This window comes from Kineosporia sp. A_224 (assembly GCF_002198655.1).
In the GTDB taxonomy this organism is placed as follows: domain Bacteria; phylum Actinomycetota; class Actinomycetes; order Actinomycetales; family Kineosporiaceae; genus R-H-3.
This window is the reverse complement of sequence record NZ_MWLN01000172.1, coordinates 1-45,192: the sequence shown is the minus strand read 5'-3', so window position 1 is coordinate 45,192 and position 45,192 is coordinate 1. Positions and strand designations below refer to the sequence as shown.

Annotated in this window: 42 protein-coding genes, 1 pseudogene and 1 riboswitch; of the genes and pseudogenes, 18 read left to right on the top strand and 25 right to left on the bottom strand. The window is 75.7% G+C overall.

Going from position 1 to position 45,192, the window contains the following annotated elements:
- Window positions 1-930: nitroreductase (locus tag EDJALFJO_RS16755; RefSeq protein WP_088287281.1), on the bottom strand; the 930-nt coding region annotated here is incomplete at its 3' end.
- A gap of 504 nt (window positions 931-1,434) precedes the next feature.
- On the opposite strand from EDJALFJO_RS16755, the gene EDJALFJO_RS16745 reads away from it, so the two are divergent.
- Complete coding sequence (locus tag EDJALFJO_RS16745) at window positions 1,435-3,771, top strand: heavy metal translocating P-type ATPase (protein WP_088287277.1); 2,337 nt, start codon at window positions 1,435-1,437, stop codon at window positions 3,769-3,771.
- An 11-nt stretch (window positions 3,772-3,782) separates the two neighbouring features.
- Here the strand turns inward: EDJALFJO_RS16745 and EDJALFJO_RS16740 are convergent, their stop codons facing one another.
- The 4 genes from EDJALFJO_RS16740 to EDJALFJO_RS16725 form a co-directional block, all read right to left on the bottom strand.
- Window positions 3,783-4,433, bottom strand: coding sequence for a dihydrofolate reductase family protein (locus EDJALFJO_RS16740; protein WP_088287275.1), 651 nt, complete (start codon window positions 4,431-4,433; stop codon window positions 3,783-3,785).
- Between the two features lie 80 nt (window positions 4,434-4,513).
- The gene (locus EDJALFJO_RS16735; protein WP_088287273.1) at window positions 4,514-5,266 is read right to left on the bottom strand and encodes an HNH endonuclease family protein; all 753 of its coding nucleotides are present in this window, start codon (window positions 5,264-5,266) and stop codon (window positions 4,514-4,516) included.
- Between the two features lie 60 nt (window positions 5,267-5,326).
- A complete protein-coding gene (locus tag EDJALFJO_RS16730; RefSeq protein WP_088287271.1) occupies window positions 5,327-6,148 on the bottom strand; it encodes an HDOD domain-containing protein in 822 nt (273 codons plus the stop codon).
- Window positions 6,145-7,587 carry a sensor domain-containing diguanylate cyclase gene (locus tag EDJALFJO_RS16725; protein ID WP_088287269.1) on the bottom strand — a complete coding sequence of 481 codons (1,443 nt, stop codon included), beginning with the start codon at window positions 7,585-7,587 and terminating at the stop codon, window positions 6,145-6,147. Before EDJALFJO_RS16725 ends, EDJALFJO_RS16730 begins: the two co-directional genes overlap by 4 nt.
- A gap of 209 nt (window positions 7,588-7,796) precedes the next feature.
- Here EDJALFJO_RS16725 and EDJALFJO_RS16720 point away from each other — a divergent pair, with 209 nt between their 5' ends.
- Entirely contained in the window at window positions 7,797-8,495 is a 699-nt protein-coding gene (locus EDJALFJO_RS16720; RefSeq protein WP_088287295.1) for an alpha/beta fold hydrolase, read from the top strand.
- A gap of 14 nt (window positions 8,496-8,509) precedes the next feature.
- On the opposite strand, the gene EDJALFJO_RS16715 is transcribed toward EDJALFJO_RS16720, so the two are convergent.
- From EDJALFJO_RS16715 to EDJALFJO_RS16690, 6 genes are all read right to left on the bottom strand, one after another.
- Window positions 8,510-9,634: a CaiB/BaiF CoA-transferase family protein gene (locus EDJALFJO_RS16715; RefSeq protein WP_088287267.1), complete on the bottom strand. Its 1,125-nt coding sequence runs from the start codon at window positions 9,632-9,634 to the stop codon at window positions 8,510-8,512.
- On the bottom strand, window positions 9,631-11,865 hold the full coding sequence (locus EDJALFJO_RS16710) for a 3-hydroxyacyl-CoA dehydrogenase NAD-binding domain-containing protein (protein ID WP_233149898.1): 2,235 nt from the start codon (window positions 11,863-11,865) through the stop codon (window positions 9,631-9,633). The genes EDJALFJO_RS16715 and EDJALFJO_RS16710 overlap by 4 nt, the downstream gene beginning before the upstream one ends.
- A 3-nt stretch (window positions 11,866-11,868) precedes the next feature.
- Window positions 11,869-13,080, bottom strand: coding sequence for an acetyl-CoA C-acetyltransferase (locus tag EDJALFJO_RS16705; protein ID WP_088287265.1), 1,212 nt, complete (start codon window positions 13,078-13,080; stop codon window positions 11,869-11,871).
- Window positions 13,081-13,113: 33 nt separating this feature from the next.
- Window positions 13,114-14,325 (bottom strand): acyl-CoA dehydrogenase family protein, encoded by a 1,212-nt coding sequence (locus tag EDJALFJO_RS16700; RefSeq protein ID WP_088287263.1) that lies wholly within the window; start codon window positions 14,323-14,325, stop codon window positions 13,114-13,116.
- 161 nt (window positions 14,326-14,486) lie between these two features.
- Window positions 14,487-15,170, bottom strand: a complete 684-nt coding sequence (locus tag EDJALFJO_RS16695; RefSeq protein WP_088287261.1) for a response regulator transcription factor — start codon at window positions 15,168-15,170, stop codon at window positions 14,487-14,489.
- On the bottom strand, window positions 15,163-16,359 hold the full coding sequence (locus EDJALFJO_RS16690; protein ID WP_088287259.1) for a sensor histidine kinase: 1,197 nt from the start codon (window positions 16,357-16,359) through the stop codon (window positions 15,163-15,165). The genes EDJALFJO_RS16695 and EDJALFJO_RS16690 overlap by 8 nt, the downstream gene beginning before the upstream one ends.
- 129 nt (window positions 16,360-16,488) lie before the next feature.
- Here EDJALFJO_RS16690 and EDJALFJO_RS16685 point away from each other — a divergent pair, with 129 nt between their 5' ends.
- The 3 genes from EDJALFJO_RS16685 to EDJALFJO_RS16675 are packed head-to-tail and all read left to right on the top strand — an operon-like array spanning window position 16,489 to window position 18,614.
- A complete protein-coding gene (locus tag EDJALFJO_RS16685) occupies window positions 16,489-17,388 on the top strand; it encodes an ABC transporter ATP-binding protein (RefSeq protein WP_088287257.1) in 900 nt (299 codons plus the stop codon).
- Window positions 17,385-18,197, top strand: coding sequence for an ABC transporter permease (locus tag EDJALFJO_RS16680; RefSeq protein ID WP_088287255.1), 813 nt, complete (start codon window positions 17,385-17,387; stop codon window positions 18,195-18,197). Before EDJALFJO_RS16685 ends, EDJALFJO_RS16680 begins: the two co-directional genes overlap by 4 nt.
- A gap of 45 nt (window positions 18,198-18,242) precedes the next feature.
- The gene (locus EDJALFJO_RS16675; protein ID WP_088287253.1) at window positions 18,243-18,614 is read left to right on the top strand and encodes a DUF2200 domain-containing protein; all 372 of its coding nucleotides are present in this window, start codon (window positions 18,243-18,245) and stop codon (window positions 18,612-18,614) included.
- A gap of 8 nt (window positions 18,615-18,622) precedes the next feature.
- Here EDJALFJO_RS16675 and EDJALFJO_RS16670 read toward each other — a convergent pair whose 3' ends face one another.
- Complete coding sequence (locus EDJALFJO_RS16670) at window positions 18,623-19,465, bottom strand: alpha/beta fold hydrolase (RefSeq protein ID WP_198950375.1); 843 nt, start codon at window positions 19,463-19,465, stop codon at window positions 18,623-18,625.
- Between the two features lie 106 nt (window positions 19,466-19,571).
- Here EDJALFJO_RS16670 and EDJALFJO_RS16665 point away from each other — a divergent pair, with 106 nt between their 5' ends.
- Complete coding sequence (locus EDJALFJO_RS16665; RefSeq protein ID WP_088287251.1) at window positions 19,572-21,395, top strand: GMC oxidoreductase; 1,824 nt, start codon at window positions 19,572-19,574, stop codon at window positions 21,393-21,395.
- A complete protein-coding gene (locus tag EDJALFJO_RS16660) occupies window positions 21,392-21,991 on the top strand; it encodes a TetR/AcrR family transcriptional regulator (RefSeq protein WP_088287291.1) in 600 nt (199 codons plus the stop codon). Before EDJALFJO_RS16665 ends, EDJALFJO_RS16660 begins: the two co-directional genes overlap by 4 nt.
- Window positions 21,992-22,035: 44 nt before the next feature.
- Here the strand turns inward: EDJALFJO_RS16660 and EDJALFJO_RS16655 are convergent, their stop codons facing one another.
- Window positions 22,036-22,467, bottom strand: coding sequence for an SRPBCC family protein (locus EDJALFJO_RS16655; protein ID WP_088287249.1), 432 nt, complete (start codon window positions 22,465-22,467; stop codon window positions 22,036-22,038).
- A gap of 138 nt (window positions 22,468-22,605) precedes the next feature.
- On the opposite strand from EDJALFJO_RS16655, the gene EDJALFJO_RS16650 reads away from it, so the two are divergent.
- Window positions 22,606-24,132, top strand: coding sequence for an NAD(P)/FAD-dependent oxidoreductase (locus EDJALFJO_RS16650; RefSeq protein ID WP_088287247.1), 1,527 nt, complete (start codon window positions 22,606-22,608; stop codon window positions 24,130-24,132).
- A 27-nt stretch (window positions 24,133-24,159) separates the two neighbouring features.
- Here EDJALFJO_RS16650 and EDJALFJO_RS16645 read toward each other — a convergent pair whose 3' ends face one another.
- From EDJALFJO_RS16645 to EDJALFJO_RS16625, 5 genes are read right to left on the bottom strand one after another with little or no spacing between them, the layout of a single operon-like run.
- Window positions 24,160-24,696, bottom strand: coding sequence for a histidine phosphatase family protein (locus tag EDJALFJO_RS16645; protein ID WP_088287245.1), 537 nt, complete (start codon window positions 24,694-24,696; stop codon window positions 24,160-24,162).
- A 26-nt stretch (window positions 24,697-24,722) separates the two neighbouring features.
- Complete coding sequence (locus tag EDJALFJO_RS16640) at window positions 24,723-25,754, bottom strand: YihY/virulence factor BrkB family protein (RefSeq protein ID WP_088287289.1); 1,032 nt, start codon at window positions 25,752-25,754, stop codon at window positions 24,723-24,725.
- A 39-nt stretch (window positions 25,755-25,793) separates the two neighbouring features.
- Window positions 25,794-26,348 (bottom strand): winged helix-turn-helix domain-containing protein, encoded by a 555-nt coding sequence (locus EDJALFJO_RS16635; RefSeq protein ID WP_088287242.1) that lies wholly within the window; start codon window positions 26,346-26,348, stop codon window positions 25,794-25,796.
- On the bottom strand, window positions 26,345-26,686 hold the full coding sequence (locus EDJALFJO_RS16630; RefSeq protein WP_143448618.1) for a hypothetical protein: 342 nt from the start codon (window positions 26,684-26,686) through the stop codon (window positions 26,345-26,347). The genes EDJALFJO_RS16635 and EDJALFJO_RS16630 overlap by 4 nt, the downstream gene beginning before the upstream one ends.
- Window positions 26,683-27,489: a PIG-L deacetylase family protein gene (locus EDJALFJO_RS16625; protein WP_088287238.1), complete on the bottom strand. Its 807-nt coding sequence runs from the start codon at window positions 27,487-27,489 to the stop codon at window positions 26,683-26,685. Before EDJALFJO_RS16625 ends, EDJALFJO_RS16630 begins: the two co-directional genes overlap by 4 nt.
- Window positions 27,490-27,779: 290 nt before the next feature.
- Here EDJALFJO_RS16625 and EDJALFJO_RS16620 point away from each other — a divergent pair, with 290 nt between their 5' ends.
- The 3 genes from EDJALFJO_RS16620 to EDJALFJO_RS16610 all read left to right on the top strand — a co-directional run bounded on the left by EDJALFJO_RS16620 (window position 27,780) and on the right by EDJALFJO_RS16610 (window position 30,832).
- Window positions 27,780-28,268: a carbonic anhydrase gene (locus tag EDJALFJO_RS16620; protein ID WP_088287235.1), complete on the top strand. Its 489-nt coding sequence runs from the start codon at window positions 27,780-27,782 to the stop codon at window positions 28,266-28,268.
- 313 nt (window positions 28,269-28,581) lie between these two features.
- Window positions 28,582-29,634: a LacI family DNA-binding transcriptional regulator gene (locus EDJALFJO_RS16615; protein WP_088287233.1), complete on the top strand. Its 1,053-nt coding sequence runs from the start codon at window positions 28,582-28,584 to the stop codon at window positions 29,632-29,634.
- 304 nt (window positions 29,635-29,938) lie between these two features.
- Complete coding sequence (locus EDJALFJO_RS16610; protein ID WP_158220466.1) at window positions 29,939-30,832, top strand: D-hexose-6-phosphate mutarotase; 894 nt, start codon at window positions 29,939-29,941, stop codon at window positions 30,830-30,832.
- A 207-nt stretch (window positions 30,833-31,039) separates the two neighbouring features.
- Here EDJALFJO_RS16610 and EDJALFJO_RS16605 read toward each other — a convergent pair whose 3' ends face one another.
- From EDJALFJO_RS16605 to EDJALFJO_RS16595, 3 genes are all read right to left on the bottom strand, one after another.
- Window positions 31,040-31,540 carry a universal stress protein gene (locus EDJALFJO_RS16605; RefSeq protein WP_088287229.1) on the bottom strand — a complete coding sequence of 167 codons (501 nt, stop codon included), beginning with the start codon at window positions 31,538-31,540 and terminating at the stop codon, window positions 31,040-31,042.
- 110 nt (window positions 31,541-31,650) lie between these two features.
- Window positions 31,651-33,612, bottom strand: a complete 1,962-nt coding sequence (locus tag EDJALFJO_RS16600) for a gamma-glutamyltransferase family protein (protein WP_233149897.1) — start codon at window positions 33,610-33,612, stop codon at window positions 31,651-31,653.
- Between the two features lie 39 nt (window positions 33,613-33,651).
- On the bottom strand, window positions 33,652-34,422 hold the full coding sequence (locus tag EDJALFJO_RS16595; protein WP_369812545.1) for a DsbA family protein: 771 nt from the start codon (window positions 34,420-34,422) through the stop codon (window positions 33,652-33,654).
- 55 nt (window positions 34,423-34,477) lie between these two features.
- On the opposite strand from EDJALFJO_RS16595, the gene EDJALFJO_RS16590 reads away from it, so the two are divergent.
- Window positions 34,478-35,557, top strand: coding sequence for a threonine/serine dehydratase (locus EDJALFJO_RS16590; protein ID WP_198950374.1), 1,080 nt, complete (start codon window positions 34,478-34,480; stop codon window positions 35,555-35,557).
- A 48-nt stretch (window positions 35,558-35,605) separates the two neighbouring features.
- Here the strand turns inward: EDJALFJO_RS16590 and EDJALFJO_RS16585 are convergent, their stop codons facing one another.
- From EDJALFJO_RS16585 to EDJALFJO_RS16575, 3 genes are all read right to left on the bottom strand, one after another.
- On the bottom strand, window positions 35,606-36,100 hold the full coding sequence (locus EDJALFJO_RS16585) for an HNH endonuclease (RefSeq protein WP_088287223.1): 495 nt from the start codon (window positions 36,098-36,100) through the stop codon (window positions 35,606-35,608).
- A 519-nt stretch (window positions 36,101-36,619) separates the two neighbouring features.
- Complete coding sequence (locus EDJALFJO_RS16580) at window positions 36,620-37,447, bottom strand: C40 family peptidase (protein ID WP_088287221.1); 828 nt, start codon at window positions 37,445-37,447, stop codon at window positions 36,620-36,622.
- Between the two features lie 3 nt (window positions 37,448-37,450).
- Window positions 37,451-37,661, bottom strand: a riboswitch (cyclic di-AMP (ydaO/yuaA leader).
- A gap of 155 nt (window positions 37,662-37,816) precedes the next feature.
- On the bottom strand, window positions 37,817-38,512 hold the full coding sequence (locus EDJALFJO_RS16575) for a metal-dependent transcriptional regulator (RefSeq protein WP_088287219.1): 696 nt from the start codon (window positions 38,510-38,512) through the stop codon (window positions 37,817-37,819).
- Window positions 38,513-38,744: 232 nt separating this feature from the next.
- On the opposite strand from EDJALFJO_RS16575, the gene EDJALFJO_RS16570 reads away from it, so the two are divergent.
- Together EDJALFJO_RS16570 and EDJALFJO_RS16565 are read left to right on the top strand one after the other, a co-directional pair.
- On the top strand, window positions 38,745-40,196 hold the full coding sequence (locus EDJALFJO_RS16570; protein ID WP_088287217.1) for a deoxyribodipyrimidine photo-lyase: 1,452 nt from the start codon (window positions 38,745-38,747) through the stop codon (window positions 40,194-40,196).
- A 59-nt stretch (window positions 40,197-40,255) separates the two neighbouring features.
- Window positions 40,256-41,032, top strand: coding sequence for a hypothetical protein (locus EDJALFJO_RS16565; RefSeq protein ID WP_198950373.1), 777 nt, complete (start codon window positions 40,256-40,258; stop codon window positions 41,030-41,032).
- A gap of 37 nt (window positions 41,033-41,069) precedes the next feature.
- Here the strand turns inward: EDJALFJO_RS16565 and EDJALFJO_RS16560 are convergent, their stop codons facing one another.
- Window positions 41,070-41,642, bottom strand: coding sequence for an MOSC domain-containing protein (locus tag EDJALFJO_RS16560; RefSeq protein WP_088287215.1), 573 nt, complete (start codon window positions 41,640-41,642; stop codon window positions 41,070-41,072).
- A 186-nt stretch (window positions 41,643-41,828) separates the two neighbouring features.
- On the opposite strand from EDJALFJO_RS16560, the gene EDJALFJO_RS16555 reads away from it, so the two are divergent.
- The 4 genes and pseudogenes from EDJALFJO_RS16555 to EDJALFJO_RS34400 form a co-directional block, all read left to right on the top strand.
- Window positions 41,829-42,455, top strand: a complete 627-nt coding sequence (locus tag EDJALFJO_RS16555; protein ID WP_233149895.1) for a malonic semialdehyde reductase — start codon at window positions 41,829-41,831, stop codon at window positions 42,453-42,455.
- A gap of 441 nt (window positions 42,456-42,896) precedes the next feature.
- Complete coding sequence (locus EDJALFJO_RS16550) at window positions 42,897-43,418, top strand: SigE family RNA polymerase sigma factor (RefSeq protein WP_088287213.1); 522 nt, start codon at window positions 42,897-42,899, stop codon at window positions 43,416-43,418.
- Complete coding sequence (locus EDJALFJO_RS16545) at window positions 43,415-44,737, top strand: DUF1996 domain-containing protein (protein ID WP_088287211.1); 1,323 nt, start codon at window positions 43,415-43,417, stop codon at window positions 44,735-44,737. Before EDJALFJO_RS16550 ends, EDJALFJO_RS16545 begins: the two co-directional genes overlap by 4 nt.
- A 98-nt stretch (window positions 44,738-44,835) precedes the next feature.
- Window positions 44,836-45,192 (top strand): annotated as a pseudogene (locus tag EDJALFJO_RS34400) (hypothetical protein); the annotation flags it as partial.

The following is a 45,192-nucleotide window of genomic DNA, read 5'->3' as shown; positions in this document are numbered from 1 at the left end:
TGCTGCGGCCGCGCCGGGGCGCCGGCCCAGCCGCAGCACCGCCTGCGGGTGCAGCCCGTCGCCGAGCATCGCCGCGAGCGCCGTCCGGCGGGCCGGGTCCTCGCAGACGCTGTTCGCGAAGCCCGTGGCCAGCCCGTGCTCGGCGGCGACGAGGAGCACCCGCTGCAGGGCCTGCCCCGCGGCGAGCCAGCTCGCGCGGTCCTCCCCCGGGGTCGCGAGGACGGCGAGCATCGGCGCCGCCCGGACGAGTGCGGCGTCCTGCGCGCCGACGTACCCGCCGAGGTCGAGGTAGCGGACCGCCAGCCGGGCCGGGACGACGGTCGCGACGGACGCCGGGACGCCGTCGCGGCGCCACCGCGGACGCACCCAGCGCGCCTGCTCGGCCCGCCAGCGCCCGTCGAGGCCGCGCTCGGCGTCCGCGCCGGCGACGAGCCGCGCGACCGCGTCCCGCGCCCCGGCCGGGATCTCGACGAGCCGGGCGCCCTCGGCGTGGGCCTCGGCGGCCAGCCGGTCGCGCAGCGGCTCCGGCACCTGTTCGGCGCGCATCGGGCCGTGCCAGGTGCGGCGCACCGGGACGGCCGCGTCGAGGACGGCGAACTCGGCGTCGACGGGGTGGTCGGCGAGGCGGATGGTGGCGAGCACGTCCGGGTGCGCCGGGTCCGGCAGCGGGTCGACGTCCACCCCGAGCTGTTCGCGCGCCGCGGCGACCCGGAACGTCAACAGGGCGGCGCCGCAGGCCATGACCGCCTCGCGGCCGCCGGGGTCGCTCACGGGCAGGACGCGCGCGTCGTCGCACGCGAGCCCGAGCTCGGCGCCACCGTCGCGGACGGTCCAGCGCCAGGGCTGGACGTTGCGCGGGGAGGGTGCCAGGTTCGCGCGCTCGACGAGCGCGAGCAGGTCCGGCAGGCCGAGCTGGACGGTCGATGTCATGGAACTCGCCTCCGTACCCATTGTCCCGCAACGGATCATGACGCGGGCGGGACCTGGTGCTCAGGCCGGCCGTACCAGCACCGTCAGCCCGGGACGGCGGAGGGCCGCCGGACGCACTCGGCGTCCGGCGGCCCTGGCGTGCGTCCGCGGTGAGCGGTGATCAGTCGGCGTCGAGACCGTGGCAGACGGTCCCGTCGCAGCCCTCGCCGGTGCAGTGGCACACCGAGCAGAGCTGCTCCTCGCAGGTCTTCGTCGTCGCTGTCATGGATCTATCACCCTCGGAGATCTCGTGTCCGCGGTCGGTCCCGCGGTCGTCGCCCGGTGCGTCCCCGGGCGTCCCGCGTCTGCGGGTGGCCCCCGCGTCGATGCGGGCGGCCACAAGAAGCATCGGTCAGCGGGCAGCCGGTCACCCGGGACCCAGGGCCCGTCGTGGGCGCTCTCACAGCACGGCCGGGGCGACCTACGTCCCCGGCGGCGGGGCGTCCGGGGCGCAGGCTTTGGAGCATGGACCCCCGCGCGCCGCACCCCCGCCGGAGGGTGCCGTCCGTCGAGGCGGTGCTCTTCGCCGTCACGACCGGAGCGGTCGCCGCCGGCTTCCTCGCCAGCCCGCTGTGGGTCGCCGGTGCAGCGGTCGGCCTCGTCGCCGCCACGGTGTGGGTCGCCGGGTCGCTGCGCCGCCGCGAGCCCGGGGTCGACGTCATCGCCGTGCTCGCGCTCGTCGGGTCGCTCGCCGTCGACGAGCCGCTGGCCGGCGCCGTCATCGCGTGGATGCTCGCCTCCGGCCGGCTGCTCGAGCAGCGCGCCCAGGCCCGGGCCCGTCGCGAGCTGAGCCTGCTCGTGGCCCGCGCGCCCCGGACGGCGCGCCGCCGCACCGGCGGCGACCCGGACGGGAGCGACCCCGACGAGGGGGTCACCTTCGTCGAGATCGGCGTCGGGGAGGTCGTCCGGGGCGACGTCCTGCTCGTCGGGCCGGGCGAGGTCGTGCCGGTCGACGGGCACACCGTGTCCGTCGCGACGCTCGACGAGTCCGCGCTCACCGGAGAGTCGCTCCAGGTCGACCACGTGGCGGGCGACGAGGTCCGCAGCGGCGCCGTGAACGCCGCATCGCCGTTCGAGCTCGTCGCGTCCACCGCGGCCGCCGACTCGACGTACGCGCGGATCGTCCGCCTCGTCGAGCAGGCGCAGGCCTCGAGCGCGCCGTTCGTGCGTGCCGCGGACCGGGTGGCCGTCGCGTTCGTGCCGCTGACGCTCGCGCTCGCCGGCGCGGCCTGGGCCCTGTCCGGCGACCCCGTGCGCGCCGTCGCGGTGCTCGTCGTCGCGACCCCCTGCCCGCTGCTGCTCGCCGCCCCGATCGCCGTCATCTCCGGGCTCTCGCAGGCGGCCAGGCGCGGGGTCGTCGTCAAGGGCGGCGGCGCGCTGGAGCGGCTCGCCGCCGGGCGGGTCCTCCTGCTCGACAAGACCGGCACGCTGACGCGCGGCCGCCCGACCGTGCGGGACGTCGTCCTCGCGGACCCGCCGGCGCCCGACGCCCCGGACGCCGCGACGCTCCTGCGGCTGGCCGCGAGCCTGGACCAGGTGTCGCCGCACGTGCTCGCCAACGCCGTCGTCAGCGCCGGGCGCGGCCGGGGGCTGGCCCTCGCACTCCCGTCGGACGTCGAGGAGCGGCACGGCAGCGGCATCGAGGGCGACGTCGACGGACTGCGGGTCCGGGTCGGCAAGGCGGCCTGGGTCGTCGGCGCACCGGGCTCGCCGGACGAGCCGGCCTGGGCCCGCCGGGTCCGCCGCCGGTCCGCGCTCGACGGCACGACCGCCGTCCTCGTCGGGGTCACCGGTGTCCCGGCCGGGGCGCTCCTGCTCGAGGACCCGATGCGGCCCGACGCACCGCGGACGATCCGGGCGCTGCGGCGCGCGGGGTTCGAGCGGGTCGTCCTCGTCACCGGCGACCGGGAGGACGTCGCCCAGTCCGTCGGGCGGGTCGTCGGCGTCGACGCGGTCCACGCCGAGACCGACCCGCAGGGCAAGCTCGACGTCGTCCGCGAGGAGAGCCGGCACGGCCTCACCGTCATGGTCGGTGACGGCGTCAACGACGCCCCCGCGCTCGCCGCCGCCGGGGTCGGCGTCGCGCTCGCGGCCCGCGGGGCCACCGCGAGCAGCGAGACCGCCGACGTCGTCCTCACCGTCGACCGGGTCGACCGGCTCGCCGAGGCCGTCGGGATCGCCCGGCGCTCGCGCCGGATCGCCTTCCAGGCGGTCGGGGTCGGGATGGGGCTCTCGCTCGTCGCCATGGGGTTCGCCGCGGCCGGCCTGCTCGCACCGACCGCGGGCGCGCTGCTCCAGGAGGTCGTCGACGTCCTGGCGATCGGCGTCGCGCTGCGCGCCGTGCTGCCCGCCCGCCGGCGTGGCGCGGCCCGGCTCACCCCCGCGGACGTCGAGCTCATGACGGGCTTCCACGCCGAGCACGACGCCGTCCGCGGCATCGTCGAGGAGGTCCGCGTGGTCGCCGACCGGGTCGCACCGGGCAGCGCCGCCGACCGGCTCGACGAGGTCCAGACCCTGCTGCGCCGGCTGGAGACCGAGCTGCTGCCGCACGAGCTCGGCGAGGAGGAACGGCTCTACCCGGTCGTCGCCCGGGTCCTCGGCGGCGACGACCCGATCGGCGCGATGAGCCGGACCCACGCCGAGATCTCGCACCAGGTCTGGCGGCTGCGCCGGATGCTCGAGCCGGGAGAGGCCCCGGACCCGGTCGAGGTTCAGCGGCTGCTCTACGGGCTGTACGCGGTGCTGCGGCTGCACGACGTCCAGGAGGAGGAGGGGATGTTCAGCCTCATCCCCTCGCAGTGACCCGCAGGGCGTCAGCGCCGCCAGAACAGGTGGTGCACCACACCGCTGCCGCCCGGGCTCGGGACGACGTCGTGGTGGAACCTGTCGATGAGGTCGTCCGGCGACTCCCACAGCCGCAGGCCCGACCCGGCGGTGATCGGTGAGACCGCCACGTGCAGGGTGTCGACGAGGTCCGCGTCGAGGAACTGCCGCACGGTCCTGACCCCGCCCCCGAGCCGGACGTCCTTGCCCCCGGCCGCCTCCCGGGCCTGCTCGAGGACGTCGGCCGGCTCGCCGGTGACGAAGTGGAACGTCGTGTCGGAGAGCGTGATCGACGGGCGCGGGTGGTGCGTGAGCACGAACACCGGCGTGTGGAACGGCGGCTCGTCGCCCCACCAGCCCTGCCACTCGTGGTCCTGCCAGGGCCCGCGCTGCGGCCCGAACTTGTTGCGGCCCATGATCTCGGCACCGATGTTGTTCGCGAAGTCGCGGGTGAAGTAGTCGTCGAGGCCGCGGCTGCCGCCGGGCTCGGTGCGGTTCGGCCAGTTCGCGGTGGCCCCGGCCCAGGCGAACATCGTGCCGGGGTCGAGGTGGCCGAACGGCCGTTCCAGGCTCTGGTCCTCCCCCGCACCGACCCCGTCGGCGGTGACGTTGAAGTTCTGCACCCTCAGCAGCTGGGCCACACGTTCCTCCTGCGGTGTCGACGTCGTCTGCGGGTGGGACCCTACGCGGCGGCCGGACTCATCGGGCCGGTCCCACCCGGTCAGCCGGGCAGAGGTACACCCGGGCAGGTCGCGAGGACGCGCCGCATCGCCGTCCGCTCCGGCGGGGTGACCGTCAGGCCCCAGCGGCGCTTCACGGCGACCTGGCGGGCGACGAACGGGCAGCGGGACGCCGCACGCGGCGGCAGCCAGCCCGCGGCGTCCAGGGCGGCCTTGCCCTGGTTCGAGGCGCGGCTCGTCGCGAGCAGGTTGAGCGGGTCGTTGGCGAACTCCTCACGCCGCGGGGGCGGCCAGTCCCACGCGCCGGTGCGCCAGGCGGCGGCGAGTGCGACGACGTGGTCGATCTCGACGAGCGGGGACGTCTGCGGGCCGCGGACGAACGCCACCGTCTCGCCCGTGTACGGGTCGGTGAGCCGGCCGGTGCGGACGACGCAGCCCCGGGTCCGCGGGTCGAGGCCGACCTGCGCGAGGTCGCGGCGCAGGACGTCGTTGCGGGTGTCGCAGCCGTTGCGGTCGACGTCCGCCCAGCGCTGCCCGAAGGCGTCGCGGTCGTAGCCGTCGACGAGACGGAACGGTGCGACGGGCAGGGCGTCGAGGGCGGCGAGCGCGGTCCCGGGGGCCGCGGGGACGCCGTCCGCCCCGCCCGCGGCCGCGGGTCCGCTGCTGCCGGCCGAGGCGCGCCACGGCAGGCGGTCGGTGACGGCGCCGCAGCCGCCGATGCAGGCGACGACGAGCACCGCCGCGGCGAGCCGCGCGGGCACGCCCGGCGGGCGCACAGCTCTCGCGGACCCCATGGGCGGCAAGGCTAGGCCGTGCCGAGGACGGCGCCGGGCAGGGCCGGGGTCAGCGGCGGGTCAGCGGCGGGTCTGGAGCCCGTCGAGGAGGGCGGCGGCCCGGCTGCTGACCCGCTCGTAGAGCGCCGGCAGCTCGTCGGGCGTGACGAGACCGTCGGTGAGCCAGGCGATCGACGGGTCGGTGACGTCGGGCGCGACGTCGCGCAGAAGCTTGTCGGCGACCGCGCGGGCCGCGTGCAGGGTCCGCTCCAGGGGCGCGGCGTCGGGCAGCAGCGCGTCGTGGTGGCGGGCGATGAGCGTGCAGACCCGGTCCGGGAAGTGCCACAGGGACAGCACCCGCGCCCCGACGACCTCGTGCGTCGTCCCGTAGGCGGCGACCTCGGCGTCGGCGAGCGCCGCGACGTCGTCCGGCTGCGGCAGGCACACCAGGCCGAGCGGGCGGTGCTGGTGGAGCAGCGCCGAGCCGAGCGTGTGCAGCAGGCCGAGGGAGAAGGCGTCGCCGGTGTCCGCCTCGAGCAGCGGTGCGAAGACCTCCGCGGCGGTGGCGGCGAGCGCCGCGCCCTCCCAGAAGCCGTGCGGGGTGGCGTCCGGGTCGTCGAGCCCGGCCGCGGCGACGACCGCGAGGCTGCGCACGGTCTGGAAGCCGACGACCGAGACGGCGAAGGGCAGCGTGCTCACCCGGCCGGACAGCCCGTAGTAGCTGGAGTTCGCGACCCGCAGCACCTTCGCGGCGAAGACCGGGTCGGTGCCGATCGCCCGCGCGAGCTGCTGGGCCGAGGTGTCGGGGTCGTCGCAGAGCTGGAGCACGCGCGCGGCAGCCTGGGCCCGGGCGGGCAGCTGCTCGTGGCGCGCGAGGAGGGTGTCGACGGCGTCGACGGTCACAGCGTGCTCCCTTCGGCGTCGTCGGCCGCGTCGGGGCGTCCGGTGGTGGCGTGCGCCATCCGGTACCCGCCCGAGCCGGCGGCCTTGGCGTCGTACATGACCCGGTCCGCCGCGCGCAGCAGCGTCTCGGGGGTGTCGACCTGCGAGGGCATCGCGATCCCGAGGCTCGCCGACAGGAGCACCTCGCGGCCGGACACCTTGAGCGGGCCCGCGAGCGCGGCGAGGTGCCGCCGTCCGGTGGCCTCCGCCTCCTCGGGGCTGCCGACGTGGCGCAGGACGACGACGAACTCGTCGCCCGCGATCCGGGCGATGACGTCCTGGTCGCGGGCCGTGCGCTGCATCCGCCGGGCGACCTCGATGAGGACCCGGTCGCCGGCCTCGTGGCCGTACGTGTCGTTGACCTCCTTGAAGCCGTCGAGGTCGAAGAACAGGACGGCGAACGCCCGGTCGTGGCCGCGCCGGCTCGAGAGCAGCTCGGTGAGGACGGCGACGAGGCGGCGCCGGTTGACCAGCCCGGTGAGCGGGTCGTGATGCGCCTGGTAGGACATCTGCTCCTCCCAGGCCCGGCGGACCGTGACGTCCTCGGCGGTGCCGACGAAGCCGGAGGCCCGCGACGGGGTCGTCGTGGGGGCCAGGCGCAGGTGCAGCCAGCGCTGGGAGGACCGGGCGGGGGCCGTGCCCGGTGCGGCGTCGTCCGGGCCGTCGTTCGGCTGCGGCACCCGGGAGGTGACCGGCGCGGCGAGCCGGACCCGCAGGTCGCGCTCCTGGCCGGCGAGGACGGCGTGGACCGCCTCGAGGAGCTCGGTCCGGTCGTCGGGGTGGATCGCGTCGACCCAGGCCGTGCCGGTGAGGGCACCGGTGTCGGTGCCGAGCAGCTCGGCGAACGGACCGTTGACGTAGCCCAGGCGCAGCCCGGCCTCGGAGAGGAAGATCCCGACCGGGGCGTGCTCGGCCAGCGCCCGGAAGCGGTGGTCGGCCTCGGCGGCCGCCGTCCGCGCGGCCTTCGCGTCGTCGACGTGGGCCGTGAGCGTCACGAGCCAGCCGCCCTGGAGCGGGACGACCTGGACCTGGACCCGCCGGGTCGACTCGTCGGGGCGGCGGACGACGCCGATGCCCTGGCCGCCGGTGCCGCGCAGCAGCGACGCGGCGACGAGAGGCCACGCCTGGCCGCGCTGGTGCCGGGGCGCGGCGTCGAGGAGGAGGACGTCGTCGAGCTCACCCTGCCCGAGGCCCAGGAGCTCGAGGGCGGCCGGGTTGGCCCAGACGACGCGGACGTCCCGGGTCTCGTGCTCGGCCGTCGGCTCCGCGGCGGGACCCAGCCGGCCGGCGAGCGCGACGGCGGCGCCGCCCCGTTCGGCGGCGGCGTGCCACGCCTGCGTGAGCACGGTCTCGAGCTGCGGGACGGTCGGTCCGACGTCCACGCGTGCACCCTCGCTCATGCCCCTCCTTCACCCGTCGGGTGGGGTTATCGGGCGTTCCGGGCGGACTCTGTAGCGGTCGGTGACCGGCGCCGTGCCGCCGGCGTCACCCGGACGGCGCAGCGCGCCACCACGCACTACAGAGTCATTGCGTCTCGCTCATGGTCCGTGGCACGATCCGCGGACCCGTGGGTCGCGACGGCGCGGCCCCGTCCACCGGGAGGCACGTCATGACGTCGTCCGACGAGACCCAGACCCGCAACGTCCTGCTCGTCCACGGCGCCTGGCACGGCAGCTGGTGCTGGGAGCCGCTGCTCCCCCACCTGGCCGCGGCCGGGCTCGACGTCGCGACGGTCGACCTGCCGAGCGCCGGCGACCACGGGACCCTCGCGGACGACGTCGCCGTCGTCCGGGCCGCGCTCGATGCCCGCCCCGGCCCGACGGTGCTGCTCGGGCACTCGTACGGCGGCGTCGTCGTCAGCGAGGCCGCCGCGGGCCGCTCCGACGTCGCCCACCTCGTCTACCTGTGCGCGTTCATGCTCGACACCGGGGAGTCGCTCTTCCAGGCCGTCGGCGGGCAGGCGCCCCCGTGGTTCGTCGTCGACGAGGCGGACGGGACGATCACCGTCGACCCGGCGGTCGGCGTCCAGGTCGCGTACGCGGACGTCGACCCCGCGCTCGCGGCGGACTGGCTCGGCCGGCTGCGGCCGCAGTCGATCGCGGCGTTCATGGCGCCGCAGACCGGGGCGGCCTGGCACGAGGTCCCGAGCACCTACGTCGCCTGCACCCAGGACCAGGCGATCCCCTACCCGGCCCAGCAGGCGATGTCGGCGCGCGCCGGGACCGTGCACACGCTCGAGTCGTCGCACTCGCCGTTCGCGTCGATGCCGGCGCAGGTCGCGGCGATCCTGGCGAAGATCGCGGGCTGAGGGGCGGAGCGGCGTCAGGTCGTGCGGGACCACTCGGCGACGACGTCGGCGGCGTCGACGTGCGGGGTCTTGGACGGCGGCACGGGTGACGGTGCGGGGGTGCGGTCGAAGCGCGGGGCCGGTGCGGGCTGGACGACGCCGTCGAGGTCGACGAACGCGTCGCGGGCGACGTGGTGCGGGTGGGACCGCGCCTCCCACGGCGTGAGGACCGGGCTCACGCACGCGTCGCTGCCGGCGAAGACGTCGGCCCACTCGTCGCGGGAGCGGCTCGCGAAGACCTCGGTGAACCGGGCGCGCATCGCGGGCCAGGTCTTCGGGTCGGACTGGGTCAGGCCCTCGCCGTCGAGCCCGAGCGTCGTCATGAGCAGCGCGAAGAACTGCGGTTCGAGGGCGCCGACGGCGACCCAGCCGCCGTCCGACGTCGCGTACGTGTCGTACCAGGGGACGCCGCCGTCGAGGAGGTTCTCCCCCGGCGGCCGGCTCCAGAAGCCGGCGGCGCGCAGGCCGTGGACGAACGTCATGAGCAGCGACGCACCGTCGACCATCGCCGCGTCGACGACCTGGCCGCGGCCGGAGACGCTGCGCTCGTGCAGGGCGGCGAGCACCCCGACGACGAGGAGCATCCCGCCGCCGCCGAAGTCGCCGACGAGGTTGATCGGCGCCTGCGGCGCGGAGCCGTTGCGACGCAACGGCTCGAGCGCACCGGCGAGGGCGATGTAGTCGATGTCGTGCCCGGCCCGCGGGGCGAGCGGGCCGTCCTGGCCCCAGCCGGTCATCCGGGCGTAGACGAGCCCGGGGTTGCGGGCCAGGCACTGCTGCGGGCCGATGCCGAGCCGCTCGGCGACGCCCGGCCGGAACGGGTCGACGAGGACGTCGGCCGCCGCCGCGAGGTCGAGGACGGCGGCCGCCCCGGCCGGCGACTTGAGGTCGACCTCCGTCCGGCGCCGGTTGCGCCCGAACGGGTCCGGCAGGAACGTGCCGCCCGCCCGGTCGACCCGGACGACGTCCGCGCCGAGGTCCCCCAGGACCATGCAGCCGAACGGCGCCGGACCGATCCCGGCGAGCTCGACGACCCGGAGCCCGGCGAGCGGCCCGCCGGCCGGCGGGCCGCCCGCACCGGGTGTGTCGTCAGAGGTCACGCAACACCTGCTGCCACGGACTCCTGCTCCGCCCGGGCGACGAGCGAGGCGGGCGGGGCGAACCGCGCGCCGTACGCCGCCTTGAGCTCGCGGGCCCGGGCGACGAACCCGGCGACGCCGCCGGCGTAGCCCTCGACGTACTGCAGGACGCCGCCGGTCCACGCCGGGAAGCCGATGCCGAGGATCGACCCGATGTCGCCCTCCTCCTTGGTCCGGAGCACGCCCTCGTCGAGGCACCGGACGGCGTCCACGGCCTCGGCGAAGAGCATCCGCTCCTGGAGGTCGCCGAACGGCACGCCGTTCGTCGCCTCCTCCGCCGTCCGTGCACCCGCGTTCGCGCCGAACTCGGCGAAGAGCCCGGGCCACAGCCGCAGCCGCGCGCCGTCCTCGCCGTACTCGTAGAACCCGGCCCTCCCGGCGCGGCCGGGCCGGCCGAGCGCGACGAGCCGGTCGACGACGGCCTTCGAGGGGCTGTCGGCGACGGCGGAACCCGTTGCCGCAGCGGCCTTCTCGGTCTGCGACCGGATGTGCTGCATGAGCGTCAGGCTCACCTCGTCGGCGAGCGCGAGCGGCCCGGTCGGGTAGCCGGCCTGCAGTGCCGCCTGCTCGACCGACTGCGGGTGCACGCCCTCGGCGACCATCGCGACCGCCTCGTCCATGAGGCGGCCTATGACCCGGCTCGTGAAGAAGCCGCGCGAGTCGTTGACGACGATCGGCGTCTTGCGGATCTGCTGCGCGTAGTCGAACGCGCGGGCGAGCGCCTCGTCACCGGTCGAGGCCCCGACGACGATCTCGAGCAACGGCATCTTGTCGACGGGCGAGAAGAAGTGCAGCCCGATGAAGTCGCCCTGCCGCTGGACACCGGTCGCGAGGTCCGTGATGGGCAGCGTCGAGGTGTTCGAGGCGATGAGCGCGTCCGGGGCGACGACCTTCTCGACCTCCGCGAGGACGGTCTTCTTCAGGGCCGGGTCCTCGAAGACGGCCTCGACGACGAGGTCGCAGCCGGCGGCGTCCGCCATGTCGGCCGTCGGGTGGATCCGGGCGAGGACGGCGTCCGCCGCCTCCTGCGTCGTCCGGCCGCGCTGGACCGCCTTGGCGAGGAGCTTCTCGCTGTAGGCCTTGCCCTTCGCGGCGGACTCGGGCGTCACGTCCTTGAGGACGACCTCGATCCCGGCCTGGGCGCTCACGTACGCGATCCCGGCGCCCATCATCCCGGCGCCGAGGACGACGACCTTGCGGACGGGGCGCTGCGGCACGCCGTTCGGCCGGCTCGCACCGCCGGCGATCGACTGCATCGAGAAGAAGAACGCCTTGATCATGTTCGTCGACACCTGGCCGCAGAGCAGCTCGACGAGGTAGCGGGTCTCGATGGCGAGCGCGGTGTCGACGTCGACCTGGGCGCCCTCGACGGCAGCGGCGAGGATCGCCTTCGGGGCCGGCATCGGCGCCCCCTTGAGCCGCTTGCGCAGGTTCGCCGGGAACGCGGGCAGGTTCGCCGCGAACGAGGGGGTGGACGGCGTCCCGCCGGGGATCCGGAAGCCCTTGACGTCCCAGGGCTGGGACGGTGCCGGGTTCGCCGCGATCCACGCGCGGGCCGCGGCCATCATCTCCTCGGGCGTCGCGACGACCTCGTCGACGAGCCCGACCTCCTTCGCCTGCTCCGGCCGCAGCTGCTTGCCCTCGAGCAGGACGGACATGAGGGCGTTCGCGATGCCGAACATCCGCACCGTGCGGGTCACGCCGCCCGCGCCGGGCAGCAGCCCGAGGGTCACCTCGGGGAAGCCGAACCGGGCCTTCGGGTTGTCGAGCGCGACCCGGTGGTGGCACGCGAGCGCGATCTCCAGGCCGCCGCCGAGCGCGGACCCGTTGAGCGCCGCGACGACGGGCTTCCCGAGCCGCTCGAGGCGGCGGAGCACGGCCTTCATGGCGTCGACGCTCTCGGTGAGCGCGGCGGCGTCCGCCGGGCCCGCCCCGACCATGAGCTTGAGGTCTCCGCCGGCGAAGAAGGTCTTCTTGGCGCTCGTGACGACGACGCCGGTGATCCCGTCGCGCCCGGCCTCGAGCCGGGCCACCGTGGCCGCCATCGACCGGCGGTAGGTGTCGTTCATCGTGTTCGCGGACTGGCCCGGGTCGTCGAGGGTGAGGACGACGACGCCGTCCTCACCCTGCTCCCAGCGGATCGCGGGGCTGTCCTGGCTGCTGCCGTGGGTGGAGCCGTCGTGCTGCGTCACGTCTCAGACCCTCTCGATGATGGTGGCGACGCCCATGCCGCCGCCGATGCACAGGGTGACCAGGGCCCGGCGCGCGTCCCGGCGCTCGAGCTCGTCGACGACGGTGCCGACGAGCATCGCGCCCGTCGCGCCGAGCGGGTGGCCCATGGCGATGGCCCCGCCGTTGACGTTGACCTTCTCCGGGTCGAGCCCGAGGTCCTTGGTGAACTTCAGGACGACGGACGCGAACGCCTCGTTGATCTCGAAGAGGTCGATGTCGTCGACCGTGAGGCCGGCCGTCGCGAGCGCCTTGCGACTGGCGGGCGTCGGGCCGGTGAGCATGATCGTCGGGTCGGCGCCGCTCACGGCGGTCGCGACGACGCGGGCCCGCGGGGTGAGCCCGAGGTCGGCGCCGACCTGCTCGCTGCCGACGAGGACGAGCGCGGCGCCGTCGACGATGCCCGAGGAGTTGCCCGCGGTGTGGACGTGGCCGATCTTCTCGACCCAGTGGTACTTCTGGAGCGCGACGGCGTCGAAGCCGCCCATCTCCCCCATCGCGGCGAACGCGGGCGGCAGGTTGCCGAGGCCCTCGATCGTCGTCTCGGGCCGCATGTGCTCGTCGTGGGCGAGGATCTCCAGGCCGTTGCGGTCGCGGACCGGGACGACCGAGCGCGCGAAGTGCCCGCCCGCCCAGGCCTTCGCGGCCCGCTCCTGGGAGCCGAGCGCGTAGAGGTCGACGTCGTCGCGGGTGAACCCCTCGAGGGTCGCGATGAGGTCGGCGCCGATGCCCTGCGGGACGAACGAGGTGTCGTAGTTCGTCTCCGGGTCCATCGCCCAGGCACCGCCGTCGGAGCCGATCGGCACCCGGGACATCGACTCGATGCCGCCGGCGACGACGAGGTGGTCCCAGCCCGAGCGGACCTTCTGCGCGGCGAGGTTGACCGCCTCCAACCCGCTGGCGCAGAACCGGTTGAGCTGCACGCCGCCGACGGTGTCGGGCAGCCCGGCGGCGATCCCCGCCGTCCGGGCGATGTCCGCGCCCTGGTCACCGACCGGGGACACGACACCGAGCAGGACGTCGTCCAGCCGGTCGGTGTCCAGGCCCGGGTTGCGCTCGCGCAGCGCGTCGATGAGCCCGACGACGAGCGTCACGGGCTTGACCCCGTGCAGGGAGCCGGTCGCCCGGCCCTTGCCGCGCGGCGTCCGCAGCGCGTCGTAGATGTAGGCCTCGGTCATCGCTTCTCCCTGTTCCGGAACGGTTCTGGAGCCTCAGAGCGCACGGGCGACGAGCTCCTTCATGATCTCGTTCGACCCGGCGTAGATCTTCTGCACCCGGGCGTCGGCGTACATCCGCGCGATCGGGTACTCGGTCGTGTAGCCGTAGCCGCCGAACAGCTGCAGGCACTTGTCGACGACGGTGCACTGGCTGTCGGTGAGGTGGAACTTCGACAGCGCCGCCGTCGCGACGTCGAGCTCGCCGGCGAGATGGCGGACGACGCAGTCGTCGGCGAACGTGCGCCCGGAGCGCGCGAGCGCGAGGCACTCGGCGAGCACGAACCGGGTGTTCTGCTGCTCGAAGAGCGGCTTGCCGAAGGCGTGGCGCTCCTTCGTGTACGCCACGGTCAGCTCGACCGCGCGCTCCATCGCCGCGACGGCGGTGACGCCGATGACGAGCCGCTCCTGCGGCAGCTGCTGCATCATCTGGACGAAGCCCAGCCCCTCGGCCGGCCCGAGCAGGTTCGCCACCGGCACCCGCATCCCGTCGAAGAAGAGCTCCGCGGTGTCGTTGCCCTGCAGGCCGAGCTTGTCGAGCTTGCGCCCGCGCCGGAAGCCCTGGACGTCGTCCCCGAGCTCGCAGACGAGCAGCGAGATGCCCTTGGCGCCGGCCGAGGTGTCGGTCTTCACCGCGAGGATGAGCAGGTCGGCGAGGATCCCGTTGGTGATGAACGTCTTCGAGCCCGTGACGACGTACTCGTCGCCGTCCCGCTCGGCGCGGGTGCGCAGCGCCTGCAGGTCGGAGCCGCCGCCCGGCTCGGTCATCGCGATCGCGCCGACCAGCTCGCCGCTGCAGAGCGCCGGCAGCCAGCGCTGCTGCTGCTCGGGGGTGCCGTACGCGAGCAGGTAGCCGGGGATGATCCCGTTGTGGACCCCGAGCCCGAGGGTCGACTCACCGCTGCGGACCTGCTCCTCGAGGACGACCGCCTCGTGCGCGAACGTGCCGCCCCCGCCGCCGAGCTCCTCAGGCACCGACGGGCACAGCAGCCCGAGACGGCCCGCCGCGAGGTAGTCCGCCCGGTCGGGGTGGCCCTGCGCGAGGAGGCGCTCCTCGTGCGGCATGACCTCCTTGGTGAAGAAGGCCCGCGCGAGGTCGGCGAGGTCGTCGTGCTCCTGAGTGCGCCACGGCGAGCGGACAGCGAGCGGCGCCGGCGCCCGGCGACCCGCTCCCGTGGGCGCGGCGGCTCCGTGCGTGTCGACTGCCATCTCGGGCGTCCCTCCGTCGCGACTGCTCCCGGCTACGTCCCGAAGCATCACCCGCTTGTTGGCAACCTGTCAACAACCGCCGCCCCGCGGAGTTACTAGCGCGTATGACCCGATTTCTGGGTCGTACGCGCTAGTAACTCCTGGGGGTGGGAGGGGGAGGGTCAGAGCAGGCCGGCATCGTGGACGCGGATCGCGATCTGGACCCGGTTCGCGGCGTCGAGCTTGGCGAGCAGGGCGGTCACGTAGGACTTCACCGTGGCGACCGAGAGGTAGAGCTCGCCAGCGATCTCGGCGTTCGTCAGGCCGCGGCCGATCGCGACGGCGACCTGGCGCTCGCGCTCCCCGAGCCCCTCGAGCCGGGCGCGGGCCGCGTCGCCGCGCGCGGAGCCGCCCGCGGCCGCGACGGCGGCCATCACGGTGCGCGTCACGGACGGCGAGAGCATCGGCTCCCCGGCGTGCACCCGGTGCACCGCGGCGAGGATCTGCTCCGGCGGGGTGTCCTTGAGGAGGAAGCCGCTCGCGCCCGCCCGGACCGCCGCGAGCACCGTCTCGTCGGCGTCGAAGGTCGTGAGGACGACGACCGCGGGCGGCCGGGGCCCGGCCACCAGGTGAGCGGTGGCGGTGATGCCGTCCTCTCGGGGCATCCGGACGTCCATGAGGACGACGTCCGGGTGCAGCGACGCCGCCGCGGCCCGGGCCTCGACGCCGTCGGCCGCCTCGCCGACGAGCTCGACCCGGGGGTCGGCGCCGAGCACGAGCCGCAGCGCCGAGCGGACGAGCGGGTCGTCGTCCACGACGAGCACCCGCACCCGCTCGGCGGTCCCGCCGTTCTCCCCGTCAGTCATCGTCCTCCGTCGCCGGCCACGGCAGCAGCACCCGCAGCGACCAGCCGCCGTCCGCCGTCCGCCCGGACTCCATCCGACCACCGGCGAGCGAGGCCCGCTCCGCGAGGCCGACGAGCCCCAGCCCGGAGCCGCCCGGCGACCCGGCCCCGACCGCCACGACGAGCGGGGCGCCGTTGCGGACCTCGACCTCGAGGTCGTCGCCGGGGCGGCCGGTGACCCGCACGGTCACCGCGGCGCCCGGGGCGTGCTTGCGGGCGTTCGTCAGGGCCTCCTGCACGACGCGGTACACGTGCCGGCCGAGCGGCGCGGGCGGCTCGCCGTCCAGCCGTCGCTCCAGAGCGACCGGGCCCGCCGTGCGGGCCTGCTCGACGAGGTCGGCGAGGTCGGCGACGGTCGGCTGCGGCGGCCGGCCGGCGTCGCTGTCGCGCAGCACCCCGAGCACGCCGCGCAGCTCGTCGAGGGCCTGCCGGGAGGCGTCCGCGATGACCCGGGCCTCGGCACGCACCTCACCGGGCTCCAGGTCGGCCCGGAAGGCGAGCACCCCGGCGTGCATCGAGACGAGCGAGAGCCGGTGCGCGAGGACGTCGTGCATCTCGCGGGCGATCCGGGCGCGCTCGGCCTCGCGGGCCCGTTCGGCGGCGACGGTCTGCTCCCGGTCGGCCGCCTCGGCGCGCAGCCGCCACGACTCGACGAGCTCGCGCCGGGTGCCGAGGTAGAGACCCCAGGCGACGAACCCGGCGACGAGGGCGACCAGCAGGGGCAGCGTCGCCCACCAGGGCAGAGGCTCTCGCTGCGGGTAGAGCCGCTCGAAGACCATCCCGCTCGCGACGGACAGCACCGAGACGGGGACGATCTCCCGCCACCGGCGACGGGTGGCGATCGACACGAGCGTGACCATCCCGACGGCTCCGGCGACCGCGGAGAGGGCACCGACGAGGTTCGTCACGATCGCGACGGGCAGCGGGAACCGACGGTGCAGGAGCAGCAGCCCCAGGCAGAGCGGACCGAGGACGACCACGTCCACGACGAGGAGCAGCGAGAGCCGGTCGGAGAGGCGGTCCGGGTCCGGCATCTCGACGAACACGAGAAGGAGCGAGACGAGGCCGAAGAGCGCCGCCACGAGGACCCGCCACGTGTGGCCCCAGTGGGTCAGCGGGGGCTGCCCGGGCAGGCTCGCGGGTGCGGTCATGCCGCCAGCGTAGGAGCGCCCCCGGCGGCCCCGGCACCGCCGAAGGTCGACCCCGCGCCCGACCTTCGACGCCGTCCCGTCGCCGTCCGGCGGTGCCCGTGCCCCCGGCCCGGCGGCGAGGCTCGTCGCATGATCCGACTCGAGAACCTCACGAAGCGCTACGGCGGGTTCACCGCCGTCGACGACGTCACCTTCGAGGCCCGGCCGGGGGTCGTCACCGGCTTCCTCGGCCCGAACGGGGCCGGCAAGTCCACCGCGCTGCGGATGGTCTGCGGCCTCACCCCGCCGACGTCCGGGCGGGTCACCGTGCTCGGGCGCGCCTACCGGGACCTGCCGACCCCGGCCGCGCACGTCGGCACCCTGCTCGACGCCGCCGCCCAGCACGCCGGCCGCACCGGCCGGGAGATCCTCACGCTCGCGGCGATCGCCGCGGGCCGGCCCCGCACCCGGGTCGACGAGATGCTCGACCTCGTCGGGCTCACCGCCGACGAGTCACGCCGCCGGGTGCGGCACTACTCGCTCGGCATGCGGCAGCGGCTCGGGATCGCGCAGGCCCTGCTGCCCGACCCGCAGGTGCTCGTCCTCGACGAGCCGGCGAACGGCCTCGACCCGCAGGGCATCCACTGGATGCGCACGCTGCTCGCCGGCCTCGCCGCGCAGGGCCGGACGGTCCTGCTCTCCTCGCACCTGCTCCACGAGGTCGAGCTCGTCGCCGACGAGCTCGTCCTCATCGGCCGCGGCCGGATCGTCGCGCAGGGCACCAAAACCGCGCTGCTGGCCGGCACCGGCTCGGTCGCGACCACCCCGGAGCCGGCCCGCCTGGCGGAGGCGCTGACCCGTGCCGGGCTCGTCGTCCGCGGGGTCGACGGGGACGCCGTCTCCGTCGACGCGGACGGCGAGCGGGTCGCCCGGGTCGCCCTGGACGCCGCCCTGCTCGTCACGGACCTGCGCCCCGCGCAGGGCGCCCGGCTCGAGCAGCTCTTCCTGGAGCTCACCGGCAGCGCCGACCGATCGGCGGTGGCGGCATGAGCACCGCGACGACCGCCGGCAGCGTGACAGTGACGCCCGGCCCGGCTCCGATCCCCGACCTCGCAGGAGCGCCCGGTGTGCCGTTCGCCCGGCTCGTCCGGCTGGAGTCGCGCAAGGTCGTCGACACCCGCTCCGGCCGCTGGCTCCTCGTGACCATCGCGGCGCTCGTCGCCGTCGCCCTCGGGCTCGTGCTGCGCTTCGGCGAACCGGGCGACCTCACGTTCGGGATGCTCGTCGCGGTGACGAGCACCGTGCTGCTCCTGCTCTACCCGGTGCTCGGGATCCTCACGGTGACCGCCGAGACCTCGCAGCGGACGGCGCTCGTCACGTACGCCGTCGAGCCGCGGCGGTGGCGGGTCGTCGCCGCCAAGGTCGTCGCGGCGTCCTGGTGGGCCGCCCTCGGGCTCGCGGTCGCTGTCGCCCTCGGGGCCGCCGCGCACGGGATCGCGGTGCTCACCCGGGACGTCCCGGCGGACTGGTCGCCGGCCTGGGCATCGCTCGGCGGCTTCGCGCTCTCGCTGCTGCTCGCCGTGCTCCAGGGCATCGCGTTCGGCCTGCTGCTGTCGAGCCCGGCGCTGGCCGTCTCGGCGTACTTCGTGCTGCCCGTCGGCTGGGTGTTCGTCGCGAACCTCACCCCCGGGCTGCGCCGGATCGGACCGTGGCTCGACCCGTCGTCGTCCGGCGAGATCCTCGTCCGGGGGGCGATGACCGGCACGGAGTGGGCGCACCTCGCGACCTCGAACGCGCTGTGGGTCGCCCTCCCGCTCGCCGTGGGGCTCGCCGTCCTGTCCCGCCGTGAGGTGAAATAGGCACCGCACGACGGGTCGGACGGACGACGAGGCAGGAGCCAGACCGTGGCAGGGCACCGGATCTTCGGGACGAGCTTCGCGAGCATCTACCCGCACTACGTCGCGAAGGCCGAGCGGAAGAACCGCAGCCGGGCCGAGGTCGACGAGGTCATCGAGTGGCTGACCGGCTACGACGCCGCCGGCCTGGCGAAGGTGCTCGCCGACGAGGTCGACATGGAGACCTTCTTCGCCGACGCGCCCGCGTTCAGCCCGCAGGCGTCGCTCATCACGGGCGTGATCTGCGGCCACCGGGTCGAGGAGATCGAGGACCCGCTCATGCAGAAGATCCGCTACCTCGACAAGCTCGTCGACGAGCTCGCCCGGGGGAAGAAGATGTCGGCGGTCCTGCGCGGCACCGCTGCCGCGCAGAGCGGCTGAGCCGCCCGTCAGGCCCGGGCCGAGGCGCGGAAGAGCGCGCCGAGGCAGGCCTGCGGGTCGTCGGCGAAGGGGATGTGCCCGCAGGACGGCAGCGGGACGTGCACCGCCGTCGGCAGCAGCGCGCGGGCCCGGCCCGCCTGCGGCCGGTAGGGCAGCACGAGGTCGCGGGTGCCCCACGCGACGACGACGGGGGTCCGGGCGAGCCCGCCCGGGCCCTCGCCGTCCGGGCCGAGCACAGCGGCCCACGACAGGCGGGCGAACGCCCGCGCCGAGTCGGCGTAGCCGGACGCCGCGACGAGGGCGGCGGCGTCCGCGGCGAGGCCGTCCGGACCGGTCCGGCGGGGGTGCGCCGAGAACGGCCCGAAGACGAGCGGCCGAGCGACCGGGTTCGCGGCGAGCGTGCGGACGAGCCCGGAAGGCACCGCGCCGCCGAGCCCGCGGGCACCGGTGATGAGGCCGCGGCACCAGGCGAGACCGCCGCGGCCCCAGAAGCCGGCCGGCGAGAACGCGGTGACGGACCGGGCGGCGCCGCGGCGGCCCAGCTCCAGGGCGACCGCGCCGCCCATCGAGTTGCCGGCGACGTGCGGCCGGTCGACGTCGAGCGCCGCACAAACCGCCTCGACGGCGTCCGCGAGCGCCTCGACCGAGCCGGCCGCGAACCGGCCCGCCGCGGACGGCAGGTCGGCCGCCGCGCCGAACCCCGGGAAGTCCACGGCGACGACGTCGCGCACCCCGGTCAGGCCCGGCAGCAGCGGGTCCCAGATCTGGCGGCGGCTGCCGATGCCGTGCAGGAGGACGAGCGGCTCACCCGAACCGGTGCGCTCGACGGCGCAGCCCGCGACAATCTCCACGCCCGTCAGGCTAGGGCCGTCGGGCGATCCTTGTTGACACTCTGACAACAACGGTGCGACGGTGCGGGCGGAGCGCACGGGCGCCCCACGCGGGCCGGAGGTGGCGATGACGTCGAGGCGGACGCGGGCGACCGGGCCCGGCACCGAGGGGTTCGACTACGACGTCCTCGTCGTCGGCTCGGGGTTCGGCGGCGCCGTCACCGCACTGCGGCTCACCGAGAAGGGCTACCGGGTCGGCGTCCTCGAGGCCGGCCGGCGGTTCGCCGACGACGACTTCGCGAAGACGTCCTGGGACGTCCGGCGGTACCTGTTCAACCCCGCGGCACGCTGCTACGGCATCCTGCGGATGGACCTGCTGCGCAACGTCTTCGTGCTCTCCGGGGCCGGGGTCGGCGGCGGCTCGCTCGTGTACGCGAACACCCTCTACACCCCGCCGGACGCCTTCTACCTCGACCGGCAGTGGGCGCACGTCACCGACTGGAAGGCCGAGCTGGCGCCGCACTACGACACCGCGACCCGGATGCTCGGCGTCGCGACGAACCCGCTGACGACGCCGTCCGACGAGGCGCTCCGGGACGTCGCCGAGGACCTCGGCATCGGGCACACCTACCGGCCCACGCCGGTCGGGGTGTTCTTCGGCCCGCCCGGGACACCCCGCGGCCAGGCGCTGCCCGACCCCTGGTTCGGCGGCGCCGGTCCGGCCCGGACGACGTGCACACACTGCGGCAACTGCATGGTCGGCTGCCGGGTCGGCGCGAAGAACACCGTCGTGAAGAACTACCTCCACCTCGCCGAGGCGGCCGGCACCCGGGTGCACCCGCTGACGACCGCCGTCCGGGTGCGACCGCTGCCCGGCCCGGACGGCGCCCCAGCGCGCGGCGCGCACGGCTGGGCCGTCGAGACCCGCCCGACGGCCCGGCCGGGCGCCCGGGTCGGTGCCCGGCCGGGCCGGCGCGGGCGGACGTTCACCGCGCGGCACGTCGTCCTCGCGGCGGCCGCCCTCGGCACCCAGCGGCTGCTCCACGCGATGCGCGACGAGGGCACCCTGGCGGACGTCTCGCCCCGGCTCGGCGAGCTGAGCCGGACGAACTCCGAGGCGATCCTCGGGCCGCGGACGACGCGGCGCGGCGCCGACTTCTCGCAGGGCGTCGCGATCACCTCGTCGATCCACCCCGACCCGGTGACGCACATCGAGCCCGTGCGCTACGGCAAGGGGTCGAACCTGCTCGGGCTGCTGTCGACGGTGCTCGTCGACGGGGCCGACCCGGCCGACCCCGGTACCGGCACGCGGCGGCGCTGGGCCGCCGTCCCGCGCGAGCTCTGGCGGATCCGCCGGCACCTGCCCGGGGCGCTGCTCCCCCGGCGCTGGTCGGAGCAGGTCGTCGTCCTGCTCGTCATGCAGACCCTCGACAACTCGATCACGACGTTCACCCGGCGCGGTCTGCTCGGCCGCCGCCGGATCACCTCGAAGCAGGGCGTCGGCGCCCCGAACCCGACGTGGATCCCGGCCGGCCACGAGGTGACCCGGCGGATCGCGGAGAAGATCGACGGCGTCCCGCTCGGCTCGGTGACCGACCTGTTCGACGTGCCGATCACCGGGCACTTCATCGGCGGCTGCCCGATCGGGCTCACCCCGGCCGAGGGGGTCGTCGACCCCTACCACCGGCTCCACGGCTACGACGCGATCCACGTCGTCGACGGCTCGACGATCTCGGCGAACCTCGGCGTCAACCCGTCGCTGACGATCACCGCCCAGGCCGAACGCGCGCTCTCGCTGTGGCCCAACGCCGGGGACGAGGACCCGCGGCCGCCGCGCGGGGACGCCTACGTGCGGGTGGCGCCGGTGCCGCCGCGGGCTCCCGTCGTCCCGGCGTCCGCGCCGGCGGCGCTGCGGTGGGCCACGGCCGCGCCGCAGGAGTCGGCCCCGTGACGACCACGACGACGTCCGGCCGGCGCCGGCTCGAGCCGGACGAGCGCCGGCGGGAGATCCTCGGCTGCGCCGTCCGGCTCTTCGGCGAGCGGGCGTACGCCGAGGTCTCGACGACGGACATCGCCCGCGAGGCGGGGGTCGCGCGCGGCCTCATCAACCACTACTTCGGCACGAAGAAGGAGCTGTACCTCGAGGTCGTCCGGGCGCTCGTCACCGTGCCGGACGTCGCGCTCGCGCAGCTGCCCCGGGGCACCCGCGAGGAGCGGGTCGAGGCGTGCGTCGGGTGGTTCCTCGACGTCGTCCAGCGGCACAGCAGCGCGTGGTTCGCCGCCGTGAACGCCGAGGTGCTGGGCCGCGACCCGGACGTCGTGCGGGTCCTGGAGGAGGCCGACGACCGGACCGCGGACCAGGTGCTCGCACTGCTCGGGATCGAGCCGACCGAGGACGTCCGCGCCATGGTGCGCGCCCACGCGGGCATGGCGAAGGTCGCCGCGCACGAGTGGCTCGTGCGCCGGGCCATGACACGCGAGCAGGCGCACGCGCTGCTCAGCCGGACGCTGCTGACGATCGTCGAGGACGTCGCCGCGGCCGGCTGAGCGCGCGTACGGAAGCCTTGCGCGGGAACGGGTCCCGCGCCGGGTCAGCCTTCGACGAGCTTCTTCAGCGCGTCGAGGCTGGTCCGCTGCGCGGCGGAGACCTGGGCCTCGATCTGGCCGCCGACGGCCATGACCATGCCGCCGGAGAAGGTCATCGTCCACGTCACCGACGTGCCGGCGCCGGACGGCGCGAGCGCGTAGGTGTTCGTGACGCCGATGCCCATCGGGCCGTTGCCGGACATCTTCGAACCGCCGTCCGGGGTGAGCTCGGACAGCGTCCACGCGACGTCCGCGGGCATGCCCATGATCGAGACGCGCTGGGTGAAGGTCGTCCCCTGCTCGAACGCGGCCGGGGGCTCGCCGACGAAGCCCTGGTGGATCGAGACCCAGTCGGACATCTTCGTCGGGTCGGCCATGACGGCCCAGACGGCAGCGGGGTCCGCCGCGATCTCTGTGGTGGTGGAAGCAGTCGCCATGCGCGGAACCCTACTACCCAGTAACAAGCGTGGGGGCGCATCTGCGTGACGTCCCTCTCGTGGCGCAGTCTTGCGCCGTCCGGGACGGTCCCGACGGACTGTTGGCAGGCTGCCAACAGGGTGCTAGCGTCCGGCGGCATGACGAACGTCGAGCGCTGCCGGGTGCTCGTCGTCGGGGCCGGGTTCGGCGGCCTCGGCGCCGCCTTCGCGCTGCGGCGGGCGGGCTACAGGGCGGACGACGACGTACTCGTCCTCGACGCGGCGGACCGGGTCGGCGGCGTCTGGCGGGACAACCACTACCCGGGCTGCGCCTGCGACATCCCGGCGATGCTCTACTCCTACTCGTACGCGCCGAACCCGGCGTGGACCAGGCGATTCCCGCCGCACGACGAGATCCGCGCCTACCTCGAGCGCTGCGTCGACGACTTCGACGTCCGCCGCTCGCTGCGCCTGGGGACGGCCGTGGAGAGCGCCGCCTGGGACGACGCCCGCGGGCTGTGGACCGCGCGCACGGCCGACGGGCGGGTCTTCGAGGCGCAGGTGCTCGTGCCGGCCGTCGGGCAGCTCTCCCGGCCCGTCGTGCCCGCGGTCCCGGGGCTCGACGGCTTCGCCGGGCCGGCCTTCCACACCGCCCGCTGGGACGACTCGGTCGACGTCACCGGCCGGCGGGTCGCCGTCCTCGGCACCGGGGCGAGCGCGATCCAGGTCGTCCCGGCGATCGCCGGCCGCGCCGCGCGGGTCACCGTGCTGCAGCGGACACCGCCGTGGGTGCTGCCCAAGCCGGACCGTCGCTACGGCCCGGTGACGCGGTGGCTCTCCCGCCATGTGCCCGGCGCGACGCAGGTGCAGCGCGGCGGCTTCTGGCTGGCGACCGTGGTGACCGGCCGGGCGGTGCGCGGCAAGCCCGTGTCGAGCCGCGCCGTCCGCTGGCTGTCGACCGCCCAGCGCCGGCTGCAGGTGCCCGACCCGGCGCTGCGCGCGAAGGTCACCCCGGACTACCCGATGGGCTGCAAGCGGGTGCTCTTCACAGCGACCTGGTACCCGGCGTTGCGCCGCCCGGACGTCGACCTCGTGACCGACCCGGTCGTGCGCGTGACCCCGACCGGGGTCGTGACCCGAGGCGGCGCGGGCGAGCGCGAGCACCCGTGCGACGTCCTCGTGCTGTCGACCGGGTTCGCCGCGACCGAGATCCTCGTGCCCCTGCAGGTGACCGGGCGCGACGGCGCCGACCTGCACACGGTCTGGGCGGACGGCGCCCGCGCCCACCTCGGCATGACCGTGCCGCGGTTCCCGAACCTCGTCGTCCTCTACGGGCCGAACACGAACACCGGCAACACGTCGGTCGTGTTCTTCCTCGAGGCGCAGTGCCGCTACCTCGTGCAGGCGCTGGCACTGCTGGGCTCCCGGCCGGGGACGCCCTGCGACGGCGGGCGCCGGATCGAGGTGCGCGCCGACGTCGAGGCGCGGTACGACGCCGAGATCCAGGCCCGGTTGGCGTCGTCCGTCTGGACCGCCTGCACGAGCTGGTACCGGACGGCGTCGGGGCGGGTCGTGACGAACTGGCCCGGCTCGGCGGGCGAGTACCGGCGGCGGACGGCGCGGCTGGATCCGGCGGAGTTCACGGTCGGCGAGGCGTCGGCCCGGCAGGAACGCGCGGTCGTGTAGCCGGGCCCCCTCCCGTACGGCCCGACGTCAGACGAGCAGGTACTCCCAGCCCTCGCGCCAGCCGAAGTCGCTGCTGCTCAAGGTGTCCAAGCTCGCGCCGAGCACCCGACGGTCGAGCGCCCACCGGGTCGCGACGTGCCCGACCACGAGCACCCGCTGCCCTGCCCAGCGCACGGCGATCTCGTCGAGGGCTCCGTCGACGCGGTCGAGGGCAGCGGCCCAGCTCTCGCCCGCGGGGAACGGTGCGTGCAGGTGGGCGGCCCGATCTGCGTGCACCACCGCCACCGGGGCACCGTTGAGGTCCCCGTAGTCGCACTCGCGCAGCCTGGTGTCGAACAGGACCGGGACGTCGGCGCCCTCGAACGCGATCTCCACCGTCTGCCGGGCACGCCGCAGGTCGGAGCACAGGACCGTCGAGATCCCGTCGTCGCGACGCCGGGCGCCGAGCTCACGGGCCAGGTCACGACCCCGGGCCGAGAGCTCGCCCGGCAGCCAGCCCGTCGCCACGCCGCGCTCGTTGTCGACGCTCCACGCATGGGTCTCGAAGACGACCTCTACCGCCACGACGTCATTCTTGCGCCCTACCGTGACTACCGTGACCGCGACCGCGACCGGTCGCCGTCCGCGGGCTCCGGGTCCGCCGGGCCGAGGTCGGCCTTGAGCGCACCGCGCTCCCCCATCGGGCGGTCGGGACCGCGCGTCGTGTCCTGCACGGTCTGCTTCTCGGACTCGGCGTTGATCTCGGCGCCGAGCAGGACGGCGACGAGGCTGAGCCACAGCCACAGCAGGAGCACGACGACGCCGGCGAGACTGCCGTACGTCTTGCCGTACGAGCCGAAGTTGTTGACGTACAGCGAGAAGACGACCGACGCGACGATCCACAGGAGGACCGCGACGGTCGCACCGACGGACACCCACCGCATCTTCGGCGAGTCCCGGTCCGGGGCCGCCCGGTAGAGCACCGCGAGCGAGATCCCGATGACGGCGAGGACGACGGCCCAGCGCAGGGCCTCGACGCCGACCCGCAGCGGGGTCGGCAGGTCGAGGGCGTTCGCGACCGCCGGGAACACGGCGACGAGCGCGAGCGTGACGACGAAGACGAGGATCGCGCCGAGGGTGAGGACCAGCGCGAGGGCCTTGCGCCGGACGGAGCCACGGGTCTCGTCCTCGTCGTAGGCGGTGTTCACCGCGGTGATGAGGTTGCCCGTTCCCCCGGATGCGCTCCACAGGGCCAGCAGGAGCGAGACGACCAGCCCGATCCCCAGGCCCTGGTCGTTGGCCGACGCCAGCGACGTCATCTGCTCGTTCAGCAGGTCCCGGGCCGACGCGGGCAGCACGTCGGCGAAGGTCTGGATCTGGGACTGCACCTGCGACGGCTCGGTGACCAGGCCGTAGACGAGCATCGCGGCGACGATCGACGGCACCAGCGACAGGAACGCGTAGAACGCGACCCCGGCCGCGATGAGCATCATCTGGTCGGCCTGGAACTCCTTCCAGCCGCGGCGGGCGATCTGGGACCAGCCCCGGGCCGGCACCTCCTGCGGGCGCCCGGCGTGGGCCCCCGGGTACTGCTCGTCGAGCCCGCCGTCGCGGCCGGCCCGTCCCCCCGTGGTTGCGCTCATGCACGCGGCTGTACCCGGCCCGGCGCCGGCCATGCCGGGTCAGGGCACCCAGCGGTAGCCGACCCCGCGCACGGTCTGGAGGTACCGCCCGTGCTCGCCGCGCTTGCGGCGCAGCCGGGCGACGTGGACGTCGACGGTCCGGGGGCCGGTCCACCGCGGGTCCGTGTGCCCCCACACCGTCGCGAGAAGGTGCTCCCGGGTGAGCACCCGGCCCGGCCGGGACGCGAGGTGCGCGAACAGGTCGAACTCGCGACGGGTCAGGTCGAGCGGCTCGGCGTCGAGCGTCACCGAACGGCCGGCCCGGTCGAGGGTGAGCCCGGGGCGGACCCGCTCGTGGGCGGGCGCCGGGACCGCGCCGGCGTCTGCGCCCGGCCCGTCCGGGGTCGGAGCAGGGGGCTCCGGCACCTCGTCCGGGACGGCGCGCAGGTCCGCCGGCCGCTCCGGCCGGCCCGGCAGCAGGACGACGACCCCGACGACCGCGGCCCCGGCGGGCACCTCGCCGGGCGGGACGACGGTGAGCACCCCGCGAGCCGCGTCGCCGGCGCGCGGCGACCGGGCGGACGCCGGGACGGCGCCGGCGGGCAGGACCGTCATGACGCACGCTCCTCGAGGTCGACGGGGTCGAGCGGCGACAGGCCCGCCCCGGTCCGGCGCCAGCGCGCCACGGCCCGGGGACGACGGGCCGACCGGCGCGTGCGCACCTCGAGCCGGACGACGTCGCCGACACCCGCCTCGAGCCAGGCCTCCCAGCCCCGGCCGCCCGCGACCCGGACCGGCTCGTCCGGTGCGAGCCGGCCGGCGAGGGCGTCCCAGAGGTCGGCGCGGGCGGAGAGGACCTCCGCGACCTGCACGAGCTGGGCGGACGACGGGTCCGGGGCGTCGGCGAGCAGCGCGTCGGGACGGACGGCGTCGGGGGGCACCTGGTCCCTCATGACGCCACCGCCGCGAGCGCGCGGGGCCGGCCCGCACCGGCCGCGACGACGGTCGGCGCCGGGACGACGTGCCCGGCGAGCGCCGCGTCGACCGGCCCGGCCGCGCCGCGGCGGACGAACCACTCGTGCCGGTAGCCCTCGGCCGTGCCGTCGAGGTACTCCGGGCCGATCTGGCTCGCGTGCGCGGCCATCGCCTGCATCTTCGTGCCGAGGACGGCGTCGTCCGCGCGGACGGCGAAGGTGATGTCGTCGGCCGGCAGGCCGACGTCGAGGAGCTCGCCGGCGACCTGGGCGAGGACGTGCCGCGGGCCGTCCCGCAGCACGAGCGGGTCGACGGTCGCCTCGTAGCCGGTCAGCCCGAGGTCGGCGGCGACCCGGGCGCCGGCCCGGTGCACCTGGACGTGGTCGACGTGCCCGTAGACCCCGCGCTCGTCGTAGTGGACGACCGCCTGCGCCCCCTCGGTCTCGGCGAGCTGCCGCACCCGGCGGGCGATGCCACCGACGCCGGCGGCCCCGAGGCTGCCCGGCCGGTACGGGCCGCCGTGGCAGCCGGAGTCGGCGTACGGCAGGACGACGAGGCGCGCGGCCCCGAGCAGGTCGGCGGCCTCCTCGAGCTCACGCAGGCGCCGGTCGCGGATGGTCTCGCCGGAGCGCAGCGGGACCCGGGGGACGCCCCGGCCGCCGTCGGTCGCAGTGACGAGGACGACGCGCAGCCCACGGTCGGCGAGCAGGCGCACGGCGGCGCCGGTGAAGATCGCTTCGTCGTCGGGGTGGGCGTGCAGGACGAGGACGGTGCTGGTCATGGTGGTCGATCCCTGGCGGTGGCGGCGCCGTCGGCGCCGGGCGGGGCCCGACGGGCGGGCCGTTGACACGAGTCAGGCCGCGGGACGACGACAGCAGCGGACGCCCACGGCCCGGCGACACGCCGGGGTCAGGGGGGACGTCAGGGCTGCCATGTCGACCAGATTGGCACAGAATGCTGCCCGGCTCCACCTCCGGCGCGCAGAATCTCACCGGATCGGTCAAGATTCCCCCGGCACACCTGCCGCGCACCTTCCGCCCGGCCGCCCCGGCCCACCCCAGGGAGACCCGCATGACCGTCACGGACGACTACCTCGAGAACAACCGCCGCTACGCGCAGACCTTCTCCGGCCCGCTCCCGCTGCCGCCGTCGAAGAACATCGCCGTCGTGGCCTGCATGGACGCCCGGCTCAACGTCTACGCGATCCTCGGGCTCGGCGAGGGCGAGTCGCACGTCATCCGCAACGCCGGCGGCGTCGTCACGGACGACGAGATCCGGTCGCTCGCGATCAGCCAGCGCCTGCTCGGGACGCGGGAGATCATCCTCATCCACCACACGGACTGCGGGATGCTCACCTTCACCGACGACGCGTTCAAGCAGGGCATCCTCGAGGAGACCGGGATCAAGCCCGAGTGGGCGGCGGAGTCGTTCACCGACCTCGACGTGGACGTCCGCCAGTCGATCGCCCGGATCAAGGCCAACCCGTTCGTCGTCCACAAGGACTCGATCCGCGGGTTCGTCTTCGACGTCGCGACCGGTCTGCTCCGCGAGGTCTCCTGACCCGGAGCACCCCGCGAGCCTCGCAGGACGCTCGCACGACACGGCGCCCGGGTCCCCCGGGCGCCGTCGTCGTCCCTCGTCTCGACCACTGTCGGAAACTCCCTGGTCACAGCGGGTCGCAGACGACATCTCGGACGGTCGTGGCTCGTAATGCCACGCTCAACTGTCGGCACCCGAAAGACTCCGATCGTCATGATCTCGGCGAGTTGGTACCCGGAGGCCGGTCAGAAGGAGCAACATATGCACACGCGTGCTCACAGTGAGTGTCCAGGCCCGGACCTCACCGACCGCGTGATCATGGGGAGGGCCTCCGATGGCCGAGACGACCGGGACCGGCGGGCGCCGGACCGCGCCGGAGCGACGCGCGACGATGCGCGACGTCGCGCGGGCGTCGTCCGTCAGCGTCATGACCGTCTCACGGGTCGTGAACAACAGCCCGAACGTCGACCCGGTGACACGTGAACGCGTGCTCGAGGCCATCACGGCGCTGGGCTTCCGGCCGAACGAGGCCGCCTCGTCGCTGCGCCGCAACGGCGCCACGACGTCGACGATCGGCCTCGTCGTCGACGACGTCGGCAACCCCTTCTGCTCCGCCCTGCACCGCGGCGTCGAGCGGGTCGTGCGCCGCCGGGGGCACATGCTCATCTCCGGCTCCTCGGACCGCCGGGCCGCAGAGGAGCGCAGCCTCATCACGGCCCTGCTGCGCCGTCGCGTCGACGGGCTCGTCGTCATGGGGATCGACCCGGACGAGGCGTACCTCGCCGACGAGATCCGCCGCGGCGTCCCCGCCGTGTTCGCCGACCGTCGCCCGACCGGGGTCGAGGCCGACCTCGTGACGAGCGACAACCTGGCGGCGTCCCGGCTCGCGACGGAGCACCTGCTCGCCCACGGGCACCGCCGGATCGGGCTGCTCCTCAACGTGCCGTCGGTCTCGACGACGAGGGACCGGCTCGAGGGCTACGTCACCGCGGTGACCGCCGCCGGGGCCGACAGCGACGGCGACCTGGTCGTCACCGACCTGCTCTCGCCCCAGGAGGCCGACGCGGCCACCGAACGACTGCTCGGCCTGGAGCGCCCCCCGACCGCGATCTTCGCCGCGCAGAACAGGCTCGCCGTCGGCGCCCTGCGGGCCCTGCACCGGCGCGGCGCGGCCGGCCGGGTCGCCCTCGTCGCCTTCGACGACTTCGAGCTCTCGGACGTCGTCGAGCCCGCCGTCACGGTGATCGCCCAGGACGCCGGGCTCATGGGCGAGACCGCCGCCGAGCTGCTCTTCAGCCGGCGCGAGGGCTATGCCGGGCCGCCCCGCACCGTCGTCGTGCCCGCCGAGCTCATCGTGCGCGGCTCCGGCGAGCTGCGCCCGGTCTGACCCGGCCGGACGGGCAGCGCCGCCCGCACCGTTCCTGCCGACGTGCGGGTCGGCCTCCGGGTCGACCTGCGGGCCGATGGGCGGTCGACATGCAGGTCCTGACCGTTTTGCTATGGTTCTGACAGTCGGGTGCGGCCCGTCCCGTGACCCCTCACGGGACGGCGGGCCGGCCCGACCCGCCGGTCCTCGCCCGCCCCGTCGAAGGACCGGCGCTCCGCCGCCACTGCCCCCCGTCGGCGGCGGACCCCGGGCGGGGACGGCCGCGCACGCCGCGGCGCCCCGCCCGTCGGGCATGCTGGGCCGCATGGACGAGGCCACCGCACCAGACTCCCCCGCGCCGTCGGCGCCGACGGCCCCGACCGCAGCGGCAGCGCCCTCCGACCCGTGCGCCCGGGTGACCCGGACCGCGACGGACGGGGCGCAGGTCGTCGTCTGCGCCCACGGCGGGCAGGTGCTCGGCTGGACCCCGGCGGGCGGCGGACCGGACCGGCTCTGGACGAGCCCGCTGGCCCGGTGCGGACCCGGCGAGGCGATCCGGGGCGGCGTCCCGGTGTGCTTCCCGCAGTTCTCCCGACGCGGCCCGCTGCCCGCCCACGGCGTCGTGCGGGACCGGGCCTGGCGGCTCGACGCGGGGCTCGCCCGGACCGCCGCCGCCCGGGTCGTCGCCGAGGTCGGGGACGACCCGGCCACCCGGGCGATCTGGCCGCACGGCCTCCGGGTGACGGTCACGGCCCAGGCGTTCGGCCGCGCGCTCGACCTGTCGCTCGCGGTCGAGAACACCGGGGACGACGACTGGACGTTCATGGCCGCACTGCACGCCTACCTCGCGGTGAGCGACGCCGGCCGGGCGACGGTCGAGGGGCTCGGCGGCCTGTCCGCGGAGGACAACGCGGCCGGCGGCGCCGCCGTGACGCTCCCCGCGGGACCGCTGCCCGCGGCCGGGCCCCGGGACGTCGCCGTCCGCGGCGTCGAGGGGCCGGTCGTGCTCGACGACCCCGCCCACGGCCGCCTCACCGTCACGGCCGAGGGCTTCGGCGACCGGGTGCTGTGGAACCCCGGGCCGGCGCACACCCTGGCGGACGTCCCGCCCGGCGGCGAGAACGGCTTCGTGTGCATCGAGCCCGCCGCGCTCGACCCGGTCCGGCTGGCCCCCGGGGAACGCTGGCGGGGTGTGCTCCACCTCGTCGCGGAGGGCTGACCGGCAGGTCGGCCCGTCGACGCGAACGGCCCCCAAAAGTCTGGCGCACCGGCGCATGCAGCGCCGGTGCGTCAGTGACTTAACCACATGGTCGCCGTACTGCAAAGTCCCGTGACTCTCAGTCAACCCGCTCCGCCATCGGTGCAGGTCACGAGGAGGTCACGGTCACTCTCGGCTCATGTCGTCCGGGGCCGTCCGAGTGACCGGTCAGCCCGGGCTCAGGGCGACGTCCTCGGACCTGCTCTCGTGGGCGTGCACCGGCGGCATGACGACGACGGGGCACTCGGAGTGCTTGATGACGGACTGGCTCACCGAACCCAGCAACGCCGACCGGACCGGGCCGCGGCCGTGCGTGCCGACGACGACGAGGTCGGCGTGCCGGGACGCCTCGACGAGCGCCTCGGCGGCGGTCGCGCGGACCACCTCACGGGCGACGACGGGCGGCTCGGCCATCACGTCGACGACCTCGCTGACGGCCTTGCTCTGGGTCTCCTCGGCGATCTCCATGAGCGTGCCGGGGTCGACCGCCGCGAGCGGCGCCCCCTCGGCGGCGTCCCACGTCCAGGCCGTGACGACCTGGAGCGTGGCGCCGCGGCGGACCGCCTCCTGGGCGGCCCAGGCGAGGGCGCGGCGGCTGCTCTCGGTGTCGTCGACCCCGACGACGACGATGGAGGTCGTGACCGGTCGGACGGGCGCGTTCTCGGACATCGGGTCCTCCCCGCGGCGCGGGACTGGGACTGCGCCGCTGGGATCCACGGTGCTCCTGCGCCGTGGGGGCGCGCTGGGACGTAGGGCACAGAGCCGCTGCGACGCAGGCGCTACCGGCCGACGGCGTAGCCCTGCGCGCCGCGCGCGTTCGCCGCGGCCCGCAGCCAGCCGCCCCACGGCCGGTCGTCGGCGACGGCGCTGAGCCGCCCGAGCGACCAGCCGTCGACGGTCTCGACGTCGTGCCCGCGGGCCGCGAGGTCGTGCAGGACGGCGGCCGGCCACCGGTCCTCGACGACGAGCCGGTTCGGGACCGCCCGGCGCGGCGCGAACGAGGACGGCATGTGGTCGCTGTGGAGCATCGGGGCGTCGATCGCCGCCTGCAGCGCGAGGCCGTCCCCGCGGCGCAGCCCGGCGAGCACCCGCAGGAGCAGGAGCAGGCTCCACTGGTCCTGCTGGTCGCCGCCGGGGGTGCCGTAGGCCAGCCAGGGCCGGCCGTCCCGCAGGGCCAGGGACGGCGTGAGCGTCGTCCGGGGCCGGGCGCCGGGCCGCAGGCTCGACGGCAGCCCGGGGGCGAGCCGGAACATCTGGGCCCGCGTCCCGAGCGGGAAGCCCAGGGCCGGGACGACGGGCGAGGACATGAGCCACGCGCCGCTGGGGGTCGCCGACACCATGAGCCCGCGGGCGTCGACGACGTCGAGGTGGCAGGTGTCGCCGCGGCCGGCCCGGCGCTGCGCGGCCGAGACGGTCGGCTCGCCCTCGCCGGGTGCGGCGGCGCGCGGCAGGGCGAGACCGTCGAGGTCGTCGTCCGCCCCTGCCACGGCGTCCGGCGCGCCGGGAGGGCCGTCCGGGTGCCGCGGGACGCCGCCGGTGTCGAAGTCGGCGAGCGGCGGGAGCACGGGCGTCCGACCGCCCGGGGCGCCCGGACGCAGCCGCGGGTCAGCGGTCGCCCGCGAGACGAGCGCGGCCCGCCCGGCGTTGTACGCGTGCGACAGCAGGTCGGCGAGCAGCGCCGTGGCCCGGGGGCCGCCGGCGGCGTCCTCGGGCCCGGCACCGTCGCCGTACCAGGCCTCGCGGTCGGCGAAGGCGAGCTTGGCGACCTCGGTGAGCGTGTGGACCCACTGCGGGTCGTCGAGGTCGAGCGGGTCCTCGTCGGCCCCCAGCGCGCGCAGCAGGGCGAGCTGCTGGAGGTGGACCGGGCCCTGCGACCACAGGCCCGGCTTGAGCACCTCGACGGCGTCGCCGGGACCGCACGCGAACCGGGCCGGCTCCTCGACGCCCGGCTGCCAGCCGGCGAGGTCGTCGGCGCGCAGCAGGCCGCCGTGCACCCGGCCCGAGGAGTCCTTCCAGGCCGTCGTCGCGGCGAAGTCGTCGACCGCCTCGGCGACGAACCCGCGATACCAGGCGTCCCGGGCCGCGGCGAGCTGGGCGGCCCGGTCGGCCCCGGCCGCCTCGGCCTCCGCGAGCACGCGCTCGTAGACGTCCGCGAGGACCGTCATCCGCAGCCGGGCCCACGGCTCCGGGGCGCGGCCGCCCGGCAGGTAGAGCGCGGCGGACGTCGGCCAGTCGTCGGTGAAGACGCCCGCCATCGCCGCGACGATCTCGGCCACCCGGGGCAGCACGGGCGCGCCGTCCCGCGCGTAGCCGATGGCCGGCTCGAGGACGGCGCGCAGCCCCCAGGTGCCGTGCCGCTCGAGCAGCACCGTCCAGGCGCCGAACGCGCCCGGCACGGTCGCCGCGAGCAGGCCGGTGCCGGGGACGGCGTCGAGCCCGAGCCCGGCGAACACCTCGGGCGTCGCCGCGGCCGGGGCGGTGCCCTGGCCGCAGATCGACTCGGCGGTCCCGTCCGGGGTCGCGACGAGGATCGGCACCTCGCCGCCCGGGCCGTTGAGGTGCGGCTCGACGACCTGGAGGACGAACCCCGCCGCCACGGCGGCGTCCGCGGCGTTGCCGCCGCGTTCCAGGACGGACATCCCGACCTGGGAGGCCAGCCAGTGCGTGCTGGCGACCATGCCGAGGTCGCCGGCGAGCTCGGGGCGGGTCGTCGGCAGGCTCGGGCGTTCCGGGGTGCTCATCCGCCCAGCCTGCCGGACCCGGCCCGCGCCGTCAGCGGGTCAGCAGCCGTCCGGTCCGCACACCTCGCCCTGCGCGCCGGCCGTGCCGACGGCCCCCGCGAGGATCGTCACCGGGGCGTGGTCGGCCCAGGCCTTGGCGAGGACGTCCGCGAAGACCTCGGCCGGCTGGGCGCCGGAGACGCCGTACTTGCGGTCGAGCACGAAGAACGGGACGCCGTTCGCGCCGAACGCCTGGGCCTGCGCCTGGTCGGCGCGGACGGCGTCGCGGTGGGCGTCGGAGGCGAGCACCTCACGGGCGAGGTCCTCCGGCAGGCCCGCCTCCGCGGCGAGCCGCACGAGGGTCGCCGGGTCGCCGACGTCCTCCTTCTGCGTGAAGTACGCCGCGAGCAGGCGCTCCTTGACCGCACCCTGGAGCGCGGGCCCGCCGTGCTCGAGGGCCGCGTGGATCAGCCGGTGCGCGTCGAGCGTGTTCGTGAACCGGGACTCGCTCTGGTCGTAGTGCAGCCCCTCGCCCGCTGCGACGGCGTCGACCTGGGCCATCATCTGCTCGGCCTGCGCGGTGCCGCCGCCGTACTTGGCGCCGAGGTACTCGGCGACCCGCGGGGCGGGGCGACCGGGGTCGTGCGCCGGTGCCGTCGGGTCGAGCTGGAAGGAGCGCCAGACGACCTCGACCCGGTCGGCCTCCGGGAACGCGGCGAGCGCGGACTCGAAGCGGCGCTTGCCGATGTAGCACCACGGGCACACGACGTCGGACCAGATCTCGACGCGCATCGGGGCCTGCGCGGACGGTTGAGGATTCACGGACTCCATGATGGCGACAACCCGGCCGACCGATCACCGATTCCCCGTGCCAGACTCACGCACCGTGAGCCAGACCTCGGACGCCGTCCGCTCCGTCCGCGTGCCGACGGCCCTCGACCTCGACGCCGCCTGGGCCGTGCTCCGCCGCCGGCTCACCCCGACGCCCCTGCTGCCGACCACGGTCCACGTGCCGCGGCTCGGCGCGGTGCCGGTGCTGCTCAAGCTCGAGACGATGCAGCCGACCGGCTCGTTCAAGGTCCGCGGGGCGCTGTCGGCACTGAGCCGGCTGCCCGAGGGCGAGCGGGCGGTGACCGCGAGCGCGGGCAACCACGGCCTCGGCACGGCCTGGGCGGCCGGCGTCACCGGCGCGGACGCCACGGTCGTCGTCTCCCGGTCGGCGTCGCCGGCCAAGGTCGCGGCGCTGCAGAAGTTCCCCGTCGAGCTCGTCCAGCAGGGCGACAGCTACGACGAGGCGGAGGCGCACGCGCTGTGGCTGGCCCGCGGGCACGGCCGCCGGTTCGTGTCGGCGTACAACGACCCGGACGTCATCGCCGGCCAGGCGTCGATCGGCTTCGAGCTGGACGCCCAGCTCGCCGGGGACGCGGGGACGGCGGACGGCGCGGCCGCGGCGGCGACGTCCGGGCCGTCGGCGAACCGGGCACCGCTCACCCTCGTCACCCCGGTCGGCGGCGGCGGGCTCGCCGCCGGGCTGGCCCTGTGGGGCCGGGAGCGGGCCCGGCGCCCGGTGCGGCTCGTCGGCGTCGAGGCGAGCGCGTCGAGCCCGGTCGCGGCGGCGTTGCAGGCCGGGGTCATCGACCCGGTCCAGGTCGACGACACGCTCGCCGACGGCCTCGCCGGCAACCTCGAGCCGGGCGCGGTCACGCCGTGGCTCATCGGCACCGACACCACCCTGGCCGGGGTCACCGAGGACGAGATCGTCGCCGCGATGCGCTGGCTGTTCTCCGCGCACGGGCTCGTCGTCGAGGGCTCGGCGGCGGTCGGCCTCGCGGCGCTGCTCGCCGGCAAGGTCCCCGCGCACGCGCTCGAGGGCGTCATCGACGGCAACCCGCTCGTCATCCTGCTCACCGGGCGCAACATCACCCGGGAGAAGTACGCGCACGTGCTCGGCGCCGTCCGGCCCTGAGCGGGCGGACGGCGCCGGGCACGGCACGAGGGGCTGACCTCGCCGGGCCTACGCGGCCTCGCCGAGGTAGGCCTCCCAGAGCGGGTCCCGCACGTCGGCCCCGCGGACGACCCAGGCCGGGCCGCGCGGCACGTACGGGTGGACGCGCAGCGTCCAGCCCTTCTCCTCCGGGGTGCGGTTGCCCTTGAGGTTGTTGCAGCGCACGCAGCACGCGACGAGGTTCTCCCACGAGTCGGCGCCGCCCCGGCTGCGCGGCAGCACGTGGTCGACGGTCGACGCGTGCCCGCCGCAGTACGCGCAGCGGTGCGCGTCCCGCCGCAGGACGCCCCGACGGCTCACGGGGACGGCCCGGCCGTGCGGTGCGCGCACGTAGCGGCCGAGGAGGATGACGGACGGCCGGGGCAGGGTCATCGTCCCCCCGACGACGGGGGACCCGCCGTCCGCGACGACGGTGGCCTTGCCCGCGAGCACCAGGACGATGGCCCGACGGAACGACACGACGGCGAGTGGCTCGTACCCCGCGTTGAGCACCAGGGTCCGCATGCCGTCACCTCCCTTCCTTCGTCGACGTCACCTGGCTGGTGGCGTCAGGACGCACTACGGCGGTGGGGCGAGCCCACCGGAGGTACCCGAGCGACGGACCGGACCCAGGACGACAGAAGGCGCCGCCCCTGACGGGACGACGCCTCGAACGCACGCAGCGGCGTATGGCCGCACCGCACTGGAAAGTGCGGCGGCCGCGCTTCGTACCGCGTCGTGCACGAGCCCTCCTGGAACCGGTCTCATCGAGTGCCTCTGGTCCGAAGAGTAGAGAACGGCAGGGGGTGCAGCACATGGTTTAGGCGGTGAGACTTTGGTTACGACCCTGTGACGGGGACCGCCCGGACATGCCGACGGCCCGGCCGGGGGGCGCCGGCCGGGCCGTCGGGAGCGGTCCACCCGTGGGGGCGTCGGGCCGTGGGGCGTACGGACCGAACCGGGCAGGACCGCCGTCGGACCACCCGCGAGGGGCGGTCCGCAGACGTGGTGCGTGGTGCGTGTGGAGCGGGTGGTGCGTCCGGGTCAGGGGCGCCCGAACGCGATGTTGCTCGACCAGATCTCGCGCTCCTGCGTCGACTTGCCGGAGCGCGGGGAGTCGATCATCCGGTTGCCGCCGGTGAAGATCCCGACGTGGGTCACGCGGCCGCCCGAGAAGATGAACACCAGGTCGCCGGGGCGGGCCTGGCTGCGGCTGAGGTGCGTCACCGCCGCGTACTGGGCGCCGGACGTGCGCGGCAGGCTGATGCCGGCCTTGCCGTAGACGTACTTCGAGAAGCCGGAGCAGTCGAAGCCGGCGGTCGTCGTACCGCCGTAGACGTACGGGATGCCGAGCAGGCTGCGCGCGATCGACACGATCGAGCTGGTGTCGACCGAGCGGCCCGGCGAGCTCGCCTTCTTCGTCGAGGACTTCACCGCGGAGGTCTTCCTGACCGGTGCGGCCGCCCGGACGGCCGACCGGGAGGCCCGCTCGACGACGCGTGCCTTGGGCTTGGGCGCGGCCTTCTTCACGGTGAGGGTGCTGCGCTCGAACGAGACGTTCGCGGTGCTCGGCGCGGTGACCGCGGCCCCGCTGACGACCGAGGCGGGCAGCGCCACGGCGGCCGCGGTGACGACCGACGGGCGGGACAGGGAGACGCCGTTCTCCGGAGCGGTCTTCGTGACGGCGCTCGCGGGCATGCCCATCGTGGCGACGAGACCGGTGGAGACGGCGAGGACGGCACCGCTGCGACCGACGGACCCGAGCTGGTCGCCGACCGCGCTGAGCTGGCCGGTCAGGGTGTCGGTGAGACTGTCGAACGGGGTGAGCGGACGGGCAGGCGCGCGGTGACGCGCCGAACTGCGTTCGGACACAGTGGAACCTCTCCGGACGCCTTCGAGGTGAGCTGTCGGGTTCGGGTTGGAGAAGTCACCCGGCCCTGGCGCGCGGCCCTTGTGGGACCTCGCACCGAGGGCTTCACCCCAAGGCGCTCCGGTGGTTCTGCCCGGCGGCTGGTTCGCCGTCCGGTCCGGAGTGCCGAAAGTGGGTCCCCCGCCTCTGCCATGCGGTGTTCGGTTCTCCGGACGGTGGCAGAGCTCGGCGTCCGACCCGGAGACCCCCCAGGGGTGGGAGGCGTGCCGAAACTACCCCGCGGGATCCGCGGATGTCACGTCACGGTCACGGCCGTGTCGGGTGTCACGATAAGCGACTCATAAATCATCACCAAGCGTGACCATTGCAGGTCAGGCAGTGGCCACGAAGACGTGGGCGGCCACGCTCGGTAGGAGGTCGAGGACGCCGTCCGGCGCTTCGACACGCAACGTGTCCCGGGTGCGACACGCCGAGACACGCACACCGGGACGCAGCCCGGCCTCGGCGAGCCTGGCCATGAGCTCGGTGTCGGTCTGGAGTGGTTCACCCAGACGGCGGACGACGAGGTCCCGAGGGGTCGTCGACCCCTCGAGGACGGTCGTCAGCGCCTCGACCCCGGTGCGGAAGTCCGCGGGGGCCACGGAGGTGCCGCCGAGCTCGTCGAGGCCCGGGATCGGGTTGCCGTACGGGGACTCGCGCGGGTCGACGAGGATCCCGAGGAGCTTGCGCTCGACCCGGTCGCTCATGACGTGCTCCCAGCGGCAGGCCTCGTCGTGGACGTACTGCCACTCCAGGCCGATGACGTCGAGGAGGAGCCGCTCCGCGAGCCGGTGCTTGCGCATGACCCGGGTCGCCTTGAGCCGGCCGGAGTCGGTGAGCTCGAGATGCCGGTCGCCGGACACGAGCAGCAGCCCGTCCCGCTCCATCCGCGCGACGGTCTGGGAGACGGTCGGGCCGGAGTGGCCGATCCGCTCGGCGATGCGCGCGCGCAGCGGGACGATCCCCTCCTCCTCGAGCTCGAAGATCGTCCGCAGGTACATCTCGGTGGTGTCGATGAGGTCGGTCACCGGACCTCGGCCTCCTGTCGTCGGCGTGCTCGTCGCGCGCCTCGCGGGTCCCCGTCGCACGGGCGGGCGCGTGCGGCAGCTGCATTCTCCCCCGTGACGGCCCCTCCTGGTGACGACCTGGGCCGCCGGCGTCGTGCCGCCTGCGCGCCGCACCGGTCCGCAGCACAACACCCCGCCGGCCGGTCCTCTTCCGGCGGGCGCCCCCGGGCCGGCGCGGCTAGCGTCGTCCGACGTGGTGACGAGCGTTCTGTGGTTCCGGCGGGACCTGCGGCTGGCCGACCATCCGGCCCTCCTCGCGGCGCACACCGCGGCCGGGGAGAACGGCGGGGGCCGGTCGGGCGTCGTCCCGCTCTTCGTCCTCGACCCGGCGCTGTGGGAGCCGGCCGGCCCTCCCCGGCGGGCCTGGCTCGTGCGCTCCCTGCGGGCCCTGGACGCCTCGCTCGGCGGCACGGCCCGGCGGCCCGTCCTCGTCGTCCGGCACGGCGACCCGGCGGACGCCGTCCCGGCCCTGGCGCGCGAGGTCGGCGCGGCGTCGGTGCACGTCACCGCGGACGCCGGCCCGTACGGCCGACGCCGGGACGACGCGGTGGCGGCGGCGCTCGCGGCCGCCGGCGGCCGGCTCGTGCGCACCGGGACGCCCTACGCCGTCGGCCCGGGCACGGTGACGAACGGCTCCGGCGACCCGTACAAGGTCTTCACCCCCTTCTTCAAGGCGTGGGCGCGGCACGGTTGGCCGGCGCCCGCGGCGTCGCCGCCGAAGGACGTCGAGTGGCACGGCGCCGCCGCCCGCCCGACGTCCGGGAGCGCACCGGCGACCGACCCGCTGCCCGAGGAGCCCGACCTCGAGGGCCTCGAGGTGCCCGAGGTCGGCGAGCAGGCGGCACTGACCCGGTGGCACGCCTTCCTCGCGGGGGAGGTCGACGGCGGCGGGGTCACCGAGTACGCCGACCGCCGCGACACCCCCGGCGTCGACGGGACGACGGCGATGTCCGCCCACCTGAAGTACGGCGAGATCCACCCGCGGACGATGCTCGCCGACCTCTCGCACCGCCGCGGCGCGGGCGCCGACACGCTGCGCAGCGAGCTCGGCTGGCGGGAGTTCTACGCCGACGTCCTGTGGCACCGCCCGGCGACGGCCCGCGAGTACCTGCGCCCCGAGTACGCCGGCATGCGGTACGCCGACCCCGCCCGGTCGAGGACCGCCCGCGAGCATCTCGAGGCGTGGCAGGAGGGCCGCACCGGGTACCCGTTCGTCGACGCCGGGATGCGCCAGCTGCGGGCCACGGGCTGGGTGCACAACCGGGTCCGGATGGTCGTCGCGAGCTTCCTCGTCAAGGACCTGCACGTCGAGTGGCAGCACGGTGCCCGCTGGTTCATGCGCTGGCTGCGGGACGGCGACCTCGCGAGCAACCAGCACGGCTGGCAGTGGGTCGCCGGCTCGGGCACGGACGCCGCCCCGTACTTCCGGGTCTTCAACCCGGTCTCCCAGGGCGAGAAGTTCGACCCGGACGGCGTGTACGTGCGCCGGTACGTCCCCGAGCTCGCGCACCTGGCCGGCAAGGCCGCGCACGCGCCGTGGGACGTCCTCGACGGCTACGCGCACGGCTACCCGGAGCGGATCGTCGACCACGCCGCCGAGCGGGTCGAGGCGCTCGCCCGGTACGCGGAGGTCCGCGGCGGCTGACCGGCGGCCGGGCGGACCGGGCGTCGCGCCCGCCCCGGCGGGCTGGCAGCATCACGCCCGTGCCGACGACGACGCTCGTGATCCCTGCCCGCTTCAGCGGCCCGCCCGGCTCCGGCAACGGCGGCTGGGTCGCCGGGGCGCTCGCGGCGCACGTGCCCGGCGCGCTCTCGGGGCGTGCGGTCGCCGTCCGGCTCTCGGCGCCGCCGCCGCTCGAGACCGTGCTGGACGTCGTCCCGCTCGACGGCGCGGACCCGGCGTCCGGCGTCCGGCTGCTGCACGGGGAGGTCCTCGCCGCGACGGCAGCCCCGGCCGGCCTGCCGCCCGCCGGGTTCCCCGACCCGGACGACGCCCCCGACACCTTCGTGCCCGTCGACGTCGCGCGGGCCGCTGCCGCGGGCTATCCCGGCCCCGGCGAGCACCCGTTCCCGACGTGCTTCACGTGCTCCCCGGACCACCCGACGGGCCTGCGGCTGACCCCGGCCCGACCGGCCGGCGGCGCCCCGGGGACGACGGCCACGCCGTGGGTGCCCGACGCGTCGTCCGACGCCGGCGACGGCCGGGCCGACCTCGCCACCGTCTGGGCGGCGCTCGACTGCCCCGGGATCTGGACCCTCGACCTCGCCGGCCGGGTCTTCCTCCTCGGCACGATGACCGCGGCCGTGGTCCGCCGGCCCGGGGTCGGCGAGCAGTGCGTCGTCGCCGGGACGGTGCGCGCCGAACGGGCCCGCACGACGCTCACGACGACGACGCTCTTCGCCGCGGACGGCGAGCCGCTCGCGCGCACCGCGCAGGTCTGGGTCGAGGTCGACCTGGCGCGGATCGCACCGGCGGGCTGAGCACGCCCGCGCCGGCGCCGTCCGTCGGCGCAGTGCGTCAGAGGACGGCGACCTGGTCCCCCGGGCGGACCTCGCCCGCCTCGACGACCCGCGCGTAGACGCCGCGCAGCCGCAGCGCGCGGCCCTCGTCGGACCACACGAGCTTGTGCGCGTCGCGGCCGAACCGGGCGGCGAACTTCGCGCAGCCGGTGTGCGGCTGGTCGGTGATCTCGACGACCGCCGTCCCCACGCGCAGCCGGGTGCCGACGGGCAGTGCCTCCTCGGAGAGGTCGAGGTCGACGTAGACCTGGTCGCCGGCGAGCGCCCAGCGGTCGCGGGACCCGGCGACGAGGTCGACGAACCGTGAGCTCATGAGCGTGAGCTGGCGGCCGGGGTGCGCCGACCCGTCCGAGGTCGCCGTGCTCGGGAGGTCGGCCCAGTCGTCGCCGACGAGGCCGGCGCCGGGGTCGAGGACGCCGACGGCGAGCTCCTCGCGGGCGTCGACGGCCGGGCGGCGGACGACGAGCTCCACGGTGCCGCTGCCGCGCGGTGCCGTGAGCACGCCGGGCAGGGCCGCGGCGAGCTCGGCGGCGGTGAGGTGACGGACGGCGGGCTCCGCGATCTCGGTCATGACGCGAGTGTGGGTCGGGAGGCCGGTCGTCGTCCACAGAGATCGACCGGCGGACAGCAGGGGTGACGGGCGCCACACATTTCAATGGAAGAAGATTCAATAGTTGAACCTTCTAGTAACTGATCCGGCCCGGCAGCGCCGACGGGCCGTCGCAGGACATCCCGTTCCCGTGGAAGGACCACCACCGTGACCGTCACCGACACCCCCGCCACCGCGCTCCACGAGGTGCTCGAGCTGGGCAAGGACGCGCAGGACCTGCTCTTCCGCTCGGCGCGCACCGCGAACACGTTCACCGACGAGCCCGTCACCGACGAGCAGGTCCGGGCGATCTACGACCTCGTCCAGTGGGCGCCGACGAGCATGAACACCCAGCCGATGCGGGTCACGCTCGTCCGCTCGCCCGAGGCCCGAGAGCGCCTCGTGCAGCACATGGCGCCGGGCAACCAGGCGAAGACGGCCGCCGCGCCGCTCGTCGCCGTCGTCACCGCGGACCGCGAGTTCCACGAGACCCTCCCCGAGGTCTTCCCGCACGCGCCGAACGCCAAGGACATGTTCGCCGACCCCGACGGCCGCGCCGCGTTCTCGAAGTTCAACGCCTCGATCCAGCTCGGCTACCTGATCCTCGGGATCCGCGCCGCGGGGCTGGCCGCCGGCCCCATGACGGGCCTGGACGCCGCCGGGGTCGAGCAGGAGTTCTTCCCCGAGGGCGACCGGCAGGTCGTCGCCGTCGTGAACATCGGCCGCCCCGGCCCGGACGCGTGGTTCCCGCGCAGCCCGCGGCTGCCTTTCGAGCGCGTCGTCACCGAGGCCTGATCGGCCCTGGTCCGGCCATCGTGTTCTCTCCCAGCGGATCGCCGGGTATTCGCGTTGCCATCGCCGCGAGCGCGTCGTAGGTTCGCCGTACACGGGAAGGGAGGTGGTCCGGAGTTGGATATCAACAGGACGCGTGAGGTGGCTGCCCGCTAGCCGCTGTCAGACGGACGGACTGCCCCACCCGGAGCCGGTCGATGCGTCGACCGTCCCCCACGGGGCATTCGCCGGGCCTTCAGCGGCCGGCGAGTACCAGGCAGTCACCGCAGCCCGCAGGAGCCGTGCATCGTCCAGCACGGCAGCCTCCACCCGGAGGCAGCCTGCGGGCTGTTGCCTGTCCTGGAACGGTGACCGCGCGGTGACCGGACCGCGCCACGCTGGACCCGCCCCACCTCGGCTGTTTACCTTTCGGCACCGCCGGAACGCTGAGACGGCGGAGAGCCGATGCGACGACACGACCCACCCGACGGCTTCGCGGAGTTCGTCACCGCGCGGTCCGGCGCGCTCCTGCGCGCCGCCTGGGCGCTCACGGGTGACCGGACGTCGGCGGAGGACCTCCTGCAGACCGCGCTGGCCGAGGTCTGGCCCAAGTGGGCCAGGATCTCCGCCGGCCAGAGCCCGGAGGCGTACGTGCGACGAGTGCTCGTGTCGACGTTCCTGTCCGGACGGCGGCGCCGCTGGCGGGGCGAGGTCCCGTCGGCGCAGGTCCCGGAGACCGCCGAGGACACCGACCTGGCCGGCCGTTCGGCCGCGCGGGACGCCGTCCACCGGGCGCTGCTGCGCCTCTCGCCGCAGCAGCGCTCCGTCGTCGTGCTCCGCTACCTCGAGGACCTCTCGATCGACGAGACCGCGCGCACCCTCGGCTGCTCGACCGCCACGGTCAAGGTGCAGGCCGGGCGCGCGCTCGCGACGCTGCGGTCGGACCCGCACCTCGGCCCGGCCCCGATCGGCCGGTGGGACGTATGACCGCCTCCGACCGGCCGGCCGGTCCCGGCGGGGCGGACGGCGACGACGGCCTGCGCGACCTGCTCCGGTCCGCCTATCCCGACCTGCCCGGACCCGCCGACCGGCTCGAGCGGGTGGGTCGCCTCGTCCGGCGCCGCCGACGGACCCGGGCGGCCGCTGCCGCAGGCACGCTCCTCGTCGCCGCCGCGCTCGCGGCCGTGGCGCTGCCCGGCGGGCCGCGCGGCGGGCTCGGCGTCGTCGTCCAGCCGCCCGCGGGCAGCAGCGCCCCGACTCCCCCGCCGGTCCCGTCCGGCCCGGCGCCCTCCGCCGGAACCACGCGGGGGACGGTGACCGCGGCGCTCCCGCCCGCGGCGAGCACCGGTCCCGGCACCGGTCCGGGGACGACGCCCGGCCCGGCCGCGAGCGCCGCGGCCGGCCCCCCGCCAGGTGTCCCGTTCGTCCCCGGGCTGGTCCCGGCAGGCTCGCCGGGCAGCGGGCTCCGGCGCGTCGTCCCGACGGACCAGCAGCCGACGGCCGGTGACGGGACCGGCATCTTCCGCACGGTATGCGCCTACTCCCACATGAACACCGACGACGTGCTCGCCGGGCCGGGGCGCGGCGCGGGGGCGGTGCCGCTGCGCACCTACTGGGGCAACACGTCCGCCCGCGCCGGGGAGACCGGGCCCTGGACGGCGACCGGCCGGTCGACGTGCCGCGGCGGGACCGTCGACCGCTCGGTCTACTGGGTGCCCTCGCTCGTCGACACCTCCACCGGGGCCCCCGTCGCCCCGCAGGTCGTGCACGTCTACCTGTCCACCGGGTACGGCGGGGTCCGCCCCGGGGAGGTCCGGGGACTGCCGCCCGGGCTGCGGATGGCCGCCGGGGACCCGGGCGCGACCGGTGCACAGCAGCACGCGTGGTGGACCTGCTGGGGCGGCGACGGCCGCCGCTCGGCGTCCCCGGTGTCGTGCGGCGACGCTCCCGTGGAGCTCGTCGTGCAGTTCCCGCAGTGCTGGGACGGCGTCCGGAACGACAGCCCGGGGCACCGCGCCCACCTCGGCTACGCGACCGGGACCGGTTGCCCCGCAACCCGTCCGGTGGCGCTGCCGGAGCTGAGCTACCACGTCCTGTACCCGCCGACCGGGCCCGACGGCGTCCGCCGGTGGCGGCTCAGCACCGACGTCCCGGGGCGCCCCGCCGGGACGTCGGCGCAGGCCGGCTGGGCGAACGGCTGGGACCCCGGCATCGCCGCCGCCTGGACCGAGCACTGCCTGCGCGCCGCCGTGTCCTGCGGCTCCCACCTGCTCGGCGACGGCAGGGCGCTCGAGGGCGACGTCTGAGCCTGCGGCACTGCCCTGTCCGTACCCCGCGCCCGCACGACCGACCCAGCACCCCCGTACGACCCCGCCTGCCCACCTGCCCGAACCGGAGGAGTCCTGTGCCCAGAACCACCGGCGGCCGCCCGCGCCGCCGTCCGAAGCACCTGTCCCGCACCGCCGCGCTCGCCGTCGGCTCCCTCGCGCTCCTCGTGGCGCTGCCCGTCGGCGCGGGCGTCGCGACCGGGGCCGTGCCGACCGGGTGGCTGCGCGCCACGCCGTCCGCCGGGACGTCCGACCCCGCGTCTGCCACGCCGGCCGCCGTGCTGCGGGACGCGCCCTGGCACCACCGCAGGCGTCACCCGCGGCCCCGGCCGCCCGTGGTGACACCGACGCCCCTCCCACCGGTCCCCGGGACGCCCTCGGCCCCGCCGACCGGCCCGACGACCGGCACCCCGGGCGCGACCCCGACCCCCGCA

Coding starts and splice junctions, on each gene's coding strand:
- EDJALFJO_RS16745 (WP_088287277.1), top strand. CDS start 1,435: ATGGACCCCCGCGCGCCGCACCCCCGCCGGAGGGTGCCGTCCGTCGAG.
- EDJALFJO_RS16735 (WP_088287273.1), bottom strand. CDS start 5,266: ATGGGGTCCGCGAGAGCTGTGCGCCCGCCGGGCGTGCCCGCGCGGCTC.
- EDJALFJO_RS16725 (WP_088287269.1), bottom strand. CDS start 7,587: ATGAGCGAGGGTGCACGCGTGGACGTCGGACCGACCGTCCCGCAGCTC.
- EDJALFJO_RS16720 (WP_088287295.1), top strand. CDS start 7,797: ATGACGTCGTCCGACGAGACCCAGACCCGCAACGTCCTGCTCGTCCAC.
- EDJALFJO_RS16705 (WP_088287265.1), bottom strand. CDS start 13,080: ATGACCGAGGCCTACATCTACGACGCGCTGCGGACGCCGCGCGGCAAG.
- EDJALFJO_RS16700 (WP_088287263.1), bottom strand. CDS start 14,325: ATGGCAGTCGACACGCACGGAGCCGCCGCGCCCACGGGAGCGGGTCGC.
- EDJALFJO_RS16695 (WP_088287261.1), bottom strand. CDS start 15,170: ATGACTGACGGGGAGAACGGCGGGACCGCCGAGCGGGTGCGGGTGCTC.
- EDJALFJO_RS16690 (WP_088287259.1), bottom strand. CDS start 16,359: ATGACCGCACCCGCGAGCCTGCCCGGGCAGCCCCCGCTGACCCACTGG.
- EDJALFJO_RS16685 (WP_088287257.1), top strand. CDS start 16,489: ATGATCCGACTCGAGAACCTCACGAAGCGCTACGGCGGGTTCACCGCC.
- EDJALFJO_RS16680 (WP_088287255.1), top strand. CDS start 17,385: ATGAGCACCGCGACGACCGCCGGCAGCGTGACAGTGACGCCCGGCCCG.
- EDJALFJO_RS16665 (WP_088287251.1), top strand. CDS start 19,572: ATGACGTCGAGGCGGACGCGGGCGACCGGGCCCGGCACCGAGGGGTTC.
- EDJALFJO_RS16655 (WP_088287249.1), bottom strand. CDS start 22,467: ATGGCGACTGCTTCCACCACCACAGAGATCGCGGCGGACCCCGCTGCC.
- EDJALFJO_RS16650 (WP_088287247.1), top strand. CDS start 22,606: ATGACGAACGTCGAGCGCTGCCGGGTGCTCGTCGTCGGGGCCGGGTTC.
- EDJALFJO_RS16640 (WP_088287289.1), bottom strand. CDS start 25,754: ATGAGCGCAACCACGGGGGGACGGGCCGGCCGCGACGGCGGGCTCGAC.
- EDJALFJO_RS16635 (WP_088287242.1), bottom strand. CDS start 26,348: ATGACGGTCCTGCCCGCCGGCGCCGTCCCGGCGTCCGCCCGGTCGCCG.
- EDJALFJO_RS16630 (WP_143448618.1), bottom strand. CDS start 26,686: ATGAGGGACCAGGTGCCCCCCGACGCCGTCCGTCCCGACGCGCTGCTC.
- EDJALFJO_RS16625 (WP_088287238.1), bottom strand. CDS start 27,489: ATGACCAGCACCGTCCTCGTCCTGCACGCCCACCCCGACGACGAAGCG.
- EDJALFJO_RS16620 (WP_088287235.1), top strand. CDS start 27,780: ATGACCGTCACGGACGACTACCTCGAGAACAACCGCCGCTACGCGCAG.
- EDJALFJO_RS16615 (WP_088287233.1), top strand. CDS start 28,582: ATGGCCGAGACGACCGGGACCGGCGGGCGCCGGACCGCGCCGGAGCGA.
- EDJALFJO_RS16610 (WP_158220466.1), top strand. CDS start 29,939: ATGGACGAGGCCACCGCACCAGACTCCCCCGCGCCGTCGGCGCCGACG.
- EDJALFJO_RS16605 (WP_088287229.1), bottom strand. CDS start 31,540: ATGTCCGAGAACGCGCCCGTCCGACCGGTCACGACCTCCATCGTCGTC.
- EDJALFJO_RS16600 (WP_233149897.1), bottom strand. CDS start 33,612: ATGAGCACCCCGGAACGCCCGAGCCTGCCGACGACCCGCCCCGAGCTC.
- EDJALFJO_RS16595 (WP_369812545.1), bottom strand. CDS start 34,422: ATGGAGTCCGTGAATCCTCAACCGTCCGCGCAGGCCCCGATGCGCGTC.
- EDJALFJO_RS16585 (WP_088287223.1), bottom strand. CDS start 36,100: ATGCGGACCCTGGTGCTCAACGCGGGGTACGAGCCACTCGCCGTCGTG.
- EDJALFJO_RS16560 (WP_088287215.1), bottom strand. CDS start 41,642: ATGACCGAGATCGCGGAGCCCGCCGTCCGTCACCTCACCGCCGCCGAG.
- EDJALFJO_RS16550 (WP_088287213.1), top strand. CDS start 42,897: ATGCGACGACACGACCCACCCGACGGCTTCGCGGAGTTCGTCACCGCG.
- EDJALFJO_RS16545 (WP_088287211.1), top strand. CDS start 43,415: ATGACCGCCTCCGACCGGCCGGCCGGTCCCGGCGGGGCGGACGGCGAC.